This is a genomic window from Miniphocaeibacter massiliensis, assembly GCF_900232905.1.
Classification (GTDB): domain Bacteria; phylum Bacillota; class Clostridia; order Tissierellales; family Peptoniphilaceae; genus Miniphocaeibacter; species Miniphocaeibacter massiliensis.
On the sequence record NZ_OCTQ01000002.1, the window covers coordinates 1 to 57671 of the forward strand.

At 28.9% G+C, this 57671-nt stretch carries 52 protein-coding genes, 1 pseudogene and 1 other annotated feature (1 of these 54 running past the window's edge); of the genes and pseudogenes, 7 read left to right on the top strand and 46 right to left on the bottom strand.

Annotated features, from left to right (window positions below; translation table 11 throughout):
* Positions 1–347 precede the first annotated feature (347 nt).
* The 3 genes from CS899_RS04065 to CS899_RS04075 form a co-directional block, all read right to left on the bottom strand.
* The gene (locus tag CS899_RS04065) at positions 348–827 is read right to left on the bottom strand and encodes a threonine/serine exporter family protein (RefSeq protein ID WP_099203694.1); all 480 of its coding nucleotides are present in this window, start codon (positions 825–827) and stop codon (positions 348–350) included.
* 9 nt (positions 828–836) lie between these two features.
* Positions 837–1616 (bottom strand): threonine/serine exporter family protein, encoded by a 780-nt coding sequence (locus CS899_RS04070; RefSeq protein ID WP_099203695.1) that lies wholly within the window; start codon positions 1614–1616, stop codon positions 837–839.
* A 62-nt stretch (positions 1617–1678) separates the two neighbouring features.
* The gene (locus tag CS899_RS04075; protein ID WP_099203696.1) at positions 1679–2023 is read right to left on the bottom strand and encodes an FMN-binding protein; all 345 of its coding nucleotides are present in this window, start codon (positions 2021–2023) and stop codon (positions 1679–1681) included.
* A gap of 89 nt (positions 2024–2112) precedes the next feature.
* On the opposite strand from CS899_RS04075, the gene CS899_RS04080 reads away from it, so the two are divergent.
* Complete coding sequence (locus CS899_RS04080; protein WP_164995841.1) at positions 2113–3561, top strand: leucyl aminopeptidase; 1449 nt, start codon at positions 2113–2115, stop codon at positions 3559–3561.
* 77 nt (positions 3562–3638) lie between these two features.
* On the opposite strand, the gene xdh is transcribed toward CS899_RS04080, so the two are convergent.
* The 23 genes and pseudogenes from xdh to CS899_RS04195 form a co-directional block, all read right to left on the bottom strand.
* The gene (gene xdh / locus CS899_RS04085) at positions 3639–6230 is read right to left on the bottom strand and encodes a selenium-dependent xanthine dehydrogenase (RefSeq protein WP_207204740.1); all 2592 of its coding nucleotides are present in this window, start codon (positions 6228–6230) and stop codon (positions 3639–3641) included.
* A 310-nt stretch (positions 6231–6540) separates the two neighbouring features.
* On the bottom strand, positions 6541–7563 hold the full coding sequence (locus tag CS899_RS04090) for a Gfo/Idh/MocA family protein (RefSeq protein WP_099203699.1): 1023 nt from the start codon (positions 7561–7563) through the stop codon (positions 6541–6543).
* Positions 7564–7576: 13 nt separating this feature from the next.
* The gene (locus tag CS899_RS04095; protein WP_099203700.1) at positions 7577–8905 is read right to left on the bottom strand and encodes a nucleotide sugar dehydrogenase; all 1329 of its coding nucleotides are present in this window, start codon (positions 8903–8905) and stop codon (positions 7577–7579) included.
* Positions 8906–8911: 6 nt separating this feature from the next.
* A complete protein-coding gene (locus tag CS899_RS04100) occupies positions 8912–9490 on the bottom strand; it encodes an acyltransferase (RefSeq protein WP_099203701.1) in 579 nt (192 codons plus the stop codon).
* Positions 9490–10677, bottom strand: a complete 1188-nt coding sequence (locus tag CS899_RS04105) for a DegT/DnrJ/EryC1/StrS family aminotransferase (protein WP_099203702.1) — start codon at positions 10675–10677, stop codon at positions 9490–9492. The genes CS899_RS04100 and CS899_RS04105 overlap by 1 nt, the downstream gene beginning before the upstream one ends.
* An 8-nt stretch (positions 10678–10685) precedes the next feature.
* Positions 10686–11933 (bottom strand): glycosyltransferase family 4 protein, encoded by a 1248-nt coding sequence (locus CS899_RS04110; RefSeq protein WP_099203703.1) that lies wholly within the window; start codon positions 11931–11933, stop codon positions 10686–10688.
* The gene (locus tag CS899_RS04115; protein ID WP_099203704.1) at positions 11920–12612 is read right to left on the bottom strand and encodes a sugar transferase; all 693 of its coding nucleotides are present in this window, start codon (positions 12610–12612) and stop codon (positions 11920–11922) included. Before CS899_RS04115 ends, CS899_RS04110 begins: the two co-directional genes overlap by 14 nt.
* Positions 12599–13804, bottom strand: coding sequence for a DegT/DnrJ/EryC1/StrS family aminotransferase (locus CS899_RS04120; RefSeq protein ID WP_099203705.1), 1206 nt, complete (start codon positions 13802–13804; stop codon positions 12599–12601). The genes CS899_RS04115 and CS899_RS04120 overlap by 14 nt, the downstream gene beginning before the upstream one ends.
* Before the next feature lie 88 nt (positions 13805–13892).
* Positions 13893–15377: pseudogene (gene lysS / locus CS899_RS04125) on the bottom strand (lysine--tRNA ligase); the annotation flags it as partial.
* A 2-nt stretch (positions 15378–15379) separates the two neighbouring features.
* Positions 15380–15856, bottom strand: a complete 477-nt coding sequence (gene greA / locus CS899_RS04130) for a transcription elongation factor GreA (protein ID WP_099203707.1) — start codon at positions 15854–15856, stop codon at positions 15380–15382.
* A 97-nt stretch (positions 15857–15953) separates the two neighbouring features.
* A complete protein-coding gene (locus CS899_RS04135; protein ID WP_099203708.1) occupies positions 15954–16460 on the bottom strand; it encodes a hypothetical protein in 507 nt (168 codons plus the stop codon).
* Positions 16447–17436 (bottom strand): tRNA dihydrouridine synthase DusB, encoded by a 990-nt coding sequence (gene dusB / locus CS899_RS04140; RefSeq protein WP_242491869.1) that lies wholly within the window; start codon positions 17434–17436, stop codon positions 16447–16449. The genes CS899_RS04135 and dusB overlap by 14 nt, the downstream gene beginning before the upstream one ends.
* Complete coding sequence (locus CS899_RS04145; RefSeq protein ID WP_100065301.1) at positions 17408–18193, bottom strand: type III pantothenate kinase; 786 nt, start codon at positions 18191–18193, stop codon at positions 17408–17410. Before CS899_RS04145 ends, dusB begins: the two co-directional genes overlap by 29 nt.
* Before the next feature lie 144 nt (positions 18194–18337).
* On the bottom strand, positions 18338–18823 hold the full coding sequence (locus CS899_RS04150; RefSeq protein WP_099203709.1) for a DUF5673 domain-containing protein: 486 nt from the start codon (positions 18821–18823) through the stop codon (positions 18338–18340).
* Entirely contained in the window at positions 18824–20749 is a 1926-nt protein-coding gene (ftsH, locus tag CS899_RS04155) for an ATP-dependent zinc metalloprotease FtsH (protein ID WP_099203710.1), read from the bottom strand. It lies immediately after the preceding gene.
* Positions 20750–20770: 21 nt separating this feature from the next.
* Entirely contained in the window at positions 20771–21319 is a 549-nt protein-coding gene (gene hpt / locus CS899_RS04160) for a hypoxanthine phosphoribosyltransferase (RefSeq protein WP_099203711.1), read from the bottom strand.
* Entirely contained in the window at positions 21312–22664 is a 1353-nt protein-coding gene (tilS, locus tag CS899_RS04165; RefSeq protein ID WP_099203712.1) for a tRNA lysidine(34) synthetase TilS, read from the bottom strand. Before tilS ends, hpt begins: the two co-directional genes overlap by 8 nt.
* A gap of 35 nt (positions 22665–22699) precedes the next feature.
* On the bottom strand, positions 22700–23104 hold the full coding sequence (locus CS899_RS04170; RefSeq protein ID WP_099203713.1) for a S1 RNA-binding domain-containing protein: 405 nt from the start codon (positions 23102–23104) through the stop codon (positions 22700–22702).
* Positions 23105–23207: 103 nt separating this feature from the next.
* On the bottom strand, positions 23208–23531 hold the full coding sequence (locus CS899_RS04175) for an FtsB family cell division protein (protein WP_099203714.1): 324 nt from the start codon (positions 23529–23531) through the stop codon (positions 23208–23210).
* A gap of 3 nt (positions 23532–23534) precedes the next feature.
* Positions 23535–23777, bottom strand: coding sequence for an RNA-binding S4 domain-containing protein (locus CS899_RS04180; protein ID WP_099203715.1), 243 nt, complete (start codon positions 23775–23777; stop codon positions 23535–23537).
* 45 nt (positions 23778–23822) lie between these two features.
* Positions 23823–24920, bottom strand: coding sequence for an HAD-IA family hydrolase (locus CS899_RS04185; RefSeq protein WP_100064908.1), 1098 nt, complete (start codon positions 24918–24920; stop codon positions 23823–23825).
* Positions 24921–24976: 56 nt separating this feature from the next.
* Positions 24977–25894 (bottom strand): TDT family transporter, encoded by a 918-nt coding sequence (locus tag CS899_RS04190; RefSeq protein WP_100064909.1) that lies wholly within the window; start codon positions 25892–25894, stop codon positions 24977–24979.
* The gene (locus CS899_RS04195) at positions 25888–26394 is read right to left on the bottom strand and encodes a C-GCAxxG-C-C family protein (RefSeq protein WP_100064910.1); all 507 of its coding nucleotides are present in this window, start codon (positions 26392–26394) and stop codon (positions 25888–25890) included. The genes CS899_RS04190 and CS899_RS04195 overlap by 7 nt, the downstream gene beginning before the upstream one ends.
* A gap of 145 nt (positions 26395–26539) precedes the next feature.
* On the opposite strand from CS899_RS04195, the gene CS899_RS04200 reads away from it, so the two are divergent.
* Positions 26540–28462, top strand: a complete 1923-nt coding sequence (locus CS899_RS04200; RefSeq protein ID WP_100064911.1) for a bifunctional metallophosphatase/5'-nucleotidase — start codon at positions 26540–26542, stop codon at positions 28460–28462.
* Between the two features lie 6 nt (positions 28463–28468).
* On the opposite strand, the gene rpiB is transcribed toward CS899_RS04200, so the two are convergent.
* The 4 genes from rpiB to CS899_RS04220 are packed head-to-tail and all read right to left on the bottom strand — an operon-like array spanning position 28469 to position 35170.
* Positions 28469–28918, bottom strand: a complete 450-nt coding sequence (rpiB, locus tag CS899_RS04205; protein ID WP_100064912.1) for a ribose 5-phosphate isomerase B — start codon at positions 28916–28918, stop codon at positions 28469–28471.
* Between the two features lie 20 nt (positions 28919–28938).
* Positions 28939–30693: a pyruvate kinase gene (gene pyk, locus CS899_RS04210; RefSeq protein WP_100064913.1), complete on the bottom strand. Its 1755-nt coding sequence runs from the start codon at positions 30691–30693 to the stop codon at positions 28939–28941.
* Positions 30694–30707: 14 nt separating this feature from the next.
* Positions 30708–31667: a 6-phosphofructokinase gene (gene pfkA, locus CS899_RS04215; RefSeq protein ID WP_100064914.1), complete on the bottom strand. Its 960-nt coding sequence runs from the start codon at positions 31665–31667 to the stop codon at positions 30708–30710.
* An 11-nt stretch (positions 31668–31678) separates the two neighbouring features.
* Complete coding sequence (locus tag CS899_RS04220) at positions 31679–35170, bottom strand: DNA polymerase III subunit alpha (protein WP_100064915.1); 3492 nt, start codon at positions 35168–35170, stop codon at positions 31679–31681.
* A 132-nt stretch (positions 35171–35302) separates the two neighbouring features.
* On the opposite strand from CS899_RS04220, the gene CS899_RS04225 reads away from it, so the two are divergent.
* Genes CS899_RS04225 through CS899_RS04235 form a run of 3 tightly spaced genes read left to right on the top strand, consistent with a single transcriptional unit; the run spans position 35303 to position 37044 of the window.
* Positions 35303–35620 carry a PadR family transcriptional regulator gene (locus tag CS899_RS04225; protein ID WP_100064916.1) on the top strand — a complete coding sequence of 106 codons (318 nt, stop codon included), beginning with the start codon at positions 35303–35305 and terminating at the stop codon, positions 35618–35620.
* The gene (locus tag CS899_RS04230; protein ID WP_100064917.1) at positions 35613–36185 is read left to right on the top strand and encodes a DUF1700 domain-containing protein; all 573 of its coding nucleotides are present in this window, start codon (positions 35613–35615) and stop codon (positions 36183–36185) included. The genes CS899_RS04225 and CS899_RS04230 overlap by 8 nt, the downstream gene beginning before the upstream one ends.
* Positions 36175–37044, top strand: coding sequence for a DUF4097 family beta strand repeat-containing protein (locus CS899_RS04235; RefSeq protein WP_164995843.1), 870 nt, complete (start codon positions 36175–36177; stop codon positions 37042–37044). Before CS899_RS04230 ends, CS899_RS04235 begins: the two co-directional genes overlap by 11 nt.
* A gap of 24 nt (positions 37045–37068) precedes the next feature.
* Here CS899_RS04235 and CS899_RS04240 read toward each other — a convergent pair whose 3' ends face one another.
* The 11 genes from CS899_RS04240 to CS899_RS04290 all read right to left on the bottom strand — a co-directional run bounded on the left by CS899_RS04240 (position 37069) and on the right by CS899_RS04290 (position 51070).
* Entirely contained in the window at positions 37069–37623 is a 555-nt protein-coding gene (locus CS899_RS04240) for a DJ-1 family glyoxalase III (protein ID WP_100064919.1), read from the bottom strand.
* A 9-nt stretch (positions 37624–37632) separates the two neighbouring features.
* Positions 37633–40446: an excinuclease ABC subunit UvrA gene (gene uvrA, locus CS899_RS04245; protein ID WP_100064920.1), complete on the bottom strand. Its 2814-nt coding sequence runs from the start codon at positions 40444–40446 to the stop codon at positions 37633–37635.
* Positions 40447–40454: 8 nt separating this feature from the next.
* Complete coding sequence (uvrB, locus tag CS899_RS04250; RefSeq protein ID WP_100064921.1) at positions 40455–42425, bottom strand: excinuclease ABC subunit UvrB; 1971 nt, start codon at positions 42423–42425, stop codon at positions 40455–40457.
* A gap of 127 nt (positions 42426–42552) precedes the next feature.
* A complete protein-coding gene (locus CS899_RS04255) occupies positions 42553–43512 on the bottom strand; it encodes a DUF1002 domain-containing protein (protein ID WP_100064922.1) in 960 nt (319 codons plus the stop codon).
* Positions 43513–43582: 70 nt separating this feature from the next.
* The gene (locus CS899_RS04260; RefSeq protein ID WP_100064923.1) at positions 43583–43924 is read right to left on the bottom strand and encodes a hypothetical protein; all 342 of its coding nucleotides are present in this window, start codon (positions 43922–43924) and stop codon (positions 43583–43585) included.
* Positions 43914–45203: a DUF1576 domain-containing protein gene (locus CS899_RS04265; protein WP_100064924.1), complete on the bottom strand. Its 1290-nt coding sequence runs from the start codon at positions 45201–45203 to the stop codon at positions 43914–43916. The genes CS899_RS04260 and CS899_RS04265 overlap by 11 nt, the downstream gene beginning before the upstream one ends.
* A 433-nt stretch (positions 45204–45636) precedes the next feature.
* Positions 45637–47274: a biosynthetic-type acetolactate synthase large subunit gene (ilvB, locus tag CS899_RS04270; RefSeq protein ID WP_100064925.1), complete on the bottom strand. Its 1638-nt coding sequence runs from the start codon at positions 47272–47274 to the stop codon at positions 45637–45639.
* Between the two features lie 9 nt (positions 47275–47283).
* Entirely contained in the window at positions 47284–48957 is a 1674-nt protein-coding gene (ilvD, locus tag CS899_RS04275; RefSeq protein WP_100064926.1) for a dihydroxy-acid dehydratase, read from the bottom strand.
* Positions 48958–48977: 20 nt separating this feature from the next.
* Entirely contained in the window at positions 48978–49961 is a 984-nt protein-coding gene (gene ilvC, locus CS899_RS04280) for a ketol-acid reductoisomerase (RefSeq protein WP_100064927.1), read from the bottom strand.
* Between the two features lie 19 nt (positions 49962–49980).
* Complete coding sequence (locus tag CS899_RS04285) at positions 49981–50178, bottom strand: hypothetical protein (RefSeq protein WP_100064928.1); 198 nt, start codon at positions 50176–50178, stop codon at positions 49981–49983.
* Positions 50179–50246: 68 nt separating this feature from the next.
* Positions 50247–50463: a binding site (T-box leader), on the bottom strand.
* Positions 50464–50758: 295 nt separating this feature from the next.
* The gene (locus CS899_RS04290; protein WP_100064929.1) at positions 50759–51070 is read right to left on the bottom strand and encodes a hypothetical protein; all 312 of its coding nucleotides are present in this window, start codon (positions 51068–51070) and stop codon (positions 50759–50761) included.
* Positions 51071–51450: 380 nt separating this feature from the next.
* Between CS899_RS04290 and CS899_RS04295 the strand changes: the two genes are divergently transcribed.
* Together CS899_RS04295 and CS899_RS04300 are read left to right on the top strand one after the other, a co-directional pair.
* Positions 51451–53355: a MucBP domain-containing protein gene (locus CS899_RS04295; protein WP_100064930.1), complete on the top strand. Its 1905-nt coding sequence runs from the start codon at positions 51451–51453 to the stop codon at positions 53353–53355.
* Positions 53321–53839, top strand: coding sequence for a MucBP domain-containing protein (locus CS899_RS04300; protein ID WP_100064931.1), 519 nt, complete (start codon positions 53321–53323; stop codon positions 53837–53839). Before CS899_RS04295 ends, CS899_RS04300 begins: the two co-directional genes overlap by 35 nt.
* Here the strand turns inward: CS899_RS04300 and CS899_RS11145 are convergent.
* The 5 genes from CS899_RS11145 to CS899_RS04320 form a co-directional block, all read right to left on the bottom strand.
* Entirely contained in the window at positions 53755–54027 is a 273-nt protein-coding gene (locus CS899_RS11145; protein WP_422879618.1) for a cell wall-binding repeat-containing protein, read from the bottom strand. The two genes, CS899_RS04300 and CS899_RS11145, sit on opposite strands and share 85 nt — an antisense overlap.
* A gap of 20 nt (positions 54028–54047) precedes the next feature.
* The gene (locus CS899_RS04305) at positions 54048–54311 is read right to left on the bottom strand and encodes a cell wall-binding repeat-containing protein (protein WP_164995844.1); all 264 of its coding nucleotides are present in this window, start codon (positions 54309–54311) and stop codon (positions 54048–54050) included.
* 1418 nt (positions 54312–55729) lie between these two features.
* Positions 55730–57085, bottom strand: a complete 1356-nt coding sequence (gene radA, locus CS899_RS04310) for a DNA repair protein RadA (protein WP_100064933.1) — start codon at positions 57083–57085, stop codon at positions 55730–55732.
* A 63-nt stretch (positions 57086–57148) separates the two neighbouring features.
* Positions 57149–57592 carry a GtrA family protein gene (locus CS899_RS04315; RefSeq protein WP_207204741.1) on the bottom strand — a complete coding sequence of 148 codons (444 nt, stop codon included), beginning with the start codon at positions 57590–57592 and terminating at the stop codon, positions 57149–57151.
* Positions 57573–57671: the 3' portion of a glucosyltransferase domain-containing protein gene (locus tag CS899_RS04320; protein WP_100064934.1), read on the bottom strand. 1473 nt of this gene lie beyond the right edge of the window; the window shows 99 of its 1572 coding nt (coding positions 1474–1572); the start codon falls outside the window, past its right edge; it ends in the stop codon at positions 57573–57575. Before CS899_RS04320 ends, CS899_RS04315 begins: the two co-directional genes overlap by 20 nt.

Here is a 57671-nt window from a genome sequence, read left to right on the forward strand (position 1 = left end):
TGTGTTAAGCACGCCGCCAGCGTTCGTCCTGAGCCAGGATCAAACTCTCAATTAAAATGTTTGATCAGCTCTTAACTGCTGACTTCTTTATTTTCTTTACACCGAAAATTATTGTTTGGTTGTACTTCTTTTCTCAAAGTTTTTTTACACTTTTCTTTTGTCTAGGTTCTTTCGTTGCACTCTCTCGTGACAACTTTTTAAGTATAGCATACTCTAAAGTTTCTTGTCAACTTTTTTTCTTACCTTTTTATCTACTTGTTTTAAGCAATTAAAAAGGCACTTTCTTAAGTGCCTCTTTATATTATCAACTTTTTATTCTCTTGTCAATATCTTTTTTTCTTCTTTTTTTATCTTTTTCTTTGTTTTCGATTATGTCTATACTTTAAAGGGATTTTTATCCCTTCTTTTCTAGCTCTGTTTATTGATCTTGAAAATATTGTAGATATTACTATCCCCAATGCTAGTGCAGTAGATGAGACTATTGCATCCAATCCATTTCTAAATACTCCATCAAAATTTTGCATCGCTATTCCTTGCATAGTTTTAAAAATTGCTAATCCTGGTACTTGTGGGAGTAATCCAGAAATTAGATATACTGTAGCCGGATATTTTGTTACTTTTGCAAGTATCTCTGAAATAAACCCTATTATTAATGAACTAATTATCAAAGCTATAAATTTAGTATTTACAAGGTACATCGCTACATAGAATGACAACATACCTATAGTGCCAGTAATAAAATTTCCGTAATACGATTTTTTAGGTGAATTAAAAAACATTCCAAAGCATACTGATGCTAATCCTGAACATATTGACTTAAATATCATTTCTTTCTCCTAATAATAAAAATATAAAACTAAACTTACACCTAATGCCATTCCCGCTGCTACTAAAATAGATTGTGTCAAACCATACAAACCTGAAGATACATCTCCACTCATAAAGTCTCTAACTGCATTTGTAAAATATATTCCTGGCAATAACGGTATCATAGCTCCTGTTATTACTATATCTACATTACTTCCTATTCCTAGTTTTATACTTAATACAGCTACTAGAGCTGCCGCAAATGCCCCTGCAATATTATTAAAGAAAAACGAAAAGCTTATTTCAGCAACTTTGAAAAGAGCAAATATACCTGCAAAAGCCGCAAATAATGTAACTATAAAATCTTGCCAGTTTCCTCCGAATATGAATATTAAAAGTGCAGAGCCTAAACTACCAAATAATAAATAATTTTTCAGCTTTTGAAACTTTCCATATCCTATCTCATGAACTATTCCAAAGCTTTCTATTATACTAATTTCTCCCTTTACAAATCTCCTTGAAAAATTGTTTATTAATGCTACTTTATTTAAATCAAAGGAATAAGATTTTATTCTTCTCATCGTAATTATGTCTTCATCTTTATAATTAAAAGAAACCATAACTATATTATATGTAGCATATGCATTTACATTTTTTATATCTGAAAATGCACTACATATTCTAGTAGCTGTATCTTCCGCTCTATATATTTCAGCACCGTTTTGTACTAATACTTGTGCCACATTTACTACTAAAACAGATAAATCCTTAGCTTCTTTTCCATCTCTTATTGTCAAATTATTATTCATAATCGAATTATACCATAGTAAAATAAAAAAAAGACAATATTTTGTCTTTTTGTAAAAATTTATTATTCAGCTTGTTTTATAGCATTATTGACAGCTTCTATAATCCCTTTACTAGTAGATGTTGCTCCAGAAACTGCGTCTACTTTACTTGAATTTTTAGAAATTATGTCCTCTTTTATTTTATCAAAAGATGCCTTTACAAACTCTTCATTGTCTAAACATTCTAATAACTCTATATCTTCAATTTTCCCTTTTGAATTTATTAAAACTGAAACTCTTATATCTCCATTCCTACCTTTACCTACAGCTTCGTAATTGCCAGCTTTATAGGTATTATTTCCACAAGAAGTAAACAAAAGCACTAGAATTATCAATATTAAAATTGTATATGTATTTTTTTTCTTCATAATGTTATCCTTTTTAAGTAATAATATCAACTATAATTTATTGTGTCAATTTCTATTTTTTAGGGTATATGTTAAGTTGGAGGTGTTTTATGAATATAAATATAAATATAAATGAAAATATTAAAAATTCTACAAATGTTTACTTGCTTGATAATAATTATAATATATCAAATATTAATACTGATTTATGCAATTATTTAAAAAGTAAAAAATCATTTGATGCTAAGCTTTTTTCTAAATTTAGCTACATTAATAATTTAGATAGCTATCTTTTAGTTGGTTTAGGAGATGTAAATAAAATTTCTGTTAACGATTTTAGAAAAATTGGTTTCGATATAGCTAAGTTTTTAAAGGATAATAAATTAAAATATGCTAATATCAACTATATTTCCATAGATGTTAATAATGATAGTATTTATTTAAAAGCTTTAATAGAAGGAGTTTTTCAATCTGAGTATAAATTCGATACTTATAAAACTAAAGAAAAAAATAATTCAATAGATTTAAATATAAATATTAACTTAGGTTCTTCTTTTGATTTTGACAATAATTCAATTAATAAAATAAATAATCTAGTAGAAGGAATTAATATTACACGAGAACTTACTAATACCCCAGCTATTGATATGTATCCTGAAGTTTTGGCAAATAAAGCTAAAGAATTACTTGAACCTTTAGGTGTTAAAGTTACTATTTTTGATAAAAATGACATAGAAAATTTGAGTATGACAGCTTTTCTATCAGTTGCTGAAGGGTCTGACAAAGAACCTAAATTCATAAAAATGGAATATATACCTGTTAGAAATGGAGAAGTTTTAGCATTGGTTGGAAAAGGATTAACTTATGATTCTGGAGGATATGCTATTAAGCCACCTCTTGGAATGAGTACAATGATGGGTGATATGGCAGGTTCAGCAACTGTAATAGGTACAATATATGCAATTGCTAAAAATAATATTGGGCAAAATGTTGTGGGGTTAGTTGCCGCTTGTGAAAATATGATTTCTGGTAAAGCATATAAAAATGGTGATATTGTAAAATCTATGAAAGGTACAACTATAGAAGTAAAAAACACAGATGCTGAAGGTAGAGTTACATTAGCCGATTCTTTATACTATGCCGCAACTAAAACTAATGCTACTGCTATCATAGATTTAGCAACTTTAACAGGTGCTTGCGTTGTTGGTTTAGGTGATTATACTACAGGAATAGTCACTAATGATGATAATATTTATAATAAATTATACCAATCATCTGTTGAAGCTGGTGAATATGTGTGGAAATTACCTATAGTAGATGAACTAAGAGAGCAAGTAAAAAGTAAAATTGCTGATATAACCAATTCTACTGGAAAACCTGGAGGTGCCATTACCGCTGGAATTTTTTTAGAAGAGTTCGTTGAAGGAAAATCTTGGGCTCATATGGATATTGCTGGTCCAGCTTCTACAGAATCTGAATATGGTTATATTCCTAGAGGAGCAACAGGTATTCCTGTTAAAACTTTATACAATTTCGTAAAGAATTTTAATTTAAAATAGAAGAGTATAAGCTCTTCTTTTTTATTAAAAAAGAAGATTCAATTTTCAAGCTTGAATCTTCTCTTTTATAATTCTTATTATTTTTTTACTACTTTTTTCTTTTTTGTATAAGCTGTATCTTCCATTGGCAATTTTGTTCTTAATACATTATCAAAGGCATAATAAGCTCCTTGAGCTGCTGGAGCTGTAGGTATTGTTGCAATTTCTCCAACGCCTTTTGAACCATAAGCAAATGGTAATAATTCATTTTTCTCTACATATATTGCATTAATATTAGGAATATCTGTTGCCCTCATTAATCCTAATGTACCAAATTTAACTTTTGGCACACAGTCCTCTAGTGGAAAATCTTCTGTAAGAGCATAACCTAACCCCATTAGTACTCCACCTTCAATTTGTCCTTGAATTGAAATTGGGTTTACAACTTTTCCTGAATCATGAGCAGCATGAACTTCTTTTACTTTTCCATCATCATCTAATACAACAACATGTGTAGCAAAACCATATGCAACGTGACTAACTGGATTTGGTTTATCAGAACCTAACTTATCTGTAGGTTCAAAGAATTCTGCATAATATTCTTTACCTTCCAGTTTAGCTAAATCTCCACCTACCTCATCTAAATCTTTCTTTAAATCTACTGATGCCATACGTACTGCTTCACCCGTAATTAATGTTTGACGAGATCCTGATGTAGTTCCTGAATCTGGTGCAAGTTCAGAGTTAACACCCATATGTTTGATTTTATCTAATCCCATATTTATTGTTTCAGATATCATTTGTAAGAAAACTGTAAAGCAACCTTGTCCAATATCTGATGCTGCTGTATATAGTTCTGCAACTCCATTATTTACTATTATCTTTGCTCTACCTTTATCTGGAAGTCCTACTCCTACTCCTGCATTTTTCATAGAGCATGCTATCCCTGCTCTTCCAGGATTATTTTCATAAACATCTTTAACTGCTTCTAATGTTTCTTTTAATGCTGTTGATACATCTGCTATTTGTCCATTTGGTAAAACTTTCCCTGGCTCAATAGCGTTTCTATAACGAATTTCCCAAGGAGAAATCCCTACTTTTTCCGCTAATAAGTTTATGTTTGATTCTAATGCAAACTCACTTTGGCATACCCCAAATCCACGAAAAGCTCCTGCTGGTGGGTTATTTGTATAATATCCGTAACCTCTAATATCTGTATTTTGATAAGTGTACGGTCCAACTGAATGAGTACAAGCTCTTTCTAATACTGGTCCACAAAGTGAAGCATATGCTCCTGTATCAAAGTAAATATCACAGTCTAATGCTGTAAATATACCATTTTCATCACAACCCAAAGTGAAAGTTCCCTCCATGGCGTGTCTTTTAGGGTGGAAGTTAAGAGATTCTTGACGAGTAAGTTTTATTTTAACAGTTTTTTGAAGTTTGTTTGCTGCTAAGCAAGCTAAATGTTGAACAGAAACATCTTCTTTACCACCAAATCCTCCGCCTACTAGTTTATTTTCTACAACAATTTTCTCTTCATCCCAACCAAACATTATAGCTATCTCTTTTCTTGTATCATAAACACCTTGGTCTGAAGTATAAACTTTTACTCCATCTTTATAAGGTAATGCTATTGCACATTCTGGTTCTAAGAAAGCATGCTCTGTAAATGGTGTACTATATGATTGAGTTACTGTGTATTTAGATTCTGCTAAAGCCTTTTTAGCGTCCCCTCTTGTAACATGTCTTTGCTGACAAAGATTTCCATTTTCATGAACTTTAGGAGCGTCTTCTGCCATAGCTTCTTTTATACTCCTAACTGGTTCTAAAACTTCATATTTTACCTTCACCAAAGCTTTTGCTTTTGCTAGTACTTCTTCTGTCTCAGCAACAACTAAACATATTGCATCACCTAAAGATCTTGTAATATCGCCTTTAGCTATAAAAACGTCCCAATCTTGTTGTATATGTCCAACTTTATTGTTAGGTACATCCTCTGCTGTTAATATATCTATAACCCCTGGTAATTCTAAAGCCTTTGATAAATCAATATCTACAACTCTAGCTCTAGGATGTTTAGAACGAACTGCTGAACCATAAGTCATGCCTTCCATAACAACATCATCACAATATTCTCCAGTTCCAAGTACTTTTTCTCTTACATCTACTCTAAAAGCACCTTCTCCAACTCCATAAGTTTTTCCTTTTTCAAGATCATCTATCTTTTCATCACCACGAAGTATAGCAGCTGCCAGTTCTATTCCTTCTATGATTTTCTTATATCCTGTACAACGACAAATATTTCCCCTTATAGCTTTCTTTATTTCTTCTTCTGTAGGATTTGGATTTGTATCAATTAAAGCTTTTCCTGCTATAACCATACCTGGTATACAGAACCCACATTGAACTGAACCTTTAGCCCCAAAAGCATACACAAATGCTTCTTTCTCTTGTTCTGACATACCTTCAACTGTAATTATTTCTTTGTTGGCTGCTCTACTAGTTTTTAAAACACAAGCTCTCATCGATTTTCCATCAACTATAATACTACAAGTACCACAAGCTCCTTCACTACATCCATCTTTTACTGAAAATAGATTTAACTCTTTTCTAAGATAAGTTAACAGAGAAACATCTTCTGTTGTTTCACATATTTTACCATTAACTGTAAATATATATTTTTCCATTATGTATACCCCTTAATTAAATATTTTTATATAAGCTTAAATTTATTGTTTTAATTATAAATTATTAAATTCCTCTATAAACATCTCTCCTTAATAAATTATTAAATAAAATCACAGTTATTTTAATTACTTCTTTGTATTTTCAAAAATATATCGTACAATATTAATAACTTTGCCTATTTTTCTTCTTAATATATTCTAACAACAATTTAATGTTCTGACAATAGTAAATGAAAACCTTTTTATATACTCTAAGGTGCTATTTTATCAAAAAAATAGAGGATAACTGAACAAGTTATCCTCTATTACATTAAGGTCTTTTCTCATCTTCATAAGATTTTAAAATCACTTCTACTGGTTTTCTAGCTTCATACCCAGTAACTAATGGCTGAGTATCATTATTTACAGCATCTATAAAATCTTTGTAAAGCGGTGTATGACCATTTCCATAGACATTATCTATTTCATCTTTTGAAATATCCGCTTTTTCATTTTCATCTTTAAAGTTCCAAGTTTTTATTTCGTTTACAGCAAGCCCTCCTATTACAGCAGTACCTGTTTCTCCAAAAATACTTAAAGTTTCTTCAAGATTTTTAGGATATACACATGCAGAGCCTTCTATTATACCTATAGAACCATTTGCAAATCTTAACAATATGGCACCAAAATCTTCCATTTCAATATTTCTCAAGAAAGTTCCTCTTTCAGATTTAACAGAAACAACTTCTGAGCCCATCATCCATAAAAGCAAATCAATATTGTGAATGCATTGATTCATCAATGTACCACCATCTAATGCCTTTGTTCCTCTCCATGGAGCCATATCATAATAATTTTGGTCTCTTGTCCATAAAATTCTAGCAGTTCCATTAATTATATTTCCAAATTTACCTTCATCAATGGCTTTTCTAAGTTTCTGTATCGGTGGATTAAATCTATTTTGATGACTTACCGCTACCTTTAAATTCTTCTTATCAGATAATTCATTAATAATATCTATTTCTTCTAAAGTCATAGCCATAGGCTTTTCAATTATTAGATTTACACCTTTGTTTAAACAAACTACTGAAATTTCTCCATGATATCCACTTTCAGTAGCTATTGCAACATAATCGATATTTTCTCTGTCTAACATTTCTTTATAGTCCGTGTAAACAGCTACTTTTGCATCAGGAAATTTTTCATTGTACTGTTCTTTTTTCGCTATTGCTCTTTCTTCAATTAAATCACAAACTGCTGTTAGTTCAGTTTCTTCACTATTATTAATAATAGCTTCAACATGTTTATATGAAATTCTACCACAACCTATAATGGCACATCGTAATTTTTGCAAATTAAGCCTCCAATTATAACAATTCTATATTATCTTTATTGTTTTTAACATCCTTTGTAGCATATTTAGTATCAAATACATATTTAGCATTATCTACTACCATTTGGTAGTCTACATTTGAATGATTTGTTGTAATAACAACTAAATCATATGATGATATTACTTCTGGAGTTATTTCTTTTAATGAGTTAATTTCTACATCTCCATATTTAAATGAAGGATTGTATCCATCATAATATGATAAGTCAGCGCCTTCTTTATTAAAATAATCATATACTACTAAAGCTGGACTATCTCTTAAATCATCAATATCATTTTTATATGCAACACCTAGTAATAATACTTTAGCACCATTTAAAGCTTTCTTAAAGTTTTTAGATAATATTTTCATTGATCTTTCTATAACCCATTCTGGCATAAAGTCATTAACTGATCCTGAAGCTTCTATAATTCTCATATGTGAATCATATTCTTTAGCTTTCCAAGTTAAATAAAATGGATCTAAAGGTATACAATGTCCCCCTATACCAGGTCCTGGATAAAACGCTTGGAAACCATATGGTTTAGTTTTTGCTGCGTCTACTACTTCCCAAATATTAATTCCCATTTTATTTGCTATTAATGCAAACTCATTAATCAAACCTATATTAACATTTCTGTAAGTATTTTCTAATATTTTTTCCATTTCAGCAATTTTAGGAGATGAAACTGTAAAAACTTCACCTTCTAATACATTTCTATATAAAGCTGCTGCTACTTCTGTAGAATCATCTCCTACACCACCAACAACTTTTGGAGTATTCTTAGTTTTATATATTTTATTACCTGGATCAACTCTTTCTGGTGAAAATGCTAAGAAGAAATCTTCTCCACATTTTAATCCTGAGCCTTCTTCTAATAAAGGTAACATCAATTCTTCTGTTGTTCCTGGATAAGTTGTAGATTCTAGTACTACTATACTTCCTTTTTTAAGATATTTTGCAACATCTTTAGTTGATTTTTCTACATAAGATATATCTGGTTGTTGATATTCATCTAATGGAGTTGGAACTGCGATAGCTATAAAATCACATGAAGCAACTTCTTCAAAATTATCTGTAGCTCTTAACACTCCTTTTGATACTAACTCTGCTAATTCTTCATCAACTACATCTCCTATGTAGTTATGTCCTTCATTAACTAATTTAACTTTTTCAGGTAATACATCAAATCCTATTACTTTATAACCTACATTAGCTTTTTCAACAGCTAATGGAAGTCCTACATACCCTAAGCCTATTACACCTACTACTAATTCTTTTGATTCAATTTTACTTAATAATTCTTGTTTAATATTTGACATTTTGGATTACTCCTTTTCTTTTAAAGTTTTATCTTCTAACTTGTATATTTTACCACAAACATTACAACTATATTCGTTATTGGCATCACTTTTTTCCAATTTTTCTCCACATTCACAAACATACCCAATTTTTCTAGCCGGATTACCAACTACAAGTTCATAATCACCTATATTTTTAGTTACAACAGCTCCCGCACCTATTAATGCAAATTTACCTATGCTATTACCACATACAATAGTTGCATTAGCACCAACCGAAGCTCCTTTTTTCAATACAGTTTTTTTGTATTCATCTTTTTTTTCTATTAAAGAACGCGGATTTATTACATTTGTAAAAACACAAGATGGTCCCAAGAATACACCTTCTTCACACTCAACTCCTGTATATACTGAAACATTATTTTGTATTTTTACTTTATCTCCAATTATTACTCCTGATGATATAACTACATTTTGTCCAATATTACAATTTTTACCAATCTTACAATCTGGCATTATGTGTGAAAAGTGCCATATTTTTGTCCCTTCTCCTATTTTGCATCCTTCATCTACATAGCTAGATTCATGAACAAAGAAATCTTTCATTAATTAAACTCCTTTATCGCCTCAACAATATAGTCTATTTCCTCTTTTTCCAACTCTGGAAACATTGGTATTGCAAAAGTTCTCTTAGAAAGGTATTCAGAATTAGGACAATCTCCCTCTACATACCCCATTGGTTTAAATACTTTCTGTAAATGCATTGGAACTGGATAGTAAGTACCCGTAGCTATCCCTTTTTCTTTTAAATATGCACATATTTCTTCCCTTTTCTCTGATTGCAAAATATAAAGATGATATACATGCTTTCCATTTTCTTCTACTACAGGTGTAACTAAGTTAGTTTCTTTTAGTCCTTCATTATAAAATTTTGCATTATTAATTCTTTTATCTGTCCAATTGCTTATCTTTCTTAATTTAATTCTCAAAATAGCAGCTTGAAGTTCATCTAATCTAGAATTTTGTCCTATTATATAATTATAATATTTTAAAGGATTATATACAGTATTATCTGTAGATTTATCTTCTTCAACTTCTTCGTTTATATTGTTTAAAATATTATATGCCTTTAATCCGTTTTCTCCTGAACCATGAACTCTTAGAGCTTTCAATACTGTAGCTAAATCATCATTATTAGTTACGATCATTCCCCCATCTCCAGCACAGCCTAAGTTCTTTGTTGGAAAAAATGAAAAACATGCAATATCAGATAGCGTTCCTATTTTTTTTCCTTTATATTCAGCTGCAATAGCTTGTGCTGCATCCTCTACAACATATATTGAATGTTTCTTTGCAATTCTGTTAATTTCATCCATATCACAAGGATTTCCAAAAATATGAACCGCTATTATAGCTTTTGTATTTTCATTTATTTTTTCTTCTATTTTTGTTGTATCTATATTGTAAGTATCTATGTTTACATCTACAAATACAGGTTTAGCTCCTACATAACTAATAGCTTCAGCTGTTGCAAAAAAAGTATAACTAGTAGTTATAACTTCATCTCCACATCCTATACCTAAAGCTTTTAAAGCAATTATCAATGCATCTGTTCCGTTTCCTACAGAAATTGAATTTTTAACACCTATATAATCAGAAAATTCTTTTTCAAAAGATTTTACATTTTCACCCATAATATATTGAGCGTTATTCAATACTTTTAAAACTGCCTCATCTGATTCGTCCTTTATTGATGCATATTGTCTCTTTAAATCAATTAAAGAAATATTCATAGTTCCTCCTATTTTATCTTCTTAAATGATTCTTCTAATCTATCTGTTAATACTGAAAAATCAAAATCTTTAGCTGCATTTAACGCATTTGTGCAATATTGGTCATATTTATTTTTATCTTCCCTATATAAATTATAAAAATATGTCAGGGACTCCGCGATTGCTTCACTTGTATTACTACTAGCAACCTTTCCAAAATCATACAATTCTATTGGATCATATCCACAAGACTGATTTGATAAGACAGGTTTTCCTGCTGCCATGTATTCAAAAAGCTTATTTGGACTCATTCCATATTTATATAATTCAGGTAAGTTAGCGACAGATAATAATTGAAGATCTGATTGAGTAAGTATCGATGGTACCTCATTTTTATTTACTCTTCCTTTGAATATTACATTATCTAATCCTTTAGTTTTACAATATTTTTCTAGCTCTTCTTTTTCTCCACTATCACCAAAAATTAAAAACTTAATATTATCGCAATTGCTATTTTTCAATATCTCAAAGGCCTTGATAGTAATTCCCAAATCATTTGCTCTACCTATAGCTCCTGTAAATACAAGTTTAAAAGCATTTTTATCAGACAAATCTTTGTCAACATACTTACTATTTGCTACATTTTCGTAAAAAGTTTTTAAGTCTATACCATTATTTATATAATCCACTTTTGATGTGTTGAGGTTTCTATCCCTTATGTAATCTATACCGCCTGGTATTGTAAATATATTTCTATCAGCTTTTCTATACATCTTTCTTTCTATACTGTATAAAATTTTAGAAATAATATTTTTCCTACCAACTTTCCCCATAGCTACAAATGTTTCAGGCCAAAGATCCCTAGTTTCTGTTATAAATTTAGCACCTGTTCTTTTTGCAATTTTATTAGCAGCCATCCATGTCAATGGATGTGGAGAAGAAGCAAGTATTAAATCTGGTTTAACAAAATTTTTAGTAACTTTTGGTACCCTTAAATAATACTCTAATATATTTAAGATTCTTTTATAATCACTATTTTGGTAAGTACTTGTCTTTACAAATACATATTCAACACCATTATAGTTATCAACTTTATACTTACTATCATTAGTTATCATATTAATAGAAGTAGTATGAATCGTAGATGCTGTGAATATTTTAACATTATATCCTCTATCTATCAAGTGTTTTGCAAAATTGTAATGCCGTGTAAATTTCCCTATATTAGGCGGATCTGCATAATGATTTATTATCCATATATTCTTAAGATTCTTCATTTTCACCTTTCCCCACTACCCTGAAAATTGTTAAAAAAATTAATTTTATATCATATAGCAAAGATATTTTTTGTATATACTCTAAATTTATATTTAATTTAGTAGGCATTATCTCATTTATATATGTTTCTTCAGGATTGCTACTAAGTCCCAGAATACTGGACTCATCTCTATATTTAATCGATGAGAGATCCGTTATTCCAGGTTTTATTTTTAATACGTTCTTTTGATATTCGTCGTAAATATTTACATATTTTCTTACTTCTGGTCTAGGACCTACAAAACTCATGTCGCCTTTTAATACATTTATTAACTGAGGTAATTCATCCAATTTAGTTTTTCTAAGAAATTTACCTATTCCTGTTATTCTTTTATCTTCTCCTACTGTTATCAACATGCCCTTTTTATCTGCATCTACAATCATAGTTCTAAATTTAAATATTTTAAAATCCTTATTGTCCCTTTTAACTCTTACTTGTCTATAAAAAATAGGTCCTTTTGAAGTTAACTTAATAATTATAGATATTATTATCAAAGGTATTCCAAATATAATTAAACCTATAGCAGACATTAATATATCAAATAATCTTTTTATAAATAATGTAATTTTTTTTCTATTTAAGATTTTATCTATATCTTTTGAAAAATCTTCTGCATTTTTGTATTTATTTTGCAGCATTTTCCACTAATTCCTTAAAATTATCAATTACATAGTTTACTTCTTCATCTGTCAAAAGGGTATGAAGTGGTAATGTAATCTCATTTTTATATTGATTATATGCATTAGGATAATGTTCAATATCAAAACCTAAATTTTTATATGCTGTTAACATAGGAAGAGGTTTATAATGAACATTTGTTGCTATTCCTCTTTCTGACATTCCTTCTATTATTCTATTTCTTCTATCTTCTTCTATTCCATCTATTCTGCTTAAATAAAGGTGACCATTACTGTTATAATTATCTCCTGTATGCTTTAATGGATTTATTGATGTTCCTTCAAAAGCATTATCATACATTTTTATTATTTCTTTTCGCCTTTTTAAAAGTCCATCATATCTTCTAAATTGTGCAAGTCCAATAGCAGCTGTTAAATCTGGCATATTGTATTTATAATTCAATCCAATAATATCATATTCCCAAGAACCCAATTTTGTTTTAGCTAATGCATCCTTGTTTTGTCCATGTAAAGATAGTAATTGTATTCTTTTGTAAATCTCTTCATCTTCTATACCAGAAATACTCTTCCAAGATATAGCTCCACCTTCTGCTGTTGTAAAATTCTTTACTGCATGAAATGAATAATTTGCAAAATCTGATAAAGATCCTGATTTTCTATTGTAATATGTGGAACCTAAAGAATGAGCGTTGTCTGATACTATTGCTATTCTTCCAAGTAATTTTTGTATGTCTGAATTCGGTTTAAAAATACTCTTCTTTTTTAAAATAACATCTTTTATTCTATCATAATCTACAGGAACCCCTGCAATATCTACTGGTATAATAGCCTTAGTATTTTCTGTTATTGCTTCACTTAATTTTTCATAGTCCATCATATAACTATCTTTTTTTGTATCAATTAATACTATTTTTGCTCCCACATGATTTATAACACTAGCTGATGCTGTATAAGTATAAGCCGAAGTTATAACTTCATCACCTTCTCCTATACCTAATAATCTTAACGCTACTTCCATAGCTGCGGTTGCGGAATTTAGACATACTGTCCCATTTGTATTTAAGTATTTTGTAATTAGTTTTTCTAATTCTTTTGTTTTTGGACCAGTTGTTATCCATCCAGATTTTAAAGTATCCACTACTTCATCTATTTCTTCTTGAGAAATATCTGGTGGAGAAAATTGTATTTTCATAGCCCCTCCTATTTAAAAATAACTATTTTATTATTTTACTACTTTTTATTACGAAAAAAAAGTAAGACAGGCTACTGTCTTACTCCATATTCTTCTCTTTTTCTATACCTACTGGCTTCATTGTTGGGAATAAAAGCACATCTCTTATAGAAGATTGGTTAGTAAGTAGCATGATTAATCTATCCACACCTATTCCTAGTCCACCCGTTGGTGGTAAACCTACCTCTAGAGAATTTATGAAGTCGTAATCCATCATTTGAGCCTCTTCGTCTCCCTTTTCTCTAGCCTTTACTTGATCCTCAAATCTACTCTTTTGATCTATTGCATCATTTAGCTCACTAAAAGCATTAGCTAATTCGTTTGCATTTACAAATGCTTCAAATCTCTGAGTAAATCGTGGATCTTCTGGATCTCTCTTAGCTAAAGGACTAACTTCAACTGGATGTTTAATTATAAAAGTTGGTTGAATTAAATGTTCTTCACAAAAAGTTTCAAAAAATTCTGCTATAACATGACCTCTTGTAAACTCTTCTTCTACTTCAACATTTTTTTCTTTTGCAATTTTTCTTGCTTCTTCATCTGTTGAAATATCATTAAAATCTACATCAGCATATTTTTTTATAGCGTCTACCATAGTAATTCTATTCCATGGTGGAGTAAAATCTATTTCTATTCCTTGATATTCAACTTTCATAGTTCCAAGTACTTCCTGTGCTACTGTTGAAACCATATTTTCAGTAATATCCATCATATCTTCATAATCGCCATATGCCTGATATAATTCTATTGCGGTATATTCTGGATTATGACTATGATCCATTCCTTCATTTCTAAACATTCTTCCCATTTCATATACTTTGTCAAAGCCACCTACTATAAGTCTTTTTAAATATAGTTCATTTGCTATTCTTAAATACATATCTATGTCTAATGTATTATGGTGAGTAATAAATGGTCTTGCATTGGCTCCACCTGCTATAGTATTTAATATAGGTGTTTCCACTTCCAAAAATCCTCTATTATCTAAGAATTTTCTTATAGCAGTTATAATTTTACTTCTAATAACAAAAACATTTTTTATTTCAGGATTTACTATTAAATCTACATATCTTTGTCTATATCTCAAGTCTGGATCTTTTAACCCATGCCACTTTTCTGGCAAAATTTGTAAAGATTTAGTAAGTAAAGTAAGTTTTTTAGTTCTTATACTTATTTCACCAGTTTTAGTTGTAAAAACTTCTCCCTCTGCGCCAACTATATCGCCCATGTCCAAATCTTTTACTTCTTCGTAATCATCTTCACCTATATCATTCATTCTATTGAATAATTGAATTCTTCCAGCAGAATCTTGCAAGTCCATAAAGTTAACTTTACCATGACCTCTTTTAGTCATTATACGGCCTGAAACTCTTACTGTCTTTCCTTCATATTCATCATAATTATCTTTAATTATTTTCGAATAAGTAACATCTTTGAAATTTTCTATTTTATGAGGATCTTTTCCTTCATCAACTAATTTTTTTAATTTTTCTCTTCTTATTAGAAGCATTTCATTAAGATTTAATTCTTCCATTTCTACCTCTTAATATCAAGTATTTCATATTCAAATGAACCACCATTAGTCTGAACTGTTACTTTCTCACCTTTTTTTCTTCCTAAGCAAGCTTTCCCTACAGGAGACTCGTTTGATATTTTACCATTAAAAGGATCTGCTTCTGCAGAACCTACTATTGTATATTCTTCTTCTATATCTTCTTCTAAGTCCTTTAATATTATTGTACAACCAGCAACAACTACGTCTGTCTTTATATTTGATTCTTCTATAATCTTTGCATTTATCAACATGTGCTCTAATACAAGTATTCTATCTTCTACTTGTGCTTGCTCATTTTTAGCTTCATCATACTCAGCATTTTCAGATAAATCACCAAAACCTCTAGCTACTTTAATCTTATCTGCTACTTCTTTTCTTCTTATTGTTTTTAAAAAATCTAATTCATCTTCTAGTTTTTTATAACCTTCTTTTGTAAGAAGGATTTCTTTTTCGGACATAAATCATTCTCCCTTAAAAAATAATTAGCGAAAGCAATACTTTCGCACATTATTCTTATTATATTCTTGTTGCTTTCTTATGTCAAGAAATGTCAATTTAGCTTTTTGTCGGATCTAAATTTTCACCTATAGCCTCTATTATTCTAATGCTATTTTCTTTACTCTCTATAATTTTAAATTTTGTTAGTTTTTGCTCATCATTTTTGTCATGAATGTAAAAAATTATACTATCTTTACTTTCACTTATCTCTTCTTTTCTATAAGTGTATATTCTTTTCCAGTTATAAAATATACTCCTATACAAAATTCCATTATCATATATTCCAACTTGATATCTTTTATAGTCAATTATAGTTAAAGTAAATAATAAAATTGTTATTCCTAAATAAATTAATATACCTATGATAGAATATTTGTTTTTTAACAAAAAAGCATTAATAGCCGTTGTTGCTAATACTACAAAAGAAATTAAAACCCCTATCATCTCTATAGGTCTATCCTCTATTAACCCATTCTTATATATAAATATAGGTTTCTTTAGATATATAATTTTTCTAATTACAAAAACAAATACTATTACAACTGCTGCACTAATAAGAAACAATGTCACACCTTCTACTCTCATTTTTAAATTTATCTAGTGATAAAAAAATCTCTTCTAAAGTATTCAAAGTATTTATTCTATTTTTTAATTCATTTGAATTTCTTAACCCCTTTAAATACCAAGCAACATGTTTTCTCATTTCATTTATACCTATTCTTTCTCCCACTAAATCTATCTTTAAAAAATAATGTTTTTTTATTAATTCAATCAATTCATCTAATTTAGGTTTATAATTTGTCCTTGAAAATAGATAAGGATTTTGTAATGCCCCTCTAGCCAAAGAAACTCCATCACATAAAGTGTAGTTAAACATTTCATATATTGCAATTTCAGAATTTAAATCGCCATTTCCAATTACTGGTATGCTTAATTCTTCTTTAAGTTTCTTTATAGCATTCCAGTCTGCTTTACCAGAATAATATGCCTTTCTAGTTCTAGGATGTAAAGTAACCATACTAACACCTGCATTTTCAGCAATTTTTCCTAATTCTACATAATTAATTGATTCTTCATCCCATCCTAATCTAAATTTAACAGATACTTCTTTATTAGAAGATTTAACAACTGCTCGCAATATTTTATCTGCTAATTTCAAGTCCTTCATAAGCGCTGAACCTTCTCCATTTTTGACAATCTTTGGAGCAGGACATCCCATATTTATATCTATCATAATAAAATCATCATTTTCATTAAAATTACGTTTTATAATCTCAGACATAATATAAGGATCATTGCCAAATATTTGAACCCCTAAATTTGTCTCGTTTTTAGATTTTTTAAGTAATCTTTTGGTCCCTTTATCACTATGATATAATCCTTTAGCTGACACCATTTCTGTGAAATTTAATCCTGATCCTAATTCAGATGCAATTTCTCTAAACGAAGCATCTGTAATTCCAGCCAATGGTGCCATAAAAATATTATTATCTAACTCTAATTTCCCAATATTAATCTTTTTTCTTTTTATTTCTATCATATATAATTCTTAAACCTTCCAACGCTAACATTTTATCAACTAATTGAATATATTTACTGTTATTTGAAATTAAAGCAGCAAATCCTCCTGTTCCTATTATTTGAACTTCTTTTTCACTAAGCCCTTCAGAGTCCAACATTTTTCCTATTAAAAAGTCCACTAGTCCAATACATCCATAAACAAGTCCTGACTGCATACTCTCCCTTGTTGATCTACCTATAATACTACTTGGTATTGCTAAATCTATCTTAGGAAGCTTAGCTGTTTTATTAAATAGAGCATCTGCTGATATTTCTATACCTGGTGCTATAATTCCACCTAAATATTCTCCATCTTTATTTATGTAATCTAACGTTATGGCCGTTCCTATGTCGACTATAATCGATGGTCCTCCATAATTATTATATGCTGCTACTGCTGTTACAAGCCTATCTGTGCCTACTTCGTTTGGATTTTTATATTTATTAATTATACCTAAATTAATTTCATTAGAAACAATGATAGGCTCTTTTCCTAAATATCTTTTACAAGCCGCTGAAATAGTATGCATTAAGTTAGGAACTACTGAAGATATAATAATATCATCTAGTTTTTCAATATTAATTGATGCAAAATCAAAAAAATCTTTAAATAATAATCCATATTCATCGGAGGTTTTATTTTTATCAGAAGAAATTCTCCAATCAAAAACAAGTTCATCCTTTAAATATACTCCAAATACAATATTTGTATTTCCAACATCTATTACTAATAAAATAAATATCACCTCTTTAGTATATTTCTATAAGTTAAATAAAGTTCATTAACCAATAAGATAATTTTAAACAATATATTATAAAAAGTAAACAAAATTGGAATTCTAATGGAACTCCAATTTTGTTTATATACAATAACTACAATATTATTTTTTAACCTTATTTTTCTTCTTGTTCTTTCTATTTCTTATTATAGATAAAATATTTTCTTTATCTTCGTTTTTTATAGGTATAGATCTATATGCTTTATTTCCTGGTTTAGTTGTCTCTAGCCTTAAATTAGATGTTCTTGCATCATATGTCCATTTTTTTATTTCATTCCAGCTGTCTAGTCTACCATTATAGTAAATCCCCGTTTCATAAACTATAACTTTATCAACATATACATAAGCAAATCCCAGACCTGTAAGGATATAAATTATTCCAAAATAATCCTTGTTAACTAATGTCATCGTGCCTAAAAGAAGAAGAGCTACTACTAGTAAACCTATATATATTTTTACTTTTGGGTTATAAACTGCTAATTTCTTTCCTTCTATCGATTTTTTTACATTTACTATATTATAAAGTTGTTTCAATATAAATAGAAACATCAAAAAGTATATTATTTGAATAATTCTATTAAAATCCATCTACTCACTCTCCATCTCAGAATCACCATCTAACAAATCTTTAATATTTCTCTCTATTTCTTGTATTTCTTTTAAAGTTTTAGGTGGTTCTTCTAAATCTTTTTCTTCGCTATATTCAAAATAAATTTTTTCAAATTCCTTTGAATCAATAGTTTCTTTGTCTAATAGTACTTTTGCCAATTTGTGAAGTAAATTCACATTTTCTTTAAGAAGTTTTACACATTTTGAGAAAGCTTCATCTATAAGTCGTTTTACTTCTTTATCTATTTCATAAGCAATTTCTTCTGAGTAGTCTTTTATTCTTCCAAAATCTTTGCCCATAAATACCTCATCTTCATCAGAACCATACATTATAGGACCTAATTTTTCGCTCATTCCATACTTGGTTACCATGGCTTTGGCTATTTTAGTAGCTCTTTCTATATCATTACTTGCACCTGTAGATATATCATCTAATACTAAATATTCTGCTGCCCTTCCCCCTAAAAGAGTAATTAGTTCATGCTTCATTCCATTTTTAGTCTGATAATTTCTATCTTCTTTTGGTGAAAATGCAGTAAATCCTCCCGCTCTTCCTCTAGGTACTATTGTAACCATATGAACAGGGTCAGTATCAGGTAATAATCTTGAAACTATTGCATGTCCTGCTTCATGATAAGCAGTTAAAACTCTTTCTTTCTCAACTACAACAGCTGATTTTTTCTCAGGTCCTGCTACCACTTTTATAGCTGCTTCTTCAAATATCCATTTAGGTATAGATTTCAAATTATTTCTAGCACTTAACAGCGCTGCTTCATTACACAAATTTTCCAAGTCTGCTGGTGTAAATCCAGAAGTAGTCTTAGCAATTGCTTTTAAATCTACATCTGGATCCATTTTTTTATTCCTAGTATGAACTAATAAAATTGCTTCCCTTTCTCTTACATCTGGTATTCCTACAAATACTTGTCTATCAAATCTTCCAGGTCTCAAAATCGCAGGATCCAATATATCTGGTCTATTTGTTGCTGCCATTACTATAATTCCTTCGTTTTTCCCAAACCCATCCATTTCTACAAGTAGCTGATTTAAAGTTTGTTCTCTTTCATCATGGCCACCACCCATGCCCGCTCCTCTTTTTCTTCCAACAGCATCTATCTCATCTATAAATATAATACAAGGTGAATCTTTTTTTGCATCTTTAAACAAATCTCTAACCCTTGATGCTCCAACACCTACGTACATCTCAACAAAATCTGAACCTGAAATGCTATAAAACGGAACTTTAGCTTCACCTGCAACAGCTTTTGACAAATAAGTCTTTCCTGTTCCTGGTGGTCCTACAAGTAATATTCCTTTAGGTATTCTAGCTCCTATATCGACATATTTTTTTGGATTTTTTAAGAAATCCACTATTTCCGAAAGCTCCTCTTTCTCTTCTTTAAGACCTGCTACATCACTAAATGTAACGGGATTTGCTTCATCTTTTATTAGTTTAGCTCTGTTTTTACCAAAATTCATTGTAGAGCTTCCACCTTTATTCTGATTTTGAGACATAATTACATACCAAAATACTCCTATAATAACTATGGTTAACATCGTTGGTAAAATAAATGATAGCAAACTTCCTTCTGTTTTTGGAGACATTGAAAAAGTTAATTCTTCATTCTCAATTGGATCTTTTAAATAATTATCATAAAAACCCTCTTGTAAATTACCAGAAATATAAACCTCAAAATTGGTTTTGTCTTTATCTTTTAAAACCCCTATATATTTTCCATCTTCCTCTGTAATTTCTTTTACTTTAGTTGTCTCTATATATTTTATAAATTCATTTACAGTAATTTCTTTGCTATTAGTAATATTTCTATTTAAAAATGTCATTAACAAAGCAATAATTATTATTGGTCCTATATAATAAAATATACTTTTATAATTTTTTCTCAAATTTTATCCTCCGTAACTATATTAAGAATATACTTCCTCTTTCAATGATGCTACAAATGGTAAATTCCTATATTTTTGGTCATAATCTAAACCATATCCTACTACAAATTCATCAGGAATTTCAAAGCCTATAAAATCAACATTTACATCTTCTTTTCTTCTCTCTGGCTTGTCTAAAAGAGTCGCTATCCTAACGCTTTTAGCCCCTCTTTCCTTTAAATTTTTAGTCAAATATTTTAACGTTAATCCAGTATCTATAATATCTTCAACTATTAAAATATTTTTTCCCTTTATATCTTCTTCTAAGTCTTTTAGTATTCTAACTACTCCTGATGATACAGAAGAACTACCATAACTTGAAACAGCCATATAATCTGTATGCAAATCTAAGTCTAATCTTAAAATTAATTCCGCCATAAATATTACAGCACCTCTTAAAATTCCTACAACTACTAAATCATCTTCATCATTTTTATAAACTTCATATATCTCTTTAGATAACTCTTCTAGCCTTGCATCAATTTCTGATTCAGAAACTAAAATTTCTTTAAAATTATTTCTATTATTCATACTTTTTCCTCTCAAATGATATTTTAACTACTTTTTTTAATTCAGAATTTATCTTATATAGGCTACTTCTTCTTATGCCTAAAACCCAATATATTTCTTTGTTGCTTGCCAATATAGGAATTTTATCTCTTATATACTTATCTACTTTTTTATCAATAAATATATCTTTGATTTTTTTTGTAAATCCATCTAATTTTATACTGTCTCCTTCTTTTCTCTTCCTAAAGTATAAGTTTAATTCTAATATTTCAGGATTAAAATATGAAACATTTCTTGAAAATTTAATATTTTCATTATCTACAAGTTCTACTTTTATAGTATAATCTTCTAATTCTATTATTTTCCCTATTTTTACTAATATTCTGTCATTAACAACTTCTTCTACCTTATCTCTAAAGAAAAGTTTACCATCATAATTGTAAATTCTATAATTTTTTATTTCAAATGATGCATTGCTTTTTTCTAAAAGTTTCAATATTGTTTCTACATTAAAATAAGATAAATCTTTTCTATTTCCATTTAACCTTTCATATACTTCAAATATTATGTTTCTTTGAATGGCTTTATGACATTTCTTCATATCTTCTATTTTTATAAAATATGCTTTCCCTACTTTTTTTATAATATCTAGATTATGAATATAATCATTAATAAAATTTTGTTCTTCTTTTATTATATTAGACATGTTCCAAGTAGTATTAACAATATTTGGATTGAAATTCTTTACTAAATATGGAATTACATCATTTCTTACTTGGTTTCTTTTATAATCATTTTCATAATTTGTTTCATCTATAACATAGTTAATATCTTTTCTATTTAGGTATTCTAATATTTCAGATTTTGCAACACATAATATTGGTCTTATTATATTGTCATTTTTTTCCTTTATTCCAATAAGTCCATTTGTTCCGCTACCTCTAATAAAATTCATTATTACTGTTTCTACTGAATCATCTTTATGATGTCCAACTGCAATTTTAGAATTATTTCCAAGTTTAATAGCTTCCTTTTTCAAAATACCATATCGTACCTGTCTCCCAGCATCTTCTAGAGATAATCTATTCTCTTTTGCATAATTTGGTACATCAATTTTATATGACTTAAATTTTATACCCAATTTTTCTGCCATTTTTTTTGAAAATAACTCATCTTTTACTGCTTCTTTTCTTATAGAATGATTTATATGTATTGCCAATAACTCCAATTTATATTCTAATCTTATTTCATTCAAAATATGCAATAAAAAAACTGAGTCAGGTCCTCCTGAAAATCCCAACACTATTTTATCATTAACTTCTATTAAATTGTTTGTTTTTATAAACTCAATAATTTTTGTTTTCATAATTTAAAAAAATAAAACCGGAATAATCCGGTTTATTAATAACTTTTTGATTTACGATGTCCTGCTTTTTTCTTATTTTCTCTAGCTCTAATAGAAACATATCTTTCATTGCTATCTTTAAGGAATTTTGACATTTTATCTTCAAAAGACAAACCATCGCTCTCTTTTTCCTCTTTTCCCCAATCTAATTCTTCAGGCTTTTTTATTTTAGGCATAGCTGCCTTTATTGAAAGCCCTACTTTCCCATCTTGTGCTGATAAAACCTTTACCTTTACAATATCATCTTTTTTTATAAAATCTTCTACTTTTTCTACATAGTCGTTTGATATTTCAGATATATGTACTAAACCATTACTTCCTCCTGGCAAGGATACAAATGCACCAAACTTAGTAATACCAGTTACTTTGCCTTCTAAAATATCTCCTACTGAAATTGACATAAAATACTACTTCCTCCTAAAATGTTCTACAAGATTGATTATATTCGAAAGTATATTTTATGTCAATAAAATGTCTATTTTACAATACTCAATCTTTATTTAACTATTTTTTTTCTTTAATTATATACTCTTTTGCTTTTACCATTCCTAGTTTTTCTCTGGCTACTTCTTCTGCAAACTCAATAGATTCTCTATTTTCATATTTTTTTTCAAGAGAATTAATTTCTTTCTTAATAGACTCCTTTTGGGTAATCAATTCATTTAGTTGATTATTTGTTCTATTGTATTCTATTTTATTTCTAGCTAAAGTGAATGTAAAATATAACATTGATATTAAAACAAGTACCACTGCAAAATTTACAAATCTTCTATTATTTGCTACTTTTCTTTTATTCGATATCTTTCTTTGTCTAATATTTTGCTCCATATTTTACTCCATTTTTTCTATCATATCTGCTGCCTGCTCTTTTTTAGGATTATCTATAATTTCTTTTACAATTACTTTTAACTCTCCATTTCCAAATCTAACTTCAATAATATCTCCTATTTTTACAATATCTCCTGATTTGGCTAATTTTCCATTTATAGATACTCTTTTTCCATCACAAGCTTCCTTTGCAATAGTCCTTCTTTTTATTATCCTAGAATTTTTCAAGAATTTGTCAATCCTCATTAAGTACACCTCGATTTAAGTATAACATAATACATAAATATTTTACTATATATTTTTAATCATATCATAATGTATGGTCTTTGTTGGCTCCAAGATATATTTCTCTGAAGAAATTTTATATCCTAATTTTTCATAAAAGCCTACTTTCTTTTCTCTAGCTTTTAAAATAACTTTTTTATACCCTAAAGACTTACAAAGTATTTCCCCCGATTTCATTATAGATTTTCCAAGGCCGTTATTTCTATGATTTTCTTCTACTACCACTGCTTTAATTTGTGCAGTATCGTCAAATTTCGTTTTGGATATTTTAATTGAAGAAATAATATTATCGTCATCAAAAATACCTAAATGTAAATCATCTTTTTCAAAACTCAAATCTTCATTAAAAATATTAAGCCCGAATTCTTTTCTAAGACCATTATTTCTTAAAAACAAGCTCTTTACATAATCCTTAGACCCATGGTTAAATATCTTATAATTATATCCTGTATTATTGCTATTAATAATATCCAATACTCCTGTAATGCTATATAAATCATCTATAATAAAATCTGCTCTATCTTGATTTATATTAAATTGAAAATCTTTTTTAGCAATAACTTTCATTCCTGCTAATTTTGCTGCTTTTATTCCATAAACCGAGTCTTCTATAGCTAAACATTCCTCTGGTTTTAATCCAAGTTGTTTAGCTGTTGTTAAATATATTTCAGGGTGTGGTTTAGATTTTTCAAAATCTTCCCCACTGGAGATAATTTCAAAATATTCTCCAATTTCACACTCTTCAATCACTCTGTTAATTACATCTTTTACCGAAGATGATGCCATAGCTAATTTATAACCTAATCTTTTTAATTCTTTCAATAATGGAACGACATATGAAAATAAAATATTTTTATAGTTAAAATTATTATTTCTGTACTCCGAATCAAATCTTTTTAAAAAATCCTCTCCGTCAAAGTCATTACCATAGTACTCTCCAACCATATTCAACGAATCTGTATGTGATTTTCCTACAATTGTTTTAAAATACTCTATATCAACATTTTTCCCATCATTCTCTATCATTTTAATAAATGCATCAAAGTAAAAAATCTCACTATCTATTATTACTCCATCCATATCAAATATTATTCCTTTTATCATAAAACACCTCTTAAATTATATTATATAATTAAGATCAAATAAAAAAAAGCCATACTTTAAATTGTATGACTTTTTCTTCTCATTATCAAAAATTGTATATATCTTATTAATACATACAAAACTATACATATCGCTATTATCGTTTCTACTAAAACCAAATACTTTATAGCTACTACCCCTTTACCTATACTCATAAAGTATGCATTACTAAGTTTTATGCTTATCGCAGATATAACTAATGGGAATGTAAAACCTGCATAGCTAGGATAGAATTTCAACTTTAATAATTCTACCAGCTTAACTAATATTATTAAATATATTAGTTGCGAAATTATTACTAAAGCTGATGCTAAATATATGTTTTTTTCTTCAAATAGGCTCATATATCCTGCTGTTAACAAGGAACCCGGTGCTGCAAAAATAGTTAATAGTGGCTTTGTTGGTTCTGGCAATTCCATACTAGTAACTCTTTTAAAAACTACTGGCAATAAAATTATATATGCTACAAGTCCGAAGTAAAATGCTATTTTACCAATAGCTGGATTAAAATTTTTACCAGATACTGTCGCTATTACAATTCCTATGTAAGCAATAAACCAACTTGGAAAAACTTCTATTAGTTTAAATTTAAATACAAATTTAAAAGTAAAGTAAATCATAAAGCAAATCTGTATAAATACAGATAAATACCAAATTGCATTTGCTATATTTCCAATATAAGGTTTATAATATCCAGCTAGTAGCATTCCAGTCATGCTATAAGTGGGCATAACAGAAGCTATAACCGGATTGTTCATTTCATTTTTAAAATTATCAAATCCTGTTATTGTTTTTAATGTTACCATTACAAATATTATCGTGGCTACTGCACCAAAAATTAACCTTATATTTTCACTATAACTTTGAATTAGATTACCAGCTCCAGCTAATCCTAACATTAATCCAGATATAGGATAAGGTAATTTCTTTAACATTTTGCACCTTCTAACAAAATTTTTCCATCATCTACTAATTGTTCTGCTACCCATTCTGCTACTCTTCCAGTTATTTCTACACAATGAGCTTTTCTTTCAGGCGATTGGAAATTATCTCCCGACCATTGCCTAGTTATTACTCTACAGCATAAAGATTTGTACTCTGTCTTTACATAATCGTGCAATTCTTTTGCCTTCTCTAACATCTTAGGATTCATACTTTCTCCATGTACTCTGCCATATACCATTCCCAAAGCCATTTCTCCTCCTGAAACAGCACCACATAAACACTGTGCTTTACCAAGACCTATTGGAAATCCTGACGCTAATTTAACCACTTCATCTGGATATATTTTTCCTAAAACATCATTAATAACTTGAACTACTGCTTCTGAACAGAAAAATTCTCCCCTTTGAAAATATCCCTCTGCTTCTTCTTTTACTTGTTTTAAAAAATTTTCTTTTGAAGTATCATATTTTATTACTTTTAAATCCTCCATTAAATTCACTCCTTGATTTGATTTTCATAAAATATATTATAGCAAAAAAATGTTTGTATAAACAATATTATAAATTAGAATATTCTTTAACAATTATCTTACCTAGCAACTTGTTAATGATATACTAAAATAAGGAGGTTTTATAATGAAGTTAAAAATTTTCTTTATATCTATTTTTTTATTATTTTCTATCAATTCCGTTTCTTTAGCAAATTATGTTAAAAATGATAATACGATTAATATATTATTCACTCATGATATGCATGATCACATTGAAGGATATAATATACAAAAAGATGAAAATTTAATAAATATAGGTGGATATGAAAGACTTAATAATAAAATACAAGAATATTTAAAAAAAGATAAAGATTCTCTTGTTTTAGATGCTGGTGACTATTCTATGGGAACTTTATTTCAAACTATTTACCAAGCTGAAAATCCCAGCCTAAGGTTAATGGGAAAAATGGGTTACCATGCAACAACTATTGGGAATCACGAATTCGATTATAGAACTAAAGGTCTAACAGAAAGCTTATATGCCGCTAAAAATAGTAATGACAAACTGCCTGAAATTTTAGTATCAAATATAGATTTTAAAAATTATGAAAATGTAAATAAAAAAGATGTTAATGACTTAAAAAAATCTTTCGATAACTATGGTGTTAAAGAATATAAAGTTTTTAATAAAAAAGGCTATAAAATTGGTATTTTTGGATTAATGGGATATGAATCTATCTCTAATTCACCAATGGCTGGTGTGAATTTCGAAGACCCTATAGATTCAGCTAAAAGAATAGTAAAAAAATTAAAGGAAAAAGAAAAAGTAGATTTAATAATTTGTCTTTCACATTCTGGAACATGGGATGATAAAAGTAAATCTGAAGATGAATTAATGGCTAAAGAAGTAAAAGACATAGATCTTATCATTAGTGGACACACTCACACGACTTTAAATAAACCTATTATAATTGGAAAAACTATCATTGCTTCTAGTGGGTCATATTCTGAAAACTTAGGTATTATTGAATTAAAAAATGATTCTACAAAATGGAATGTAGAAAATTATTCCATATATCCCCTAACTAATAATGTAGATGAAGAAGTTTTAAAACCAAAAATAAATTATTTTAAAGAAAAAGTGCAAAAAGAATATTTAGATAATTTCAATCTAAAGTTTAATCAAATTTTAGCAAATAGTAAGTACAATTTTACGCCTATTAATATTCTGGAAAATGAGCATAGAGAAGATGCGCTACCAAACCTTATTACAGATTCTTATATTGAGGCTGTTAAAAATATAGAAGGTGAAAATTATGAAAAAATAACAGCAGCTATTGTTCCAAATGGTACTATTCGAAGTACTATCAATAAGGGAGAAATATCTGTTTCAGATATATTTAACATTAGCTCTTTAGGGATTGGACCAGACGAAATACCTGGGTATCCTTTAATTTCAGTATATTTAACTGGGAAAGAGCTAAAAACTGCTGCTGAAGTCGATGCATCCATTCAACCTATGATGAGTGTAGCTCAGTTATATTTTTCTGGAGCAAATTATACATTTAACCCAAACAGATTAATATTTAATAAAGTAACTGACTTTTATATTCTTGATGAAAATGGAGAACGAACAGAGGTAAATGACAACGAACTCTATAGAGTTGTAACTGGACTTTATACCGCTCAAATGCTGTCCATAGTAAAAGATGAATCATTTGGTCTAATGTCTATTGTACCTAAAGACTCTAGTGGAAATGAGATAAAAAATTTTGAAAAACATATTATCTACGACGGAGAAAAAGAATTAAAAGAATGGTACGCTTTAGCAAAATATATTGAATCGTTTGAAAAAGAAAACGGTATTTCTCAGATACCTGAAAAATATTCTAAACTTGAAAATAGAAAAGTTGTTAATAATGATAATAGTATATCTGCTATATTGTCTAAACCAAATAATATAGCAAAAACTCTGTACTCTATTATTATAATAGTTTTAATACTACTTGTACTTATAGTAAGAATATTTTTAAAAAAATTGAAAAATAGCAAAATAAAAAAAGCTTAGTTGCAACTAAGCTTTTTTCTTATTTTCATAATCTGAAATAATATTTATTCTTTTAAGATGTCTATCTCCTTGAAATTCTGCATTTATCCATTCTTTTACAATCATTTTTGCAACTTCAGTCCCTACAACTCTAGCTCCTAATGCTAGTATATTTGCATTATTGTGCTCTTTTGCCATCTTTGCAGAAAAAACTTCATTTGCGCAAGCACATCTTATACCTTTTACTTTATTTGCAGCAATTGATATGCCAATCCCTGTCCCACAAATTAAAATTCCACTATCGTATTCTCCATTGGCAACAGCTTCTGCTACTTTAATTCCATAATCTGGATAATCTGCTTTCTCACCTACTGGAACTCCCAAATCTACTATTTCATGTCCTAGACTTTTAACATATTCTATTATTATTGGTTTTAATTCCGTCCCACCATGATCACTACCTATTGCTAATTTCATACTTTCCTCCAATAAAACAATTATAATACTCTTGCTGAACCATTATATACTAATCCGGAAATTGGATCTACTGTTATTATTTGCCCATCATTTAATTTCATCATTGCACCTTCAGTTCCAACTAATGTTGTCTTTTTGAAGTGTAGTGCTACAATTGCAGCATGAGAAGTTAGACCTCCTTCTTCTACTACTATTGCTCCTGCTTTTTCAACATATTCTATTATATCTTTATCCGTGCAACTTGAAACTAGTATATCGCCTTCAGTAAACTTATCTTTTAATTCTTCAGGTGTATTTCCCTTTACCACTTTTCCTGTAACAGATTCTTTTCCTATTCCTTGACCTTTTAATAGAATTTCTCCAACAGTATGAACCTTTATTAAATTAGTAGTTCCTCCTACCCCTACTGGTACTCCTGCTGTTATAACTATTAAATCTCCTTCTTTCACAAATCCTTTATCCATTGCAGACATTATAGATCTATCTATAACCTCATCTGTTCCTGCACATGTTGCAGATTGCACAGGATATACTCCCCAAGTTAGTGCTAATCTTCTAAGAACTTCTTTATTAAAAGTTGTTGCAACTATTGGTACTAATGGTCTTATTCTAGATACTGCTTTTGGAGTTGAACCAGATGTTGTAGCTGTTATTATTGCTGTGGCTCCTAATTGAACTGACAAAGCTCTAGTCGATCTGCTAATTGCATTTGTAGTAGATGTATCCATCCACGTTGTTCTATAATTAGATGATTCTATAAATTCTTGAGATTTTTCCGTAGAATCAGCTATCTCACTCATTACCTTTACTGCCTCTATTGGATAATTTCCCGCTGCTGTTTCTCCAGATAACATTATTGCATCTGTGCCATCTAATATTGCATTTGCAACATCTGTTACTTCTGCTCTTGTAGGTCTTGGGTTTCTTATCATAGAGTCTAACATTTGTGTAGCTGTTATAACTGGTTTCCCTGCAAAACTTGTTTTCTTTATTATTTCTTTTTGAACTATTGGCATAATCTCTGTTTTTATTTCTACACCTAAGTCTCCTCTAGCTACCATTATCCCATCAGATGCCTCTATTATTTCATCTAAATTATCTACTCCTTCTTGAGATTCAATTTTAGAAATTATTTGTATATGAGAACCACCATTATCTTCCAATATCTTTCTTATATCCAAAACATCTTGTGCTTTTCTTATAAAACTTGCAGCTATAAAATCAAGACCTTGTTCAATCGCAAAAATCAAATCAGATTTATCTTTTTCAGTAATTGCTGGTAAATTTATAGTAGTATTCGGTATATTTACTCCTTTTCTACTTTTTAAAATACCATGATTCTGTACTTCTGTTATTACATCAGTATCTGTAATGTCAATGATTTTTAAATCTACTAATCCATCATCTACTAATATATGACCGCCTACCTTAACGTCTTTTGGCAAGTCTTTATATGAAACTGAAACTATTTCTTTGGTACCTTCAATATCCCTAGTTGTTAAAATAAATTTATCGCCTATTGCTAACTGAACTTGAGGTACACTAAAGTCTCCTAACCTTATTTCAGGTCCTTTAGTATCTAACATTATCGCTATAGGTAAGCCTAATTCCTCTCTAGCTTCTTTTATATTATTTATTCTAATTAAATGTTCCTCATGATCTCCATGAGAAAAATTTAATCTACAAACATTCATTCCTAATTTCATTATTTCTTTCAGAGTTTCCTTATCCTCTGAGGCTGGTCCTATAGTACATACAACTTTCGTCTTTTTCATAAACATTCTCCTATCTAAATGGATATTTCTCCTGAAATTTCATACAACTCTTCATTTAAAACTCTTTCTTTGGAAACAGCTTCCTCTATAGATACTGAAACTATTTTCCCACCAACAGTACCTAAGGCTAAATTCGACCTGCCTTCTATAAGTAACTTAACAGCTTTACTTCCCATTTCTGTGGCTAAAAGTCTATCATAGGGACAAGGACTTCCCCCTCTTTGAATATGTCCTAGTATAGTTACTTTAGTATCTACTCCTGTTATTTCCTTTATTTGTTCTTTTATTTCATAAGGTTTGCCTACACCTTCAGCTAAAACAATTATATGGTGTAGTTTCCCCCTTTTTCGCCCTCTTTTAATTTTATTTGTAATCATTTCTATATCAAGTTCTTTTTCAGGAATAATAATACTCTCTGCTCCACTTGCTACTCCAGAAAAAAGTGCTATGTCCCCACAATGCCTTCCCATTACTTCAACTATATTTGCCCTTCCATGAGATGATGATGTATCTCTTAATTTACTTATTGCATCTGAAGCTGTTTCTACAGCTGTATAAAAACCTATTGTAAAGTCTGTATATCCCATGTCATTATCTATAGTACATGGAATCCCTATTGTTTTTATTCCCATATTACTTAATTTTTCAGCACCTTTAAATGATCCATCTCCTCCTAATACTACTAATCCATCTATACCAAAGTCTTTTAAAATATTAAATCCCTTTTCTTGCCCTTTTTTAGTCTTAAATTCCTCACTTCGTGCAGAACCCAACATAGTTCCACCCCTTTGAATGATATCAGCAACTGAAGAAACATTCATTTCATAAATATTTCCATTTATCAGTCCATCATATCCAGATCTAATCCCCATTACTCTTATACCATTGAATATTGCAGTCCTAGCTATTGCTCTAATTGCAGCATTCATTCCCGGTGCATCTCCTCCACTGGTTAGCATTCCAATTGTATTCATTAAAACACCTCTTAAACTATTTTTATATTTCCAAGTCCAACATATTTTTCTAATTCTGACAATATTGATTTATTATTTACATCTACACAATATTTATCTGAAAGTTTATATGCTTTTTTGCTTTCTTCAAAATATATATTAACTATATCTCTGCCTTGTGTTCTTTCTAAAATAGACTTAATATCATCTACTAGTTTTTCATCAAATTCCTTAGGAATTTTTATAAATAGCTTCTTACTAGTATTTTCAAGATTATTTACAAGACCTTCAACTCCCTTAATACTACTAACTATTATATTAGCTCCATCTCTCTCGCTTATATTAAGTATTCCCTTCACCATAAGTACATTATCTTCTTCTACTATATTTGAATATCTTTCATACATATTTGGAAATACTGTTAATTCTATTGACCCGAATAAATCCTCAAATTTCACAAATTCCATTATCTTATTATTTTTAGTAAATTTCTTATTAACAGATTCAACTATTCCTACAATTGTTACACTTTTTTTATCCCACTTTTCCTCTACTATTAACTGATCTCCCTTTAAATCCAAAGTGCTAAAATCAGAATATTTTTCTATTAAATCCTCATATGGTCTCATAGGATGATCTGATAAGTAAATGCCTAATACTTCCTTCTCTTGTTTTAATAAGTCTTTCTTCTCATATTCTTTTTTATAAGAAATTTCTGAATTTGTTTTAACATCATCATCTTCTTTAAATAAATCAAATAAAGATGCTTGTCCTGGAATATTTTTCTTCTGTGCTGATTGAACTGAATCTATTACTGAAGAATATTCTACCATAAGTCCAGCTTTTGTTCCATCCATGGACGAAAAAGCTCCCGCTTTTATTAAACATTCAATGGCTCTTTTATTAATTGATAAAGGATTTTTCTTTACAATTCTTTCTACAAAGTCTCTAAAATTTTCGAATTCTCCTTCTTCTTTTCTTGATTCAACTATTGTATTTATCAAAGCCTCTCCTACATTTTTCACAGCTGACAATCCAAATCTAATTTTTCCATTTTGAACATCAAACTTTTTAAAACTGTAGTTTACATCCGGTTGTAAAATCTCTATATTCAATCTTCTACATTCTTGAATATACAATGCAACTTGTGAAGTATTTCCCATAATTGAAGATAAAAGTGCCGCCATAAACTCAACAGGATAATAATGCTTTAACCAAGCAGTTCTCATTGCTACCAAAGAATAAGCTGCTGAATGAGATTTGTTAAAAGCATACTTAGCAAAATCTATCATTAAATCATAAATTTTATTAGCTACATCTTCAGGCACGCCATTTTTAACAGCACCTTTAGTTAATATATTCCCATTTTCCTCAATTTCACCATGAATGAATTTTTTTCTTTCAGCTTCCATTACATCCATTTTCTTTTTACCCATAGCTCTTCTTAAATTATCAGCAGCACCTAGACTATATCCTGCTAATTGCTGTACAATTTGCATAACCTGCTCTTGATAAACTATAGTACCATAAGTTACATTCAATATAGGTTCTAGTAATGGATGTAAATATCTTATTTCATCTATGTGATTTTTATTATAAATATATGTTGGTATTTCGTTCATTGGCCCTGGTCTAAAAAGTGAGTTTGCAGCAACCAAATCATCAAATTTTGTAGGTTTTAATTCCCTTAAAAAAGCTCTCATACCTGCAGATTCAAATTGAAATATTCCAAGAGTTTCTGCTACTGTAAACATCGCTAAAACTTCAGAATCATTTTCATCCATATCTTCAATAGAAATTTTCTTTTCATTATCTCTATTAACTAAATCTACGGCATCTTGAATTACTGTAAGAGTTCTAAGTCCTAAAAAATCCATTTTTAAAAGACCTAGTTCTTCAAGTTCTATCATATTGAATTGAGTAATAATAGAATCTTTGTTTCTTGCTAAAGGTACATATTCTACAACTGGTTTTTTTGAAATAACAACTCCTGCTGCATGTGTAGAGGTATGTCTTGGCATACCTTCAACTGCATTAGCAATATCAATTAAATTTTTGACTTCTTCATCACTATCATATAATTGTTTAAACTCTGGACTCATATCTAGTGCTTTATCTATTGTCATGTTAAGCATCATTGGAACTTTTTTGGCAACTTCATCAACGCGATTATATTCCATGTCTAAAACTCGTCCAACATCTCTAATTGCACCTCTAGCTGCCATCGTACCAAACGTCACTATTTGTGCAACTTTGTCTTCTCCATACTTGTCTATAACATAATCTATTACTTCTTCTCTTCTTTCATAACAAAAGTCTATATCTATATCTGGCATGGAAACTCTTTCAGGATTTAAAAATCTTTCAAAAAGTAAATCATATTTTAAAGGATCAATATCTGTAATTCCTAAAGCATAACTTACTATGCTACCAGCTGCAGATCCTCTTCCTGGACCAACTGGAATATTCTTGCTCTTAGCAAATCTAATAAAATCTGAAACTATTAAAAAATAATCTACAAATCCCATATCCTCAATAGTTTTTAATTCAAATTCCAATCTAGATTTAATTTTTTCATTAACTTCATCATATCTATTTATAAGCCCTTTAGTAGAAATTTCTCGTAAATATTCCTTATTTGTATAACCCTTTGGTATTTCAAAATAAGGTAAATGAAGAGTTCCAAAATCTAATTCTACATTACATCTTTCAGCTATTTTATTTGTATTTTCAAGTGCTTCTTCATATCCTTCAAAAAGCTCATACATTTCACTTGCTGTTCTTAAATAGAACTCTCCTGGAGCGTAATGCATTCCACCTTCATTTTTTTCTTGAATCGTTTTTCCTAGCTGAATACATAATAAAATATCATGTATCCTCCAGTCGTCTTTTTTTATATAATGAATATCATTGGTAGCAACCATAGGTATTCCTGTTTCTTTAGACAACTTTGGCATTTTTTCTAAAATTATTTTATCTTGTTCCATACCATGATTTTGTAATTCTAAGAAAAAATTACCTTTCCCAAAAATATCTTCTAACTCCAAAGCGATTTTTTTCGCCTTATCATAGTCATCATATACTAAATTTTCTGAAACTTCGCCCTTTAAACAGGCACTTAAAGCAATAATACCTTCACTATATTGTCTTAAAATATCTTTATCTACCCTCGGTTTATAATAAAAACCATTAATATATCCTAATGATACTATTTCCATTAGATTTTTATATCCTACTTGGTTTTCTGCAAATAGGATTAAATGGTTATATCTTTTATTTGCATTTGTTTTTTCTAAATACGAATTGTTAACAGTATATATTTCACAACCAATTATTGGTTTAATTCCTCTTTTTTTAGCTTCTTTATAAAATTGAACTACTCCAAACATTGACCCATGATCTGTAATTGCCATTGATTTCATATTCAATTCTTTTGCATAGTCTAAAAGTTTTTTTATTGGACTAAATCCATCTAACAAACTATATTCTGTATGAACGTGTAAATGTGTAAATTCTCTATTCATGATGTACCTCTCTAAACTAACATTTTACCATATATTACTAGTTTAATAAATTATCCACTTTGCTTCAACCAATATGTATTGACAACTAATATTATACTATGTATAATATTATTAAAGTTAAAGGAGGTTATTATGTTATTTCAATATGGAAATCAAGTTTTAGATTTCTGTGTTCTTGCTATACTTGATAATAATGATTCTTATGGGTATGAAATTACACAGAAAATTCTACAAACAATAGATATATCTGAATCTACAATGTATCCTGTTCTTAGAAGATTAAAAAAATATAATCATCTTGAAACATATGATGTTCCCTATCAAGGTCGTAATCGTAGATATTATAGAATAACTGATAGTGGAAAAGAATTATTAAAGGAATACAAGGAAGATTGGAATGTATATAAATCAAAAATAGATTATATTATCGAGGAGGAAAACAATGAATAGACTTTCTTTCAAAATAGCTCTTGAAAATCGTCTAAGAGATGTATATGAAGAAGATAAAAAAGAAGCTTTAGAATATTATAATGAGTTATTTGATGATATGGGATTATCTGACAATGATGAAATCCCTGAAGAATACCAAAATATAGAAAAAATAATAAAAGATATAAAAAAAGACGCTCGAATTAACAGAGTAATAGAACAATCAAAAAATGACAATAATCTTTTAAGAAATATTTTAATAATTATAGGTGCTATTTTTGCATCCATATTTGTTAGTCCATTTGCTATAGGAATGCTGGGTTTAGTTCTCGGATTGTTTTTTGGATTCATCGGTCTTTTTATTGGGTTAATAGGTGGTACTATTGGCATAATCTTTGGAATTGTTAATTATTCTATTTCATATAATACATTTCCTTTAGGAATGTTCGGATTGCTATTGATCTTAATAGGATTGACTATACTTTCATTTATTTTTGTAAAGTTTATAATTATTAAAATAAAAAATTTCGTTGTAAACAAATTAAATGAAAGAAAATCGAGAAAGGAAAATAAATATGAAAAATAAAAAAACTATAATATTTGCTTCTATATTAATCTTTCTTGGAGTAATAATATGTTTTATAGCCTTTGGCATTTCTGGATGGAAGACTTTTAACTATAATACTAAGTATGGTTCTATTGGTTTTGGACATTACAAATTTTCTCATATTGAAGGAGAAATTATAGAAAAAAGTGGTTTACAAACTTTAGAAGAATTTAATAAAATTGGTATTGATTTGAATTATGCTGATTTAATTATAAAATCATCTGATAATGAAGATTATAAAATTGAAGTGAATTATAAAAATAAAAATAGCAAAGTTGCTTATGATGTTAAAAATAAAGTTTTAAATATTGAAGATACTTATCATAAAAATTTTAGACATAGGAACAATAGAAACGAAATAATAGTTTATATACCGAATTCTGTTGAAATAGAAAGTTTTCAATCTTACTGTGATTATGGAGAAATCACAATTGAAAAATTAAACTCAAAAAATATTGAAATAGAAAATAATATGGGTTCAGTCAATATATCTGATTCTAAACTTACAAATTTAGAAATAGATTTAGATATGGGAGATTTTACAGCTACTAGTACTATTTTTACTAACTTAGATCTTGAAAGTAATATGGGCTCTGTCGAAATAAATGGTCAAATATTTGGCTCTAATGAATTATCTATGGATATGGGTGAGTTAATATTAAACCTTAATCAATCAAAAGAAAATACCAAGTTAATTGCTGAATCTGATATAGGTTCTATTACAATAGATGGCACAACTAGCTCTGGATTGTCTACAGAACAAATAATTAATCCCAACGGAAAAGAAATTATTAACTTAGAATCGAATATAGGTTCAATAGAAATAAACTTCAAATAAAAAAGCTGTGTATATCACAGCTTTTTAATATTTTTTATATAATATTTCATTTTTCAATTTTTTAACATCTTCTCGTTCTAACAAATATCTCACAACTTTGAATGCTAATTTCTGAGCATATGCCGGGCCTGGTGCTGTAATTATATTTCCATCTGTTATACTAGATTGCTTTACAAATTTTGCTCTAAATATTTTTTCTTCTATACCGGGGTAGCAAGTGTAAACTTTCCCTTCTAAAACTCCTGCTTCATACAAAACTAATGGTCCTGCACAAATTGCCGCTATAAGTTTATTTTGAGAATTCATTTTTTCTAACACTTCTAAAACTTTTTCATTTGCTATAAGATTTTCTACTCCTTTTAATCCACCTGGAACTATAACGGCATCAACATCTTTTAATTCTATATCTTCTATAAATTCTTCAGCTTTAAATCTAATATTATGAGCACCTGTAATAGATAATCCATCATTAGCAGATACCATATCTACTTCAATTCCTGCTCTTCTCAAATAATCAACTTGAGTTAAAGCTTCTACCTCTTCTACTCCATCTGCCAACAAAACAATTACCTTTTTCATGATTTCCTCCTATAACATTTTCTTTAAAAACTGTCCTGTATAAGACTTTTCAACCTTTGCTATATCTTCTGGTGTTCCTGTAGCTATTATTTCTCCACCACCTAACCCACCTTCTGGACCTAAATCAATTACATAATCCGCTGTTTTTATTACATCCAAATTATGTTCTATAACTATTACTGTATTACCTTGCTCTACTAAAAGATCTAAAACTTTAATCAATTTGTGAATGTCTGCTGTATGAAGTCCCGTTGTTGGTTCATCAAGTATATAAATTGTCTTTCCTGTTGATCGTTTGCTAAGTTCTGTTGCCAATTTTACCCTTTGAGCTTCTCCTCCTGATAGTTCAGTAGAAGATTGTCCTATTTTTATATAACCTAAACCAACATCATTTAAAGTTTCTAATTTTCTTCCTATTGAGGGTAAGTTTTCAAAAAACTTTACGCCTTCTTCTACTGTCATATCCAGTATATCGGCAATATTTTTATCTTTATACTTTACTTGTAATGTCTCTCTATTGTATCTTTTTCCACCACATACTTCACAAGGAACAAATATATCAGGTAAAAAATGCATTTCTACTTTTACTGTTCCATCACCTTTACAAGCTTCACATCTCCCACCTTTTACATTAAAACTAAATCTTCCTTTTTTATACCCTCTTAATTTAGCTTCATTGGTAGATGCAAATAAATCTCTTATTTGATCAAATACTTTAGTGTATGTTGCAGGATTTGATCTTGGGGTTCTACCTATTGGAGACTGATCAATTTGAATAACTTTATCTAATTTATCTAATCCTTCTATACTTTTATATTTTCCTGCTTTAAATTTTGCTCTATTTAATTCCTTTGCTAATATTTTATATAATATTTCATTTATTAGACTACTCTTACCCGATCCTGATACTCCTGTAACACAAGTAAGTACTCCTAATGGAAATTTAGCTGTTATATTTTTTAAATTATTCTCAGAACAACCAGTTAGTTTTATATAATCTTTAGGTTTTCTTCTTACTTTAGGAACTTCTATTTTTTTTGCTCCTGCTAAATATTGTCCTGTTATAGAATTTGAATTATTTTCAATATCTTTAATAGTACCTTCTGCAACTACTTCTCCACCATGAATTCCAGCTCCTGGTCCAATATCTACGATATAATCTGCCATTCTCATAGTATCTTCGTCATGTTCAACGATAATTAAAGTATTTCCTATATCTGTCAAACCTCTAAGGGCTGCTAACAGTTTATCATTATCTCTTTGATGTAACCCTATACTCGGCTCATCTAGTACATAAACAACACCTACAAGAGCTGATCCTATTTGTGTGGCAAGTCTAATTCTTTGTGACTCACCTCCAGATAAAGTTCCTGAAGCCCTAGACAAAGTTAAATATTCAAGACCTACATTTTCTAAAAATTGTAGTCTTTCTATAATCTCTTTTACAATTTCCGAAGCTATAAAAGTTTTTTGTTCTGATAGTTTGAGTTCTTTAAACCATTTTAAAGAATCATGTACTGCCATATCTGTAATATCTATTATATTATTTTCATCTATTTTTATTGAAAGATATTCATCTTTTAGCCTTTTACCATGACACATAGAGCATTCTATCTCTGTCATATACTCAGAAATTTTATCATGTGTAGCTTCCCCTGCTTGATTATATCTTCTTTCTAAATTACTCAAAACTCCTTCAAATTTTCCTTTATATTTTTTCCAACCACCAAAGTGACTATCAAAAGAAAATTCTAATTCATCATCACCTGTCCCATAAAGTATTTCTTCTATCATACCTTCTGGTGAATCTTTTAAAGGTTTATCAACTGAATATTTATACTTACTTACTATTGCATTTATTATTTCATAATAGTAAGTTCCTGGTTTTGAAGTTGCAAATGGCTCTATTGCTCCTTCAGAAATTGATAAATTATAATTTGGAATTATTAGTTCTTTGTCTAATTTAGTATGAAATCCTAGTCCGTGACATTCTGGACACATGCCAAAAGGATTATTAAATGAAAATGATCTTGGTTCTATTTCGTCATATGATATATGTCCGTCTGGACAAGACATTTTCGCACTAAGTGTAAATGTTTCTCCATCTATAACTTGAATTTTTACTATATCATCAGCAAGTTTTAAAGCTGCCTCTATTGAATCTGCAAGCCTTGCATCTATTCCATCTTTTACTATTATCCTATCAACTACTATATCTATATCATGTTTTTTCGTTTTAGCTAATTTTATTTCATCAGCTAATTCATACATTTCTCCATCAATTAAAACTCTTATATAACCTTCTTTTTTCATGTTTTCAAGAAGTCTAACATGCTCACCTTTTTTCCCTTTAATTACTGGAGCAAGCACTTGTATTCTAGTTCTTTCTGGAAATTCTTTAACTTTATCTACCATTTGGTCAACTGTTTGACTTGTTATTTCTTTACCACAAACTGGACAATATGGAGTTCCTACTCTTGCATATAACAATCTCAAATAATCATATATTTCAGTAACAGTCCCTACCGTTGAACGTGGATTTTTACTAGTTGTTTTTTGATCAATAGAAATAGAAGGAGATAATCCTTCTATATATTCTACATCTGGTTTTTCCATTTGTCCTAAAAATTGTCTGGCATAACTAGACAAAGATTCAACATATCTTCTTTGCCCTTCTGCGTATATAGTATCAAATGCTAAAGAAGATTTCCCCGAACCACTTAAACCAGTTAATACCACCATTTTATCCCTTGGCAGAACCAAATCAATATTTTTAAGATTATTTTCTTTAGCACCTTTTATAATAATTTTATCTAAACTCAATTTATCACCTAATATTCTTTTTTGAATTTTTTAATTTGATCCCTTAAATTTGCAGCTCTCTCAAATTCTAGAGCTTCTGCAGCTTTATACATATCTTCTTCCATACTAATAATAAGTTTTTCTATATCTTCCTTTGTAATTGAATCTTTTTTAATAATATCGTAATTTTCTATCTCTTCAGCTACATGAGTAGCCGCTATAATATCTCTTATTCCCTTATTTATAGATTCTGGAGTTATATTATGATCTATGTTGTACTTATTTTGTATTTCTCTTCTTCTATTAGTTTCTGTAATGGCTCTATCCATAGATCCTGTAATGTTGTCAGCATACATTATTACCCTACCATCAACATTTCTAGCAGCTCTACCAATAGTTTGTACCAAAGAAGTCTCTGATCTTAAAAATCCTTCTTTATCAGCATCTAAAATGGCTATTAACGAAACTTCAGGAAGATCTAAACCTTCTCTCAGTAAGTTAATCCCAACTAAAACATCATATACTCCTAATCTCAAATCTCTAATTATTTCCATTCTTTCTAGAGTATCTATGTCTGAATGCAAATAAGTAACCTTAATATCAAGTTCTTCTAAATATTTGGTTAAATCTTCTGACATCTTTTTAGTAAGAGTAGTTATTAATACTCTTTCTTTTTTTTCAATATTCTTATATATTTCAGTAACTAAATCATCTATCTGGTTTTTAGTTGGTCTAACTTGAATTACTGGATCAAGTAATCCTGTTGGTCTAATAATTTGCTCTACTTCTTGACTTGCATGCTCTTTTTCATATGGCCCAGGTGTTGCAGATACAAATAGTATTTGATTTATCATAGACTCAAACTCTTTGAATTGTAGTGGTCTATTATCCAATGCTGAAGGAAGTCTAAAACCATATTCTACTAAATTCGTTTTTCTTGACTTATCCCCCTCATACATTCCCCTTATTTGAGGCAATGTAACATGTGATTCATCTACCATAATTAAAAAGTCTTTTGGAAAATAATCGATTAATGTATAAGGCTTAGAACCTGGTTCTCTACCACTTAAATGCCTAGCATAATTTTCTATTCCTGTACAAAACCCCATTTCTGCCAACATTTCTAAATCATAGTTCGTTCTTTGTTCGATTCTTTGTGCCTCTAAAAGTTGGTTTCTACTTTTAAAATATTCTATTCTTTCCTCAAGTTCATCCTCTATAGTAACCAAAGCTCTTTTTACTTTTTCTTCTGATGTAGCAAAGTGTGAAGCTGGGTATATTGCAATATGGTCTCTAGTTCCTATGATTTCTCCAGTAAGAGAATTAATTTCTGTGATTTTTTCTATTTCATCACCAAAGAATTCAACTCTTACACTATTTTCATCTTGAGATGCTGGAAAAATATCTAAACTATCACCTCTAACTCTAAAAGTACCGCGAGTAAAATTAATATCATTTCTAACAAATTGAATATCTATTAATTTTCTCATTACTTCATCTCTATCCTTAATCATTCCAGGTCTTAGAGAAACAACTAAATTTTCATAGTCTATCGGATCTCCTAAACCGTAAATGCAAGAAACTGAAGCCACTATTATAACATCTTTTCTTTCAAAAAGAGACATAGTTGCTGAGTGGCGAAGCTTGTCTATTTCTTCATTTATTGAGCTGTCCTTTTCAATATAAGTATCACTTTGAGGAACATATGCTTCCGGTTGATAGTAGTCATAATAACTTACAAAAAACTCAACTGCATTATCTGGAAAAAACTCCCTAAATTCACTTGCTAACTGATATGCTAATGTTTTATTGTGAGCTATAACTAGTGTAGGTTTTTGAACTTTTTCTATAATATTTGCCATAGTGAAAGTTTTTCCTGAACCTGTTACTCCTTTTAATGTTTGAGCTTTTATATTATTATTTATTCCATTTACCAATTTATCTATCGCCTCTGGCTGATCACCAGTAGGTTTGAATTTTGAATGTATTTTAAATTCCAAAATATCACCTCTCTTGAACAATTGTTCGTTTATATATTATACCCTAATTTCTCATACTTATCAAAAGTATTTCTTACTTAGAATAAAATAAAAAAGAACTCTAAATTCGAGTCCTTTTTTATGATTTTTAATTAAATAATCCTACTATACCTTCATAAACATCTCTAAAAAAACCTGCTATCTTATCTAAAATTCCACTCTCTTCAGCTTTGTCATATAAATCTGTAGCACCGTCTACAATTGCCTCTTTCCACTTTCCAAGCTGTTCTTTCACTTGTTCAGAATTTAAAGCATCTGTATTAACATATTTTTCAAAATAAGAAATTAATTTATCAATTTGATCTTTTGTTACAATATTCTTTAAATCATATTTTTCTAAAGATTCTTCAACCACTTTTCTAATTTCTTCTAATGTTGGTGTTCTATCTTGTTTTTCGCTAATTTCGGATAAATCAGTTTTTATTTCAGTAACTGCATTATTAAGGTCAGATGCTGAAAAATCTTTGTTACTTTTATTGCCTTGACTAATTTCATTTACAGTATCGATCTCATCCTGTGCTACTTCCATTCTATCTTCATCTAACTCTACACCATTAGCTTCAAAAGCCTTGTAAACTCCAGTTAACGCTGACTCTCCTGTAACTGGTCTTACTGCTCCTACAAGGACTGTTGCATCTTCAACTCCAGCAGTTAAACAAGCATTTGCATATTGCTCAGAAGTTATTTGAGTTATGTTTTTAGGAGTTTTTATAACTACATTTACTCCCTTTCCTTCATTTTCTTTTGTTACTAAAACTGAAGAAATCATATTTGAAGGATTGTTTATATCTCCCCCAATATATTTAACTAATTCTTTATGTGTTACTTTCACAGAATTTACATTGTCTTCATCTTCAATTCCTACAAGTTTCATAGTTTCTTTTATTTGCGATTTATTTAAAGATTCTCCATAAACAAATGTTGGCTTACCCCATTTTTCATTTATTACCTTTGTATCTATTTCATTTGCAAATACAGTAGCAGAAGAACTTAATACTATAGTTCCTGCCATAAATATAGTTGACATTTTTTTTAATAATTTATTCATTCTTACCTCCTAAGTATAAATAGATTATAGCATAGGTTATGTCATTGAAAATCTAAGAAATTTCTACATTTTATATTTTTCTAGTTGCAAAAAAAGATAATAACTCTCCATCATATGATATTGCTCCTTCATCTAGCATAGAACCTAGCAAATCTATGTCATTAACATTGTCACTATACCCTAGTAAAGCACTGTAATATTCTTCAGTTATGCTTGTTCTTTTATCATTCATTAGTGCATTTAATCTATCTAAATCCTTAGGTTTTTTTGATGTCTTTCCTTCCGCAATTATTGTTAATACTTCATCTGTAACTTTCAATCTAAAATTTATATCCTCTACTCCTCTTTCCATCATATAGTTTAATATTGAATTTACTATTCTTTTTGAATTAATTATATCTCTATTTCTCATTTGTCACCTTTCTCCTTCTTATCGCTGTTGAAATAGAATCAAAAATTGGTACCAATGTAGCAGCTATAAACCCTCCTGAAAATCCGTTATTGTAAAGGTTCATCCCTCCATGTAAATATCCAACATTTGCAACTACTGCCGTATGGCAAAAACCCGCTATAATCCCTGCTAAAATACCATATTTACCAGCTATTGGGGCTAAAGTTGTTCCAAATAATGCAGCTAATAACGAACTAGTACTCTTGCTATCATATATATTTAATGATGTAGCTAAAATTACTCCCAAAAATATTGGAATTGTGTTTTTAGGATGTTTACCAAAAGCAGCAAAACCACAAATTGTAAATATCCCACCAATTGTAGGACCATTTAAGTCTCCACCTACCAATAAAACATATGAGGTACCTATCATCCCCATTATTCCCATGTTTATTAAGGTTACTGGAAATCCATATAAATGTACAAAATCTGCTATTAATTGACCTGTATTATCTAATATTTCTTTATATCCTTTTATCTTATTGCTATTTAAAATAAACCCTATTAATAATATTATTCCAAATAATAAGTACATTACAATTGATAGTTCTTTGTTATTTCCTGATGAAACTATATTTACTATTGCAACATCTTTATTAAACATTTTTAAAACTGCTGTTGCAAACATACCTACTATACCAGCTGTAAATCCAACATTATATAAATTAAATCCCTGATGAAACCTTAAAAATGCTTGTGATAAAGGTGGAAGTACAAATCCTACTATAATTCCTGCTATATAAGATACTATAATTCCTTTTACTATTGGAAAATCAAATCCAAATGCTAATTCTCCAACTAATGGACCAAGTGCTGAACCAAATAATGCTGGTAGAAGATATGAACTAAAATTAGTTTTTTCAAATTTAGAATATAAAAATACTCCAACTGTAATTGGAATAGTATTAAATAAATTTTTACCAAAGAATGAAAATCCACCAACTGTAAAAACAGCTGCTATTAATGTACCATTCATTTCCACACCTGTTTTTTGAATCATTAATGTAGAAATTAATATCATAAATCCACTATTAAAAAAGGCTCCTCCTATGTCTCCAACTTCCATATAATCTGTTATTAAATTATCTGGAGAAAATACTATTTCCTTTATTCCTGAAAATATCTCATAAGGTGTATTAAATATTAGTGATACAATAATCAAATATAATGCTAATAGATATAATAGTATATATCTTCCATAATTCTCAAATCCAAAGTATTTATCTATGTTATTTTTCATTTATCCCCTCTCCAATTAAGTAAATCACTTCTTTTAATTATATTATATTTTCAATTAAAATAATAATATAATTAACAAACATAAATGTAAACAAGTTATTTATTTTAATCTATATAATTTTTTATTATTCTATATTTTTGCTTTATTAAGTATAATCTTTTTAAGCTTATGTATGTAATATAAATTATTTTTATACTTAATAGATTGAATATTAATGCTATTTTTTAGTATACTAATAATCTATTTTCTACAGATAAAATCAGAAAATATTTCTTAATAAATCCTTATCATATTAAATATATATAGCTTTATTATTTAGTATAATGATATAAATTGCACATTTAACTATTTGTTTTCATTTATGTATATAACATGTAGTTATATAACTATAATCATTCTTTACAAAGAAAAAACCAAGATATTAATCTTGGTTCTATCTTTCTATTATATTATTTATACTTTTACCTGCCGCAACCATTGGGTATGCCCAATCATCATGGTCTATCATGCATTCTACTATGTTTACAGTGTTTTCTAGTTCATTAGATTTTAATACTTTATCTAGTTCTTCTACATTATTTACTTTTCCTAAATAGTTTACTCCATAAGCCTTTGATAAGTATTCTAAATTTAAAGCATCGTAAATATCCGTTTGTGAATATCTATTATTTTCAAATATCCCTTGCCACTGCCTTACCATTCCTAATGTATTATTGTTAAATACAAATATAGTAACTGGAATTTTATAAGTACTCAAAGTAAGAACTTCATTATGATTCATCCTAAATGAACCATCTCCTGTTATTAACACAACTGGTGTTTCAGGTTTTGCAATTTTTGCTCCTATTGCAGCACCTACTCCAAACCCCATAGTTCCTTGACCGCCAGATGTAATTACTCTATTAGGATATTTAGCTTTCCAATACATCATTGTCCACATTTGGTGTTGTCCAACATCTGTTACTACAACTGCTTCTTCACTAAATATCTCTTCTATCTTTTCAATATATTGCCTTGGTAGAAAATTTTTTTCTGTTTTCGGTAATTTTTCATGATTGAAGTTATTTTCAAAATTAACATCTTTTAATTCTTCTAACATAATTTTTAATATTTCATTAAAATCGCCTAATATTTCAATTTCTGATTCAATATTTTTATTAAATTCTGTTCCATCAACATCCATATGAATTACTTTTGCATTTTTACTAAATCCTCTTCTATGACCTATAGCTCTATCCGAAAATCTTACGCCTACACCTAATATTACGTCTGCATTATAAACTAATATATTTGTATTTTTTTGTCCATGCATTCCAACTATTCCATAAGATTTTTCATCTGTCATGTCAAATGCACCCATACCCATTGTAGAGTTCATAACAGGTATATTCAAACTATTTGCAAGTTTTGTTAACAATTTAGAAGAATTACTTCTTATTACTCCTCCACCTGCATATATTATTGGATTTTTAGAATTTCTAATTAAATCGCAAGCTTGCTTTATACTATCTATACAATCTAAATGTCTTGTATCTTTATCTATACCAAGAGAAGTATATTCATAGTCCTGAATTTCTTTTTCCATAGCATCTTTTGTTATATCAACTACTACTGGACCTGGTCTTCCACTTCTTGCTATATTAAAAGCCATTTGTATCGCTTTTCCTATTTTATAAGGGTCAGTAACTAGTACATTATATTTAGTTATACTCATTGTAATTCCTGTTGTATCAACTTCTTGAAAAGAATTTTTACCAAGTAATTGTTGTCCTACTTGGCCAGTTATTACAACTAATGGAATAGAATCTGAATAAGCTGTTGCTATACCCGTTATAGTATTAGTTGCTCCAGGACCAGACGTTGCAATACATACTCCTGTTTTTCCAGACCTTCTAGCAAAGCCATCTGCAGCATGTGTTGCTCCTTGTTCGTGGCTGGTTCTATATATATTAAAAGTTCCATCACGATAAAGTGCATCAAACAAAGGTATAACCGCTCCACCTGGATAACCAAAAACAGTATTTATTCCTTCTGCTTTCAAGCATTTTAATATATAATCTGAACCTTTCATAAACACTCCTTAATCATTTAAATAAGCATCATTTATAAAACATGCTCCCTTATCTGCTGATGATACTTTATCTCTATACCTTGCCAAGTATCCATCCACTTCTTTTAGCTCTGGTTTAAAATTCTTTAACCTACCTTGTATTTCTTCATCAGATAAATCCACTTTTAATACTCCATTTGGTATATCTACTATAATAGTATCTCCATCCTCTATTATTCCTATTGGTCCTCCTTGAGCTGCTTCTGGTGAAACATGTCCTATTGCCGCTCCTCTTGAACCACCAGAAAATCTACCATCTGTAATTAATGCAACTGAAGTATCTAATTTCATTCCATTTAAAGCAGCTGTTGGTGAAAGCATTTCTCTCATTCCTGGTCCACCTTTTGGACCCTCATAGCGAATTATTATAGCATCTCCTGGCTTTATTTCTAAACCTAAGATTTTTTTGTAAGCTTCTTCTTCACTATCAAATACTCTTGCTTTCAAGGTAGCTGTCATCATTTCTGGAAGTACTCCTGAAGCTTTTACAACAGCTCCATTTGGTGCTAAATTGCCAAATAAAACTTTTATTCCTCCTACTGGAGAATATGCATTTTCTATAGTTCTTATTACACCACCAAAATATTTTCCTTCTATTAACTCTCCCATTGTTTTTAAAGATACTGTCATACATTCTTTATTTATTACACTATCTTTTCTTGAAAGTTGATCCAGCACAGCATATATTCCACCACTTGCATACAAATCTTCTATATAATCTGTTCCTGCTGGTGATAATTTACATAGATTTGGTGTTATTTTACTAACTTCATCAAGGTCATTTAATGTTAATGGTATTTTTGCAGCTTCTGCTATTGCTAGTAAATGAAGAACTGTATTTGATGAACATCCCAATGCCATATCCATAGCTAAAGCATTTTGGAATGCTTTAAGTGTCATAATATCTCTCGGTTTTACATCATTTTTTACAAGTTTCATTATTTGTTGTCCAGTTCTTTTAGCTAAAACTTTTCTTGCTGAATAAACTGCAGGTATAGTCCCATTTCCTTCTAGTGCCATACCTAAAGATTCAGTAATACAATTCATAGAATTTGCTGTAAACATTCCTGAACAAGATCCACAAGTTGGACATGCATTTCTTTCTATTTCATCAAACTCTTCTCTATCCATTTGGTGATTTGCTAAACTTCCAACAGCTTCAAAACTTGAAATTAAGTCTACATCCCTTTTAGTAGTTTTACCTTTTAACATAGGTCCACCACTAACTATAATAGTAGGTATATTAAGTTTAGCTGCTGCAATTAAAGCCGCTGGTACAGACTTATCACAATTTGGTATAATTACAAGTCCATCAAATCTATGAGCTTTTACCATTACTTCAATAGTATCTACAATTAACTCTCTAGATGGTAAACTATAATGCATTCCACTGTGATTCATTACTATTCCATCACAAACAGCTATTGAAGGAAATTCAAAAGGTACTCCACCTTCCATGTATATTCCCTTTTTTACTTCATCCGTTATTTGACGAAGATGTATATGCCCTGGAACTATTTCATTAAACATATTACAAACACCTATAAAAGGTTTACTCATGTCATTTTCATCTATTCCTAAAGCTCTCAATAACGATCTATGTGGAGATCTCTCTGTACCCTTCTTTATATTTTCACTATTCATTAAATCACCTTATCTTTAATTTATTTTTTTATAAATTTCATCATCGATCTTAACTCTTTTCCAGTTTCAACTATTGGATGAGCTAATTCTTCTTCCACTCTTTGATTATAGTATTTTCTTCCAGTCTTATTTTCTTCTATCCAATTTTTAGCAAAAGTACCGTCTTGGATATCTTTAAGTACATTTTTCATTTCTTTTCTTGTTTCATCAGTTATAATTCTTCTACTAGTTACATAATCTCCATACTCTGCAGTATCTGAAATAGAATATCTCATATTTTCAAATCCGCCCTCATAAATTAAGTCAACTATTAATTTTAATTCATGTAAACATTCAAAATAAGCTATTTCCTTTTGATAACCAGCTTCAACTAACGTGTCAAATCCAGCCTTTATAAGTTCAGTTGCTCCGCCACAAAGTACTGCTTGTTCTCCAAAAAGATCTGTTTCTGTTTCTTCTTTAAATGTTGTTTCTATAACACCTGCTCTAAGTCCACCAATTCCTTTAGCATATGCTAATGCAATATCTTTTGCTTTACCTGAATAATCTTGATAAATAGCTATAAGAGCTGGAACACCCATTCCCTCTTGGTAAACTCTTCTTACCAAATGACCTGGTCCTTTAGGAGCAACCATAAATACATCTATATTTGTAGGAGGAACTATTTGCTTATAGTTAATATTAAAACCATGTGCAAATGCTAATGCTTGACCTTCCCTCAAATATGGAGCTATTTCATTATCATAAACTTCTTTTTGTTTTTCATCAGGTAATAAAATCATTAAAATATCAGCTTCTTTAGCACAGTCAGATACTGATTTAACTTCTAGTCCGTTTTCTCTAGCTTTTTCTACAGACTTTGAGTCTTCTCTTAATCCAACCATAACATCTACTCCACTTTCTTTTAAGTTAAGTGAATGAGCATGTCCTTGACTACCATAACCTAAAATTGCAACTTTTTTACCTTCAAATATTCCTAAATCTCCATCTTTTTCGTAATACATACTAAAACTCCTCCTAAAATTATTGTATTTTTACATCCACAAGTTTGGATAAAAATAAATGAACATCACTATAAATCTCTTCATCCACATATAAAGTTAAATTTTCATCTGTCATTTTAAGTTCATTAAAAGAATACCTTTTATTTCTTAGTACAGATAAAACTCTCATACATGAATCCATTCCATTATTCAATTTTGCTACTAACATTCTTTCCATTATTATCCATCCTTTCGTAAATATGAGTAATTATAAAAAAAAATCTCTCCTCACCATGTCATAAAAGACACAGGGACGAAAGAAACTCCGCGGTACCACCCTAATTGTGTAAAACACCACTTATATTAAACAATTAACATTATATAACGGTAATTCCGACTTTACTTACTAAAACTTTCAGTAAAATAGCTATAGAGTGATTTTAAAATAAATTACTGCCAGTTTTCACCAAACACTAACTCTCTAAAAATAATTTTATTTTACTATCTCTATAATTGCATTTATTTTTGTTTAATATTTTTATTATGTTATCACTTTTTCTAGCTAAAGTCAAATAATAGTTAAATATATTTTTCAATATTTATACATTATTAACTATGAACTTCTCTTATCTTAGTAAAATTATTCTCTATTGTTACATATTTATTAGTAAGTTTACTATTGGAATACTTCTATTTGCCAATATTCCACCTATCCATTCATGTATAAATATGCTTTATTGTCATAATTTAAAATATATAATTTTTTCTAAATTCTATTCCATTACTTCTTCCTCACTTTTATCATCGCCAAGTTCTATTTAATATTCAAATTCTTCTTTTTCTATTGGTTTTCCTTCCATTCTATCGTTTTCATACCGTTCTATTCTCATCTTGTGTTTTCCAAGTTCTATTTTATAATTAATTAGCTGTATGATCTGTTGCTTATTGCCATAGTCTCCTGAACGAACTGGCTTATCATTTACAAATATATGAATGTCAACATCTTCTTTAAAGTTTTTTGTAGATATATTTAATTCTACAGGATTATTAAATCCATTTTTATAATCTTCTGCTGGTCTATATAAAGTAATCCTATTTGATCTTGATTTTTCTCCTATAGAATTTCCCAAATAAATTTCCTACTTTTTTATTTACACTTATTATTGTAATAACTATCGCAATAAATAGATATAAAAAATATTATATATTTATCTTGAAATATATTATAAAATATTTATCAAAAAAAGATTATTTATTAAAAATTTAAAGGAGTAAAAATGAAAAAACAATTATTAACAAAAGCTTATTAACTATATTTATTGCTTTTGTTGCAGCATTTACCTTTATAACTTTAGGATCTTCTACATCTGAAGCCCATAGTACTATACCTTCAAATTATACTGGTCACTTTGCTAAAAGTTATAAGCAATATTATGCTAATCTAGGAAAATATGGAGAAACTAAACTTTCTGAGCTATCTCCTTCAAAAGATAAAGCTGAAGGTTGGTGGATGTACTATGGTAAAACTATCAATGTAAAACCTGGTAATACTTACACTGTTAATTTTACTGTACAAGGAAATCACTACTATAAGTATGGGGATTTGAATTTTGGAATTTCTAACAATACTAGTGTTATTACAACACCTGAAGGTATTATAAATGAAGCTACAAATTTAGCTAACAATTCTCAACATATTGATGCTTCTACTCAAAGTTATTCAATTAATACTAATACTTCAAGCTGTTATACTTGTAAAGTATCTCCTTATCACAATATATCTTATACATTTACTGTTGATGAGAACTACAAAGAAGATACTGTTAATTTTATAATAGAGCAATACAAAGCAAATTCTAAACTTTATCCACTTTGTTTTACTTGGAGTTATAAAATATGTAACATCATAGAGACTGAAAACTTTGGTACTGTAACTGCTAACTATATTGATGTAGATGGAAATAAAATAGCAGATTCTGTTACTACAAAAGGAAAAGTTGGAACTCAATACACTACTGAACAGAAAGAAATACCAGGATATACATTTGTAAAAACTACTGATGATGATACTTCTGGTGAATATAATGGTAGCAAAACTGTTAATTGCATTTATAAAAAAATAACTACTAGTACTCTCACTGTTAAGTATGTTAATTTAAATGGTGTTAATATTATTGCTCCAGTAGTAACAACTGGTAATGTTGGTGACTCTTATACTACTGTCCAACGTAACTTCCCAAAATGGAATTTCAGAAGAGTTGAAGGAAATCCTGTATCAGGTACATTTGGAGAAAAAGATTTAGAAGTTAGATATGTATATGAGAAAAAAAGCAGCACTGTAACTACTAAATACGTTGACGAAAATTACAAAGAAATCGCTTATTCAGTTGTTCATAATGGTAAAGTTGATACTAACTATACTACAGAGCAAAAAGCTATAGATGGATACGAGTTCTTAAGAGTTGAAGGAGTAGCTGCTTCTGGTAAATTTACTGTTAACCCTCAAACTGTAATTTATGTTTATAAATCTACAGCTGTTAAGGAATCCACTGTTACTTTTAAATATTTAGATGTTAATGGTAAACAATTGGCTGATCCTGTAGTTGAAACTGGTAAAGTTGGTGATGCTTACTATAGTAAAGTGAAAGCTATACCTAACTATATACTTAAGGTAGTTCCTGAAAATACAAATGGAGTATTTCAAGACAAAGATATTGAAGTAGTATATATTTACGAAGAATGTATACAAGCTATAGGAAAAGTAACTGTTAAATACTTAGATGTTAATGGTAAACAATTAGTTGAACCTGTAGTTAAAACTGGTAAAGTCGGTACTCAATATACTACTGAAGCTGTAGCTATAAACAACTATATTCTTAAAGTAGTTCCTGAAAATGTACATGGATACTTTACTAATAGTGATATAGAAGTTGTATATGTGTATGAAAAATGCGCAGCTTGTAAAGGTACAGTTACAATTAATTATTTAGATGTTAATGGTAATAAAATTGTTCCATCAGACATATTAGCTAGTGAAGTTGGAGACTCATATTTTGCCCCAACTAAGCCAATTGAAAAATATGTATTAGTAAAATCTCCAACCAATTATTATGGTAAATTTATTAATGGAAATATTACAGTAGATTTTATATATGAACTATGTAACAATAAAGGTGAATTAATTGTACAACATTTACTACATAATGAAGATGGAACTACTTCTAAACTTGCTGAAAATGAAACTTTCTATGGTGGTCTAGGCACAGTATACTCTGATAATGTTAAATCTAAAGCAGATGATAAATATAAATTAGTTGATAGGACAGGAGATAGTCCTCAAGAGAAATTCTTACAAGGTACTGTAACTGTAACTTTATACTATGAAGAAATCCAAGAAGTTAAGGAAGGAAGGTAAAGTTATTATTTATGGTAAGGATGAAAATGGAAAAATAATATATACTGGAAACACTTTAACTGGTAAAGTTGGCGAAAATTATACAACAACTGCCCCTCAAATTAACGGGTATAAATTAGATGAAAGTAAACTTCCAGAAAATTCTGCAGGTACTTTTTTAGACGGAACTATAGAAGTATTTTATTACTATACACCAGAATCTGGAATAAATGATCAAATAATAACTATTCGTATTATAAACGAAGAAACTGGAGAAGTAATAGCCACGCCTGAAGTTTATTACATTACTCCTGGAGAATATTTTAATCATCCTATAGAAGTTGATAAACCTTATGCTATAATGGATATAAAGTTTGATGTTGATAATCCTGATGGATATTTTCTTGACTATGACAGTGATTATGTTCCTGGAGAGAGGACTGGTAGAGTATTTGGTGCAGGTATTCCTAATGTAAAAATTGTTGTAAATGTTAAAGTTTTATAATAAATAAAAAGCCTCTTTAGAAAGAGCCTCTTTTTTGATAATATTATAGGAGATTTGTTTTTTAAGCCTATATGCAGCTGATAAAGCATCTGGGTAGTCAAAAATTTATTAGCATTTGAATAGACGCTCTTAGCTATTTTTATAGACGTTGAGTAACGATCTGCTCCAAAAATTCTATCTACTTTCATAGATTTTTTAAGTTTATCTTCTATTTTTTAGATACTGCCACTTCTCCACCACCTATTATTACCTTTTCAACTTTCCAATCTTTTAAAGATTTTTCTACACTTTCTTTCAAGTTAGTTGGTTCTGTAAGTAATATAGGCATATTTCCCTCTACTCTTAAATTTGTCATAGCTATTGTATCTGGGAAGTTTATTCCAGCTACTAATATTGCAGTTACTTTGTTTCCAGAAATATTCCTAACTTCTTTTCCAATTGCTATTATAGTTTCATATCTAGTTGCTCCCACTAATATTTTAACATTATTATTTCCAAGTTTGGATTTTAATTCATTCTCTATATTTCTAGATATTGTTGCTTCTCCACAAATTATAGTTATATTCTTAGTACCATAAATAAGTAGTAATACTTAAAAGATAATATCTCTATTATCCTATTAAATTATTCAAAAGTATAATTTGACAATAAACTACTTAATGCTATAAAAAGTAATCTTTCTAATGAATTGTATTATTACTTAATAAATTATTAAAAATATATAATATTAAAACAACATTATGATTTATATAAAGTAAATACTAAACTAATTTTATAACTATTATTTTATATTTTTGAAAAAAATATTTTATTTTAATTTCATTAAAATTTTTCACAAACTTATTATTAATATTATTGTAGAGTTTATATCTAATTTATTTTTACAACTAATACTTCTTTTATTTTTTAATAGATCCTTATTTTGGAAAAATCGGCATGTTTTTAAAATCTTCCAATTCTATAATTTCAATTTCCATATCCTCCCTTGGATTATTGAATTTGACACCAAGTATAGCTATATAATACACATATACAAAACTTATGAGCATAATATGATATATAATTTTTTCTCCTAATAAATATATTAAACTTAGCACTATTACTAAAACTAATAATAATATTATTCGTTTTAATTTATTCATTTATTTTAGAAATAAACTTTTTGTTTATCAATATATACAAACTTAATAAAATTATAGAAACAAAAATAATTGTATTGATAATTTTAGGAACTATTCCCAGAAACTTTTCAGATTCTTTGGTAAAAAAATAAAAAAATCAAATATTCATACTCTTGATAAGTTTGAAATTTCCATGATTTTTATATTTCCAAATTTATTCATATTTTTATAATGTGTTATATTAATATCTAAAATATTAACAGCAAGTTTGCTTATTATTATATATATTGCTATAAACAAAAGAACTATACATATGCTCTTAAAAGTCTTTTTTAAAAATTTTTTAAAGCTACTATTTTCTAAAACTAGATATATTATTTTAAAAATATAAATATGTTGGAAATACTACAGTTATAGAAGAAATAAAAAATATTTATATTACTTTAAATTTAAAATATTTCAACAATCAAAATATTTATTATACTTAGTGATAATACTACTATCAATCAATTTATCCATAGCAAAGTATAATTTGAAAATATCCCACTTAAAATTCCCAAAAACCATCTTCCTGATGTAAATGTATCATTTACACAAAAATAGTTAGTAATTGTATCATGATTTAATAAATCATTTAAATACATATATGAATGAACTAAAATTCCTATTGTAAAAGTAGAAAAAAGTTTATTTTACATTTCCTATCTATATTTTTTAAATATGATACTATTTTGATATTTTCAATTAAACTATAATACATGTTTTTTAGTTAAAATATTTTATTAATAACTTCTTGCAAAGTTTCACATTGCACCACTTCTATATTATTGATGTCTTTTAAAGTTGTATTATTAAATGTAAACACTCTTTTATACCCTAATCTAGATAACTCCTCTATCCTATTTTCTATTTGAGGTACCTTCTTTAATTCACCTGTTAGTCCTACTTCCGCTATAAATACCGTTTTATTATCTATTCCCTTGTTTTTGTAAGCTGATATTATACTCATAATTATCGCTAAATTCACTGACTGTTCAGATAATTTTATTCCACCTGTTGTTTTTATTATTACATTTTTATCATATAAATTAGTATTACCTCTTTCTTCAAGAATAGAAATTAATGTATTCAGCTGATCTTTCCTTAAACTATCTCCTATTCTAGTTGGATATGGTAAAAATGATTTTGATACTAAACTTTCTATCTCTACTACCATCATTCTAGAACCTTCTTTAATCATTGACAAAGCTGAACCTGGGACTAAATTTTCTCTTTCTGTCACAAAATGGTTTGATATATTATCTATTTCTTTAATTCCATTTTCTCTCATTTCAAATAAACCTATTTCTCCAATTCTACCAAACCTATTCTTAGTTGACATTAGTACTCTTAAACTTTCATCAACCTCACCCTCTAAGTATATAACTGTATCCACTAGGTGTTCTAAAGTTCTAAGTCCTGCCATCTCGTCAGATTTTGTCATGTGTCCTATCATAAATACAGCCTTAGGATTATCTTTGTTTTTGGCAATATCGACTAATGTATTTGCACATTCTACTGTTTGAACAGGAGAACCTGCTCTAGATGTATACTCACTTAAAGTAAATGTTTGAATACTATCTAAAAAAATAATATCTGGATTTATATTTTTTATATTTTCTATTGCTAAATCCATTGATGTCGTCGAAACTATCCAAATATTATTTGGTATATTTTGCATAGTTCTTATTGCTCTTGATTTTATTTGAGATTCAGACTCTTCACCTGAAATATATAAAACTTTAATTCCTTTACTAGCTAAGTCATAAGACATTTCCAAAAATAAAGTAGACTTCCCAGCGCCTGGTCTAGCTGTTAATATAGTAACTGAATCTCTTACTATACCTCCACCTAAAACTCTATTTAACTCGCCAATTGAAGTTACTATTCTCTCACTACTATCAATTTTAACGTCTTTTAATTTTGTCGCTTCTTTTTTACTTAAATTTTTTTTATTTTTTCCCTTACTATCTGATACTTCTATCTCTTTCAAAGATCCCCATGAACTACAGTTTGGGCATTTGCCTGTCCAAGAAACTGTTTCATAGTTGCATTCTTTACATCTATAAATAACTTTATTTTTCATAATTCTATTCTCCAGTCATATTTCTAATAAAAAAGTAGATATGTAAACATATCTACAAATTATTTAACTATTATTTTCTTTATTTCTAAAAACAAAATATTTGCTAAAAAAATAATTTACTATAACTACTACTATGCCTATTATTAACTTTGCAAATAAACCTTCTACTCCAAAAATAACTTGATTTAGTCCCAAAGCCATTAAAATTGGTAGACCAGCAATCTCAAATACACCTGTTATTAATCGACCACCTACAAATAAACTTAGTTCTTTAATAACTAAATTAAATTTTAATTCTCTACTATTAAAAACATATATTTTATTGGTTATATATGCAAACAACACAGCTGATATCCATGCTATTATATTAGCAATATTTATATTCATTCTTAAGTATTTTACTAAAATACTATACACTAGTAAATTGACTATTGTAGTAAAAATACCCATTATAATATATATTATTATATTTTTATATTCCTTAAGCTTATCTATTATAATAATCACTAACCCTCACTACTAATACACCATCTATTTTTTTTATGCATCCTTCTTCTGGAAAGGAAGGCATATCTATAAATTCTTG

Coding starts and splice junctions, on each gene's coding strand:
- CS899_RS04065 (WP_099203694.1), bottom strand. CDS start 827: ATGATATTTAAGTCAATATGTTCAGGATTAGCATCAGTATGCTTTGGA.
- CS899_RS04070 (WP_099203695.1), bottom strand. CDS start 1,616: ATGAATAATAATTTGACAATAAGAGATGGAAAAGAAGCTAAGGATTTA.
- CS899_RS04075 (WP_099203696.1), bottom strand. CDS start 2,023: ATGAAGAAAAAAAATACATATACAATTTTAATATTGATAATTCTAGTG.
- CS899_RS04080 (WP_164995841.1), top strand. CDS start 2,113: ATGAATATAAATATAAATATAAATGAAAATATTAAAAATTCTACAAAT.
- xdh (WP_207204740.1), bottom strand. CDS start 6,230: ATGGAAAAATATATATTTACAGTTAATGGTAAAATATGTGAAACAACA.
- CS899_RS04095 (WP_099203700.1), bottom strand. CDS start 8,905: ATGTCAAATATTAAACAAGAATTATTAAGTAAAATTGAATCAAAAGAA.
- CS899_RS04100 (WP_099203701.1), bottom strand. CDS start 9,490: ATGAAAGATTTCTTTGTTCATGAATCTAGCTATGTAGATGAAGGATGC.
- CS899_RS04105 (WP_099203702.1), bottom strand. CDS start 10,677: ATGAATATTTCTTTAATTGATTTAAAGAGACAATATGCATCAATAAAG.
- CS899_RS04110 (WP_099203703.1), bottom strand. CDS start 11,933: ATGAAGAATCTTAAGAATATATGGATAATAAATCATTATGCAGATCCG.
- CS899_RS04115 (WP_099203704.1), bottom strand. CDS start 12,612: ATGCTGCAAAATAAATACAAAAATGCAGAAGATTTTTCAAAAGATATA.
- CS899_RS04120 (WP_099203705.1), bottom strand. CDS start 13,804: ATGAAAATACAATTTTCTCCACCAGATATTTCTCAAGAAGAAATAGAT.
- greA (WP_099203707.1), bottom strand. CDS start 15,856: ATGTCCGAAAAAGAAATCCTTCTTACAAAAGAAGGTTATAAAAAACTA.
- dusB (WP_242491869.1), bottom strand. CDS start 17,436: ATGATAGAAATAAAAAGAAAAAAGATTAATATTGGGAAATTAGAGTTA.
- CS899_RS04150 (WP_099203709.1), bottom strand. CDS start 18,823: ATGGATTTTAATAGAATTATTCAAATAATATACTTTTTGATGTTTCTA.
- hpt (WP_099203711.1), bottom strand. CDS start 21,319: ATGAATAATAGAAATAATTTTAAAGAAATTTTAGTTTCTGAATCAGAA.
- tilS (WP_099203712.1), bottom strand. CDS start 22,664: ATGAAAACAAAAATTATTGAGTTTATAAAAACAAACAATTTAATAGAA.
- CS899_RS04170 (WP_099203713.1), bottom strand. CDS start 23,104: ATGTCAATTTCAGTAGGAGATATTTTAGAAGGCAAAGTAACTGGTATT.
- CS899_RS04175 (WP_099203714.1), bottom strand. CDS start 23,531: ATGGAGCAAAATATTAGACAAAGAAAGATATCGAATAAAAGAAAAGTA.
- CS899_RS04180 (WP_099203715.1), bottom strand. CDS start 23,777: ATGAGGATTGACAAATTCTTGAAAAATTCTAGGATAATAAAAAGAAGG.
- CS899_RS04185 (WP_100064908.1), bottom strand. CDS start 24,920: ATGATAAAAGGAATAATATTTGATATGGATGGAGTAATAATAGATAGT.
- CS899_RS04190 (WP_100064909.1), bottom strand. CDS start 25,894: ATGTTAAAGAAATTACCTTATCCTATATCTGGATTAATGTTAGGATTA.
- CS899_RS04195 (WP_100064910.1), bottom strand. CDS start 26,394: ATGGAGGATTTAAAAGTAATAAAATATGATACTTCAAAAGAAAATTTT.
- CS899_RS04200 (WP_100064911.1), top strand. CDS start 26,540: ATGAAGTTAAAAATTTTCTTTATATCTATTTTTTTATTATTTTCTATC.
- rpiB (WP_100064912.1), bottom strand. CDS start 28,918: ATGAAATTAGCAATAGGTAGTGATCATGGTGGGACGGAATTAAAACCA.
- pyk (WP_100064913.1), bottom strand. CDS start 30,693: ATGAAAAAGACGAAAGTTGTATGTACTATAGGACCAGCCTCAGAGGAT.
- pfkA (WP_100064914.1), bottom strand. CDS start 31,667: ATGAATACAATTGGAATGCTAACCAGTGGAGGAGATGCACCGGGAATG.
- CS899_RS04220 (WP_100064915.1), bottom strand. CDS start 35,170: ATGAATAGAGAATTTACACATTTACACGTTCATACAGAATATAGTTTG.
- CS899_RS04225 (WP_100064916.1), top strand. CDS start 35,303: ATGTTATTTCAATATGGAAATCAAGTTTTAGATTTCTGTGTTCTTGCT.
- CS899_RS04230 (WP_100064917.1), top strand. CDS start 35,613: ATGAATAGACTTTCTTTCAAAATAGCTCTTGAAAATCGTCTAAGAGAT.
- CS899_RS04235 (WP_164995843.1), top strand. CDS start 36,175: ATGAAAAATAAAAAAACTATAATATTTGCTTCTATATTAATCTTTCTT.
- CS899_RS04240 (WP_100064919.1), bottom strand. CDS start 37,623: ATGAAAAAGGTAATTGTTTTGTTGGCAGATGGAGTAGAAGAGGTAGAA.
- CS899_RS04255 (WP_100064922.1), bottom strand. CDS start 43,512: ATGAATAAATTATTAAAAAAAATGTCAACTATATTTATGGCAGGAACT.
- CS899_RS04260 (WP_100064923.1), bottom strand. CDS start 43,924: ATGAGAAATAGAGATATAATTAATTCAAAAAGAATAGTAAATTCAATA.
- CS899_RS04265 (WP_100064924.1), bottom strand. CDS start 45,203: ATGAAAAATAACATAGATAAATACTTTGGATTTGAGAATTATGGAAGA.
- ilvB (WP_100064925.1), bottom strand. CDS start 47,274: ATGAAAGGTTCAGATTATATATTAAAATGCTTGAAAGCAGAAGGAATA.
- ilvD (WP_100064926.1), bottom strand. CDS start 48,957: ATGAATAGTGAAAATATAAAGAAGGGTACAGAGAGATCTCCACATAGA.
- ilvC (WP_100064927.1), bottom strand. CDS start 49,961: ATGTATTACGAAAAAGATGGAGATTTAGGAATATTTGAAGGTAAAAAA.
- CS899_RS04285 (WP_100064928.1), bottom strand. CDS start 50,178: ATGGAAAGAATGTTAGTAGCAAAATTGAATAATGGAATGGATTCATGT.
- CS899_RS04295 (WP_100064930.1), top strand. CDS start 51,451: ATGTACTATGGTAAAACTATCAATGTAAAACCTGGTAATACTTACACT.
- CS899_RS04300 (WP_100064931.1), top strand. CDS start 53,321: ATGAAGAAATCCAAGAAGTTAAGGAAGGAAGGTAAAGTTATTATTTAT.
- CS899_RS11145 (WP_422879618.1), bottom strand. CDS start 54,027: ATGAAAGTAGATAGAATTTTTGGAGCAGATCGTTACTCAACGTCTATA.
- radA (WP_100064933.1), bottom strand. CDS start 57,085: ATGAAAAATAAAGTTATTTATAGATGTAAAGAATGCAACTATGAAACA.